Raw genomic sequence first — 54,443 nt, 5'->3', positions numbered from 1 at the left:
CGGACTACCGGGGTCCTCACGTGGCATCGGCGCGACACCAGCGCCCCGCTAGGCGTCAGCGCTCACTCGACCGGCGAAGCGCCGAGGTGGGACGCGAGCAGCTGGGCGAGGTGGATCGACGGTTGGTCGGCGAGCTGGTCGAGCTGGGTGCGGCAGCTGAACCCGTCGGCGAGCACGACCGTGCCGGGTGCCATCGCGCGGACGGCGGGCAGGAGCGCGGTCTCGGCCACGGCGACCGACACCTCGTGGTGGCCGCGCTCGACGCCGAAGTTGCCGGCCAGCCCGCAGCACCCGCCGACCGCGTCCACGTGCGCCCCGGCCGACTCGAGCAGGGCCCGGTCGGTCTCCCACCCCATGACCGCGTGGTGGTGGCAGTGCGGCTGCGCCAGCACCCGCACCCCGTCGAGGCGAGGTGGCTGCCACCCCTCGGTCTCGCTCAGGAGCTCGGCCAGCGTGCGGGTCGCCGCGGCCACGTCGCGGGCCGCGGCGTCGTCCGCACCGAGCAGCCGCGGTGCGTCGTCACGCAGCACGGCCACGCACGGAGGCTCGAGGCCGACGATCGGGACGCCGGCCCGGGCGTGCACGGCGAGGTCGTCGACGGTGCCCCGCAGGATGCGTGCGGCGGCGTCGAGCTGGCCGGTCGAGATCCAGGTCAGGCCGCAGCAGCGCGGCGCGTCGGGCACCTCGACGCGGTACCCGGCGGCCTCGAGGACCCGGACGGTCGCGATGGCGACCTCGGGGTCGAAGCGGTCGCTGAAGGTGTCGGCCCACAGCAGCACCGGCGGCCGGGACGCGAGGTCGGTCGGCGCATCGCCGGCGGGCCGGCGACGGAACGCACGGGAGAACGGCCGCGGCGCGAAGCGGGGCAGGTCGCGGCGCTGGTCGACGCCCGCAGCCCACCGCGCCAACTTCGCGATCGCCGGGACGTCCAACGCACGTGAGGCCAGCCTGGGTGCCAGGCCAGCCAACCGTGCCCAGCGGGGGAGCTGGCCGAGGGCGTAGTGGCTGCGCGGGCGGAGGCGCCCGCCGTAGGTGCGGTGCAGAGCCTCGGCCTTGTAGGTGGCCACGTCCACGCCGGCGGGACAGTCGACGGCGCAGCCCTTGCAGGCCAGGCACAGGTCGAGCGCATCGTGCAGCTCGCGTGACGCGAACCCGTCGGTGACCAGCCGCCCGTCGACCACCTCCTGCAGCACGCGCGCCCGCCCGCGGGTCGAGTCCTTCTCGTCGCCGGTGGCGAGGTAGGACGGGCACATCACCGCCCCGCGCTCGGTCCGGTCGGCGCGGCACGCACCGACGCCGATGCAGCGGTGCACAGCTGCGCCGAGGTCGTCTCCGTCCTCGGGGAAGGTGAAGCCGCCGGACACGGGCGCCACGGCTGACGGGAGCCGGAGGTCGGCGTCGGCGGGACGCGGCCGGACGAGCACGCCGGGGTTCAGGGTGCCGTCGGGGTCGAGCGCGGCCTCGAAGGCCGCGAAGGCGTCGAGCACCTCCGGCGGGTACATCCGCGGCAGCAGCTCGGAGCGCGCCCGCCCGTCACCGTGCTCGCCGGACATCGATCCGCCGAAGCCGGCGACGAGGTCGGCTGCGTCCTCGAGGAACCGACGGAACACACCGACGCCGCGGTCCGGCCCGCCGCGCGGCCCGAACGGCAGGTCGATCCGTGCGTGGACGCAGCCGTCGCCGAAGTGGCCGTAGGGGAGCGTGGTCAGCCCGTGGTCGTCGAGCAGCGCGTCGAAGGCGCGCAGGTACTCGCCGAGCCGAACGGGCGGGACGGCGGCGTCCTCCCACCCGGCGTGGGCGGGTTCGCCGTCGGCCGAGCGTGACGACAGCGCCGCGCCGTCCTCGCGGATCCGCCAGAGCGCTCGGGCGGCCGTGACGTCGTCGATCTCGAGGTGGGCGGTGGCGTCGGCGTCGGTCAGCAATCGCCGCGCCGCCGACCGCAGTTCGCCGAGGTCGTCACCGGCGAGCTCCACGAACAGCCACGCCGCACCGTCGGGCAGCGGCGGGACGGCGGATGCCCCGCGTCGGCGGATCACCGCGTCGACGATGCGCCGGTCGATGCCCTCGACCGCGACGGGTCGGTGGGGGAGGAGGGCGGGGACGGCGTCACCGGCTGCGGCGACGTCCGGGTAGCCGAGGACCACCAGCAGCGTGGTGGTCGGCACGGGCACGAGCCAGAGGATCGCACCCAGGGTGATCGCGCAGGTGCCCTCGCTGCCGACCAGGGCGCGGGCGAGGTCCGCCCCGCGGTCCGGCAGCAGGTGGTGGAGCCCGTAGCCGGACACCTGGCGGGGGAAGCGGTCGAGGTGGGTGTCGATGGCGTCGGCGTACCGCTCGGTGAGCGCGGCCAGCGCGGGGTCCAGCGGCGCTGAGCGAGGGTCGTCGGCGGGACCGACGGTCAGCTCGTTGCCACGCCCCGTCACGACGTCCAGGCGCACGACGTTGTCGACGGTGCGCCCGTAGCCGAGCGCCCGGGTGCCGCAGGCGTTGTTGCCGAGCATCCCGCCGAGCGTGCAGCGGTCGTGGGTGGAGGGGTCGGGTCCGAAGCGCAGCCCGTGCGGCGCGGCCGCCCGCTGGAGGTCGCTCAGCACGACCCCCGGCTCGACCCGGACCGTCCGGGCGTCCGGATCGAGGTCGCCGATGGCCGTCAGGTGCCGCGAGGTGTCCAGCACGATGCCGGGCCCGACGGCGTTGCCCGCGATGGACGTGCCGCCGCCGCGGAGGGTCAGGCCGACGCCGAGCGACCGGGCCACCTCGAGCGCCGCGATCACCTCGTCGCGGTGGCGGGGGAAGGCGACGGCGAGCGGCGGGACGCGGTAGAGCGACGCGTCGGTCGAGTACTCCGCCCGTCGCCGGGTCGACGCGTCGACCTCGACCAGCCCGGCGATCGACAGCGAGGCGGCGACCTGCGCCGGGGATGGCCCGCTCGACGACGATGGCGACGGTGCGGTCGGCGTGGCCGGCGTGGCGGCGGGCGGCGTCACCAGAGCTCGAGCGACCGGGTCAGGATCCCCGCCAGGTCGTCCTCGGTGACCGGCTTCGGTGCCGTCGCCAGCAGCCGCTGCTGCTTCATCGTCCCCTCGACCAGGTCCGGCACGTCGGCCTCGCCGAACCCGACGCCACCGACCCCGTTCGGCAGACCGATGTCACGGATCAGCGCGGTGATGGCCGCGGGTAGCTGCTCGGTGGGGTCGTCGCTGCGGTCGAGGTCGGGAGCGAGCAGTTCAGCCACCCGAAGGTGGCGCTCGGGTGCAGCGTCGAACGTGAACCGGAAGGCCTCCGGGGCGGTCAGCGCCACGGCCATCCCGTGGGGGACCATCGCGTGATCGTCGGGGTAGTCGGCGGGGTGGAAGTCCCGCACCCTCCCCGCGATCGGGTACGCGTTGGCGTGCGGGATGTGGACCCCGGCGTTGCCGAACCCGAGCCCGGCGAACGTCGCGGCCATCGCCATCTCGCCGCGGGCGGTGGCGTCGTCCGGGTCACGGACCGCGGTGCGGAACGAGCGTGCGAGGAGCTGTAGCGACCGCTCGGACCACAGGTCGGCGATGGGGTTGGAGCCGCAGTAGGGGACCCGCTCCTCGGGACGCTTGCGGTCGTAGGCGGTGTACGGCTTGGCGGTGTAGCTCTCGAGCGCGTGGCAGAGGATGTCCATCCCGGCCGCCGCGGTGACGCCGGCCGGCTGCGTCACGGTCAGGTCCGGGTCGACCACCGCGAGCACCGGCCGGAGCGCCGCGTGGCTGATGCCGGTCTTGATCTGCAGATCGAGCACGTCGAGCACGCAGATGGTGGTGGACTCCGACCCCGTCCCGGTCGTCGTCGGGACCGCGACGAGCAGCGGCAACGGCTGCGTCGGGGCGCGACCCTCGCCGACCGGCGGGTTGATGTAGTCGAACAGTTCACCCGGGTTGGAGGTCAGGAGCGCGACGGCCTTGGCCGTGTCGATGCTCGAACCACCCCCGACGGCGACGATCGCGTCCCACGGACCGGTATCGCGGGCGTGCTCGATGGCGTCGCGCAGCGAGGCGTCGGTCGGCTCGACGTGGACGCGGTCGAAGACGACCCCCTCGACGCCGTACCCGGCCATCGCGTCGACGATGCGCTGCGGGTGCCCGGTCGCGGCGACGCCGGCGTCGGTGACGACCAGCACCCGCCGGGCCCCCCGGCTCGCGAGGTCGTGGCCGAGCTCGAGCGAGGCGCCCGGTCCGAACTTCAGCGCCGGCGCTGCGTAGGTGAAGATCGTCTCTCGTCCGGTGGCGTCCACGCCGCTCCCCTCGGTGGCTCGGCGGAGCCTACGACGGTGCGGGTGACCCCCGCCGAGGGTCCGCGACCCGGGGTCGCGATCGGGGCCGCGACCGGGCGAGGCGAACGGAACGTTCCGAGCCTGTTCGTTCCGGTCCCGGGGCTAGGCTCCCGGTCGGCCCCACCGGCTGAACCTCCCTCATCGAGCAACGGAGCGTGGCGTGGACTTCCTGCTGTCCGAGGAGCAAGAGGCGTTCATCGCCAGCGTGCGAGCGTTCGCCGCCGAGCACGTCGCGCCGGGCATCCTCGAGCGCGACCGGGCCGGCCGCTGGGACCCCGACGTGTGGGCGAAGGTCGCCGAGTTCGGCCTGGCCGGGTTGCCCGTGCCGACCGAGTACGGCGGGTCGGGTGCGGACGTCCTCACGACCGGCCTGGCGCTCGAGGCGCTCGCCTACAGCGGGATGGACGCCGGGCTGAACCTGTCGCTCGGCGCGCACCTGACCATCGGCTGCATGCCGATCGCGCTGCACGGCACCGAGGAGCAGAAGCAGCGGTGGCTGCCACGGATGGCGTCCGGCGAGTCGATCGGTGCGTTCGCGATCACCGAGCCGGAGGCCGGATCGGACACCGCCGGGATGAGATCCAGCGCCCGACGCGAGGGCGACACGTTCGTCCTCAACGGGACCAAGACCTTCATCACCAACGGCTCGCTCGCCGACGTCGTGACCGTCGTCGCGCGGACCGACCCGGACGCGCCGGCTGGGAACGCCTTCACCGCGTTCCTGGTCGAGACCGACTCGCCCGGGTTCGAGGTGTCCAAAGAGCTCCGCAAGCTCGGCAACCGGACCTCGCCGACCGTCGAGCTGTCGTTCACCGACGTGGCGGTCCCCGAGTCGAACATCCTCGGCGACGAGGGCACGGCCCTGTGGGCCGTCGGCTTCGAGTGCTTCGACTGGGAGCGCACCTGCATGATCGCCAGCGCGGTCGGCGGCATGCAGCGCGGGCTCGACGTGTCGATCCGCTACGCCAAGGAACGCGAAGCCTTCGGCAAGCCGATCGCGAAGTTCGGCGCGATCCAGCACAAGCTCGCGCAGATGGCCATCCGGCTCGAGAACGCCCGGCTGCTGCAACGGCAGGCGGCCTGGCTCAAGGACAACGGCCACGAGCACCAGCTGCAGGCGTCCATGGCCAAGGCCTACGTGGGGGAAGCCGCGGTCCAGAACGCGCTCGAGGCCATCCAGATCCACGGCGGCTGGGGCTACATCGACGAGTTCCACGTCGAGCGGAGCCTGCGCGACGCCAAGCTCGCCACCATCGGCGGCGGCACGACCGAGATCCAGGAGATGATCATCGCCCGGACCCTCCTCGCCTGACCGGGAGGCAGAGTCGGGGCGGGGGCCTACCCTCGATGGGCCCCGACCCGAGAGCTGTCCGTGTCCGTGCCGTCCGCTGTCGTCGACCGACGCGACCCGATCGTCGCACCGACCGACCGCGCCCTGGTCGAGGTCACCGGCGGCGACCGGATCAGCTACCTCGAGGCCGTCACCTCGCAGGCGTTGGCTGACGCGAAGCCCTTCGAGGCCCGCGGCGCGCTGCACCTCGACATCCACGGCGCACCGCTGCACGCCTTCGACGTGCTGGTGCACCCCGAGCGGCTGTGGCTGCTGGTGGCGACCCGCGCCCTGGCCGAGGATGTCGTGACCGTGCTCGGTGGCCGCACCTTCTTGGCCGACGCGAGCTTCGCCATCATCGACGATCTGGTGGTCTCGAGCCTGCGCGGGCCGGGAGCGATCGAGGTCGCGACCGACGCCGGGCTCGGGATCGGCGCCGGGCGGTGGGACAGCGACGACGCGCTGGTCCGCGTCGGCCGGCCCGCGGGGATCGACCTGATCGGGCCAGCCGACGAGGTCGAGGAGGCGGTCGCCGCCTGCGAGGCTGCGGGTGCCGTGCGCGGGGGTGCGGCTGACCTCGAGGACGCGCGGATCGTCGTCGGTGAACCCGCATGGGGCGCTGAGGTGGCGGCACCGCACCTGCCCGAGGAGCTCGGCCTGTTGCCGACGCACGTGCACCTCGCCAAGGGCTGCTACCCGGGCCAGGAAGCGGTGGCGCGCATGTGGCAGCTCGGCCGACCCCGCCGCCGGCTCGCGGTCGTGGACGCCGCCGTCCCGGTCGGCGCCGGCGATGAGCTCGGCGAGGGACGTCGCCGGGTCACCGTGACCTCCGCCACCCGCGCTGGCGATGTCGCGCTGGCGTTCGTGCCCGCCGACGCCGAGGTCGGTGCCGCCTACGAGGGTGACGAGGGTCAGGTGCTGACCGTCCGCCGACTGGTCGGCGAAGGGCAGCCGCAGCCGGGCGCCGACCCCAACGTGGCGCGACGCCGCGACGCCCGCGCGAGCTGAGCCCCGTGGACCCGCTCCGCCAGCTGACGCTCGACCAGCTCCGGACCCGCGGCAGCCTCAAGTGGAGGGCCTACCCGTCGGACGTCCTGCCGCTGTTCGTCGCCGAGATGGATGCACCGGTCGCCGAACCGGTCGTGCGCGCCATCAGCGACGCGGTCGCGTCGGGTGACACCGGGTACCCGTACGGGGCTGTGCCGTACGCCGAAGCGCTCGAACGCTTCGCCGCCGAGCGGTGGGGCTGGCACCTCGATCCGGACGCCGCCGCCCTGGTCCCGGACGTCATGGGTGGCATCGTCGAGGTGCTGGGCCTGACCACCGACCCGGGTGATGCCGTCATCGTCAACCCGCCGGTCTACCCGCCGTTCTTCGCCTACATCGAGCACGCGGGGCGACGCGTCGAGGAGGCGCCGCTCGGCGCGGACCTGCGCCTCGACCTCGATGCCATCGAGGCGGCGATGGCTCGCGCCGTCACGGGTGGCCGCCGTGCTGCCTACCTGCTGTGCAGCCCGCACAACCCGACCGGTGTCCTCCACACCGAGGCGGAGCTGACCGCGGTCGCCGAGCTGGCGAGCCAGTACGGCGTGCGCGTGATCGTCGACGAGATCCACGCCCCGCTCGTCCTCGCACCGCACCGGTTCGTGCCCTACCTCAGCGTGCCCGGCGGTGAGCGCGGGTTCGCGTTGCACTCGGCCTCGAAGGGCTGGCACCTGGCTGGCATCAAGGCCGCGCTGGCCGTCGCGGGCGCCGACGCGGCCGATGACCTCGCCCGGATGCCCGAGGTCGTGTGGCACGGCGCCAGCTACCTCGGCGTCACCGCGCACGTCGCCGCCCTCGACCACGCCCGCGGGTGGCTCGACGACCTGCTCGCCTCGATCGGGCGGAACGTCGACCTGTTCGAGGGGCTGCTCGCCGAGCACCTCTCCGCCGTGCGGTACCGACGGAACGAGGCGACCTACCTCGCCTGGCTCGATCTCCGCGCCCTCGGGCTCGGCGACGACCCGGCGGCCACGTTCCTCGATCGGGGTCGGGTCGCGCTCGTGCCCGGCCAGGAGTTCGGCACGGGCGGCGCTGGGCACGCCCGCCTCAACCTCGCCACCTCACCCGAGATCCTCGAGGAAGCGGTCCGCCGCATGGCGTCGGCCCTGGCCTGAGCCTCGACATCGACGCGATCGGCGTCGAACCGAGCGTCAGTCGAGCTCGGCGAGCGCCTTCAGGACCTGGTCGGCGTGGGTCTCGGTCTGGACGCGCTTCCACACCTTGGCGACCGTGCCGCCGGCGTCGACGAGGAACGTCGAGCGGATGACTCCGACGGTGGTCTTGCCGTAGAGGACCTTCTCGCCGTAGGCGCCGTACGCCTCGAGGGCCGCACGCTCGGGGTCGGCCAGGAGCGTGTGGGGCAGGTCGTACTTGCCGGCGAACGTCGCGTGGGACTCGACGGTGTCGGGCGAGATCCCGAGCACGGTCGCCCCCGCCGCCTCGAACTCGGCCCACTGGTCACGGATCCCGCAGGCCTGGGTCGTGCACCCCGGTGTGTCGTCCTTGGGGTAGAAGTAGATGACGACGGGCCGGCCGCGGAGGTCCTCGAGCGACACCTCGCGACCGTCCTGGTCCGGCAGGGTGAAGGTGGGGGCGGGCTGTCCGGCCTCGATCACGGTGCGGCTCCTGACGGGATGCGGTCGGGCGGACGGACGGTAGCCGCCCCCCGGACGCGTACGGTGCTCGTCGGGTCCCGATCGGACCCGACGACACGACGACGAGGTGCCCGGTGAGCGAGCAGGACGACACGACCAAGAGGGACGACGAACCGGCAGGCGTCGCCGAGCCGAGCGCTGATGCGGCCACCATCGAGGTGTTCGTCGAGGTCCCGATGGGCTCACGCAACAAGTACGAGTGGAACTTCGAGCGCCAGGCCCTCGAACTCGACCGCATGCTGTTCACGGCCGTGCGGTACCCGGGCGACTACGGGTTCATCCCCGAGACGCTCGCGCTCGACGGTGACCACCTCGACGTCGTCGTGATCCTCGGCGAGCCCACGTTCCCCGGCTGCACCATCGAAGCGCGCGTGCTCGGGATGCTCGACATGTCCGACGACAAGGGCGTGGACGAGAAGATCCTCGCCGTGGCAGACATGGATCCGCGCTGGCGCAACCTGCACACCCTCGAGGACGTACCGGACCACCTGCTCGACGAGATCGCCCACTTCTTCGCGATCTACAAGGACCTCGAGCAGAAGCTGGTCGACGTGCGTGGCTGGCGGAGCCGGGAGCAGGCCTTCCAGGTGATCGCCGAGGCCCGCGAGCGCTACGAGGGGCCGATCGAGGCCATCACCTACCCGAACTGACCCGGAGCGAGCCGGCTCAGCGTCCGAACAGGCGCCTGCGCTTGGGTGGCTCGTCCCGAGGCGGCTCGGGGCGCTGAGGTCCGCCGGGGGGGTCACGGCGTGGCTCGGGCGGCGGGACGTCACCGGGGTCGTCGATCGCGAGCCGGGACAGCTCGCGGAGCAGCTCGGAGACCTCACGCCCGTCCATCTGCGCGGCCGGCTCGGGTTCGACATCGGGCTCGACCGCGGGGGGCTCCGGGTCGTCGCCGGGTCCGTCACCTGGCCCGATCCCCTCGTCGGTCGGCGACGCTGCCGGCTCCGTGGCCGCGGGGTCGCGGTCGGCCGTTGGGGTCGCCGGCCCGGCCGGATCCGCTTCGAGCTCGGCGAGCAGTCGGGCCACGTCGTTGAGCTCGGTGAACGATCCGCTGGGCGTCGTCCGGGGCGCGGGCGGCGCGGGCTCCGGGGCGGGCGGTTCGGGCGCTGGCGGCGCCGGTTCGGGCGGGGGCTCCGGTTCGGGCTCCGGCTCCGGCTCCGGCTCCGGCTCCGGCGGGGCCGGCTCAGGTTCGGGTTCGTGCGCCGGTTCGGGTTCGGGCGCCGGTTCGGGTGCAGCGGGCTCGGGCTCTGGCTCCGGTGCCGGCGCGGCTGGCTCGGGAGCGGCGGTCGAGCGCGACAGCGCCTCCAGCGCGTCCTCGAGGGCGCGACCCACCTCGTCCTCGGGCAGCGTGATCTCGACGATCCCGAGCAGCGTCAGCCCGTAGACGATGCGGGCCGCCTCGAACTGGCCGTACCCGAGGTCGTCGGCCAGTTCGCGCACGCTGCGGACCCCGTCGATCGACGCGAGCACGGTGAACTCGTCCGGTTCGAGCGACGCGGTCGTCGACCCGCTCCCTGACGCGAAGATCGGGACCGCCTCGAGGTCGGGGATGACGCGTTCGAGCTCGGCCCACTCATCCTGGCGGCGGGCCACCTCGACCAGGAGCTGGGGGACCGGGATGCGGAGTGGGACCTCGGACACGTCGTCGAGGTCCCCGGCGTCGAACCGGTACCCGCCGTACCGCCACCGGAGCACGTCGAACACGGCGTCGATGACCTGCTCCTGGGCGACGAGCCGGACCGCGTCCTGGGTCACGAGCCCCTGCTCGACCAGGATCGCGCCGAGCCGACGGTGGGTCCGGGCGCGTGCCTGCGACCGGAGGACGTCGTCGAGCGCCTCCTCCTCGAGCAACCCGGCGTTGACGAGCCGGTCACCGAGCCGGGCCCGTGGGGTCGGCGAGGTGGCCGCGATGATGTGGCCCTCGCGGCACACCAGCGAACCGCGACCGTCCGGACCTTCGATCTCGAGCACACCCGTCGCGCCGACGACGGCGAGCGCCCGACAGACGTCGGCCGCCGGCATCTCGGACAGGTCACCTCGCATGTCCCGAGACTACTGCCCGGGCTCCGCCGTCCCCCGACGTCGGGAGCCACGATCAGGGTCCACCGCTGCGTGCCTGACCAGCACCGACCTTCGCCGTACCACCGCTGACGGCGGGCGCTACCGTGCGGACGCAGGACCGACGCGGAGCGGAGCTGGACGTGGGGGATGGAGGTGCCGTGGTGACCCTCGACGACCGTGAGCGTGGCGAGCTCGCGTCGTGGTCCAACGAGCAGCTGCGTGAACGGCGCGCCAGCTGCGAGAACCACGAGGCGGCCGTCTCGTACGCACGCCGGGTCCTCCAGGGTCGGCTCGACATCGTGCGTGCCGAGCTCGAGCGACGGCTCGAAGCGGGCGAGGACGAGGACGAGGTCGAGGAGCTGCTGTCGCGCCTGCCCGCCCTGCTCGCTGGCGGTCAGGGGGCCAGCGATCCGCTCCGGGCGCGTGTCACGTCGCTGACGGTGCCGCCCGAGGCGGACGAGCTGGTGGCACGGATCGACGCCGATCTCGGGGAGTCGACGTTGTCGACCTTGAGCTCGCGCAGCGATGCTGAGCTCACCGAACTCATCGCCGCGCTGGAACGCCACGAGGCCGAGCTCTCCGGGACCCGCCGCGAGCTGTTCGACGCGATCGACGCGCTCCGTGACGAGCTCGCCGCCCGCTACAAGGACGGGCGCGCCAACGTCGCAGATCTGCTGGCGTGACGCGCCGCTCCGCACGCCGACGACGGGTGCTGGTCGTCGATGACGACCCGCTCATCCTCGAGGTGCTCCGGACCATCCTGGACCTCGAGGACCTCGAGGTGACGACCGTCGAGGACGGCGGGGCCGCGTTGGCGCAGCTCGAGGTCGATCCCCGCCCCGACGTGATCGTCTGCGACGTGATGATGCCGGAGATCGACGGGCTCGAGGTCTGCCGTCGCGTCAAGGGTGACCCGCGCACGGCGTCGATCCCGGTCCTCCTGCTGACCGCCCGCGACCGCAGCGAGGACCGCGCGGCCGGGCTGGCGGCCGGCTGCGACGACTACGTGACCAAGCCGTTCAGCCCGCTCGCGCTCATCGAACGCATCGCCGCGCTCGGGGACGGCGCCGACGCGACCGACGGAGGCCGCTGATGCACGCCGCAGGCGCCGACGATCTCGAGGTGACCCGCCGGCAGCTGCTGATGTTCGCCGAGGACCTGCAGGTGGTCGTGGGCCGGGAGCGGGAGCGACGCGAGGAGGCTGAAGCGGCCTACCGCGAGCTCTCCTCGGGCTACCTCGGCATGGTGCGCACGCTCGCGGAGGTCTGCGAGGCCAAGGACACCTACACCCGCAGCCACCTCGATCGCACCTACCAGTACGCGCTGATGCTGACGCGCCGGGTCGCCCCCGAGCTCGCCGAACGGGCCGAGATCGGGTTCGGCTACCTGCTGCACGACATCGGCAAGGTCGGCATCCCCGAGGCGGTGCTGAACAAGCCTGGCCCGCTCACCGACGAGGAGTGGGCGATCATGCGCACCCACCCCGTCATCGGGGTGTCGCTGGTCGAACCGCTCCGGCTGCTCGGCGACGCCGTGGGCATCATCCGCAGCCACCACGAACGGTGGGACGGCAAGGGCTACCCCGAGGGTCTGGCCGGCGAGGACATCTACCTGCCCGCCCGGATCTTCATGATGGCCGACTGCTTCGATGCGATGACCACCGACCGGCCGTACCGCAAGGCACTGCCGATCCACGTCGCCCTCGAGGAGATCGACCGCCACGCGGGCACGCAGTTCGACCCGGACATCGCTCGGGCGTGGGTCGCGATGTGCGAGGAGCTCGGCGCGCAGGAGGACGGCACCTACCGGCTGCCGGTGTGACCGAGGCGACCCGTCCTGCCGCCGAGGCGGCCCCGCTCGCGGAGGTGACCCGCACCGACGTCTGGTCCGGCCGTCCGCTGGTCGAGTCGCGGCACCGCGGGCACCTGGCGCTGGTCGGTCGGGACGACGAGCTGGTGGCGGCGCTCGGCGACCCGGATCGCGTGACCTTCGTGCGGTCGACGGCCAAGCCGTTCCAGGCGACGGCGTGCCTCGAGCTGCTCGACCTGGCGGGACCGGAGCTCGGTGCGGATGAGGTCGCGGTGGGGTGGGCGTCGCACCGCGCCGAGCCCACGCACCTGGCGGCCGTCCGGTCGCTGCTGGCTCGGTCGGGGACCACGCCGGAGGATCTGACCTGTCCACCGACCTCCGGGGAGCACGACCCGGGAGCACCACCGAGCCGGCTCACCTCCGACTGCTCGGGCAAGCACGCGCTGTTCGCGCTGGCCGGGCAGCAGCAGGGCACGACGCGCGATCGTCTGCTCGACCCGGATGGACCGCTCCAGCGGGTCGTGCTCGGCGTCGTCGAGGAGTTCCTCGGCCCGCCCGTGGCGGTCGGTGTGGACGGCTGCGGTGCTCCGGCCGTCGCGGTGCCCCTCCGCGCGTTGGCGGCGGGTTTCGCCGCCGTCGCGTCGCAGGCGCGGCTCCGGCGGGTGCGCGAGGCCGGCTTCGCCCACCCGAAGCTGGTGGGCGGCGAGGGCCGGCTCGAGTCGACGCTGCTCGCCCACGGGGTGGTGGCCAAGAGCGGTGCCGAGGGGGTCTTCGCCGCCGGCTGGCTGGCCCCCGACGGCAGCCCGCGTGGCCTGGCTCTCAAAGCCGAGGACGGTGCGTCGCGCGCCGTGACCGCGGCCGCACTCGCCGTGTTGGTCGCGGCCGGGCGGGTCGACGCCGATCTGTGGTCGCCCGCGCCGATCCTCGGCGGCGGCCGTCCGACCGGTGCCGTCCGCGTGAGCGACGAGGTCGCGCAGTTGCTCGGCTGAGCGCACCGGTCTCGGAGGTCCGCTGATGGGCCCGACAGCCTCGACTGGTACCGTCGCTCGGCGTCCGCGGTCATCCCCTGCGGCGCCTGACCAGCAGTTCGCGGACGGAGAGGGAACCGGTGGCTGAGCCACCCGAAGACCCGGCGACCGCCGGCGATGAGGCCCTCGAACCTGGATCTCCGCTGCACGACCTCGGCGGCTACATCCGCCACCAGCGCGAATCGGCGCGGTTGTCGCTGCGGAACCTGGCCAAGATCGCCGGGGTCTCGAACCCCTACCTCAGCCAGATCGAACGGGGTCTGCGCAAGCCGTCGGCCGAGATCCTCCAGGCCATCGCCAAGGCGCTCGAGATCTCCTCGGAGACCCTCTACGTCAAGGCGGGCATCCTCGAGGAGCGGGAACCGAGCGAGGACCTCGAGGCGGTGATCGCCCGCGACCCGCACCTGACCGGCGAGCAGCGCCAGGCTCTGATCGAGATGTACCGCTCGTTCCGGCAGTTGACCGAGCTGCGCGCCGCACCGGGTGGGCGCGGTCCGTCACGGCTCCGTGGGCTGCTCGACGCGGTCGCACCCGGCGGCGTCGATGACGCCTCGATCGCGGCCGCGGCACCCACCGAGGAGTCGGGCGAGGGCTGACGCGCTCAGCGAACGGCCACCCGTCGGGCGCCGGGAGCGCGGTGGTTGCGCCCGCTACCTTCTGTCCCCGTGCGTGGCGCCACGTCGGCACGTCGAGCGCCCGCCGTGTGTCTCGCTGAGCTCCCCCGATCCTCGTGCACCAGGAAGGCCTCCCGTGACCGAGCTGCGCACGCACGAGGACCTCCCCGTCGGTGCGGCCCGCGGGGAGTGGGAGCTCCTGCTCGACGAGGATCCTGCGGCCAGCCTGTTCCAGGGGCCGCGCTACCTGTCGGTCTGGCACCGGGTCCTCGGACAGCGCAGCACCGCTCGGGTCCACACCGTCCACGACGATGACGGACGGCTGATCGGGGTCGTCCCCGAGGGCCACGAACGTGAAGGCTCGGCGACCGGGCCGGTCGAGGTCCGACGCTTCCTCGGCGGGACCCACGTGACCGACTACCTCGGACCGGTCGCGCGGCCCGAGGATCGCGCCGACGTCGCCGAGGCGTACATGGCGGCGCTGGCAGCCGACCGTGACTGGGACGACGCCGTGCTCGCGGGGCTCCCGGTCGACAGCGGGTGGGGCGATCTGCTGGCCCGAGCGGCCGCGGATCACGGCCTGAGCATCTTCGAGCGCGGCACCGAGGCGGTCTGTCCGCGCGTGGACCTGTCGGGCGGCTACGACCGCTACCTCAGCGGCCTGAAGGGCAAGCTCCGCCACGAGCTGACGCGCAAGGCCCGCAAGCTGGCTCGGGACGCCGGTGAGCTCGCCTTGATCGAGGTCTCCGCGGACGAGGTCCCCGAGCAGATGGAGCTCTTCCTCGAGATGGCCCGCGGCGCCGAACGCGAGAAGGCCGGGTTCTTCGCCCGGCCCGAGCTGCGCGGCTGGTTCCGCGAGCTGGCCTCCGAGTTCGGCCCCGACGGGACCCTCCGGCTGCACCGGTTGGACGTCGGTGGGATGCCCGGTGCGATGACGGTGTCGCTGGTCCACCGCGGCGAGTGGGGGGTCTACAACTCGGCCTTCGACGCGGCGCTCGGCGCGCTCGCGCCCGGGATGGTGCTCATCGGCGAGCTCATCGAGCGGGCCGCACGCGAAGGGTGCGTGGTCCTCGATCTGCTGCGAGGCGACGAGTCGTACAAGTACCAGTTCGGGGCCGAGGACCGGGCCGTCGAGCGCATCGTGCTGGTGCGGTCCCGGTGACCGGCTCATCCGCGTCGACGCGCGCTCTCGCACCTCGCCCCGTGGTCCGGCACGGAGGTGACGGCGCTGGTCGCGTCCGTCCGCGGGTCCGCCGTGTCGCGATCCTGTCGATCCACACCTCGCCCCTCGACCAGCCCGGCCAGGGCGACGGCGGCGGCCTCAACGTCTCGGTCGCGGAGGCAGCGCGTCGGGCCGCGGACCGTGGCGTCGCGGTCGACGTGTTCACGCGCGCGACCGACCCGTCGTTGCCACCGACCGTCGTGCTGCACCGGGCTGCCGACGGGACCTGCGCTCGCGTCCACCACCTCGTCGCTGGCCCGGTCGCACCGGTCGCCAAGCACGAGGTCGCGAACCTGCTCTGCGGCGTCCTGCTCGCGCTCGAACGCCACCCTGAGGTGGTGGCGCGGATCACCCGGGGCGAGCGGCCGTTCGACCTCGTCCACGCCCACTACTGGCTGTCGGGGTGGGTCGGCAAGCGGATCGCGGCCCGGTGGCAGGTCCCGCTGGTGCAGACCTTCCACACCCTCGGGGTGCTGAAGAACGCCCACCTCGCGCCGGGGGACACGCCCGAGCCGCCCCTTCGTCTGATCGCCGAGGCCGCCGTCGCCCGGTCCGCGGACCAGGTCACGGTGCTGACGTGTGGCGAGGCTGCGCTCCTGCACCGCACCTACGGCCTGTCCGGGGCACGACTGCAGGTCGTGCCCGCCGGCGTCGATCTGTCCCGCTTCCACCCCTCGACGTCGCCGCGGCCGGCCGACCGCCCGCCGACGCTGCTCTTCGTCGGTCGGCTCCAGCCGCTGAAGGGCCCCGACGTGGCCATCCGCACGCTCGCGGAGGTCCGACGGGTGGTGCCGGATGCGCGGCTCCGCATCATCGGCGGCACCTCCGGCAACGGTGCGGGGGTCACGGGCCCCGACCAGCTCCACCATCTCGCCGCCGCGCTCGACGTCGACGACGCGGTGTCCATCGAGCCAGCGGTGTCGCAGGACGAACTGGCCGAGGCGTACCGCGCCTGCGATGTCCTGGTCGCCCCCTCCCGCAGCGAGACCTTCGGGCTCGTCGCGCTCGAGGCGCAGGCGTCCGGGTTGCCGGTCGTCGCCGCCGACGTCCCCGGCCTGCAGGCGGTCGTCGGTGACGGCGGGGTGCTCGTGTCCGGACACGATCCGGCGGATCACGCGGCGGCTGTCGTGCCACTGCTGACGGATCACGAACACGCCCGGAAGGTCGGCGCAGCCGGGGTCCGTGCTGCGGCATCGGCGACCTGGGACCGATCGGTCGACCGGCTGCTCACCGTCTACGACGAGGTGCTCGACCGCGCGGCCACGGTGGCACGGACCGGGTCGGTCGAGGACGAGGACGGGGTCGCGGTCTAGCGTCGCGCACCACCCGATCCGGACGAGAGGCTCCCGTGCACGATCCCGCGACCTTGCTGGCCGACCTCCGACGTCTCGCTGGCGACCTGCGCTGGTCCTGGGACCACGCGACCGAGGAGCTGTTCACCGAGCTGGATGCCACCGGCTACCTGGCGGCGGGCCGTGACCCGGTCCGGATGCTGGCCGGGCTCGACGAGCGCCGGCTGGCCGCGGGGGCTGCGCACCCGACCTACCCGGGGCGGGTCGCTGCCGCGGTCGCCGACCTCGAGGCCTACCTCGCCGACACCGACACCTGGTACGCCCACAGCGGCGACGACCCGGATCGGGTGGTGGCCTACCTGTCGGCGGAGTTCGCGCTCGCGGACTGCCTGCGGATCTTCTCCGGCGGCCTCGGTGCCCTCGCCGGTGACCACCTGCGATCGGCGTCCGACCTCGGTGTCCCGCTCGTCGCCGTGGGGCTCGCCTACCACGACGGCTACTTCCGCCAGCACCTCGATGCGTCCGGCTGGCAACAGGACTCGCCGGCGACCAACGACCTGCCATCGATGCCGGTCCGACCGGTGGTGCAGGGCGACGATCGGCTCCAGGTCGCGGTCGAGCTCGGCGATGGCACGCTGCAGGTCCAGGCGTGGGAGGTGCGCGTCGGTCGCGTGCGCTTGTTCCTGCTCGACACCGACGTCGACGGGAACACCCACGCCCACCGCGCCATCACGGGTCAGCTCTACGGAGGTGACGCGGACACCCGGCTGCGACAGGAGCTGGTGCTCGGGGTGGGCAGCGTCCGGCTGCTCGCCGCGCTCGGGATCGAACCCCGCGTCTACCACCTCAACGAGGGGCACGCGGCGTTCGCTGCGCTCGAACGTCTCCGCGGGCACCTCGCTGACGGTGCGGACCTCGACGCCGCGGTGCAGCAGGTCCGGTCCGAGCTGGTGTTCACCACCCACACGCCCGTCGCGGCGGGGCACGACGTGTTCGACCGCGGCGCCGCCGCCTGGCACCTGACCCCGCTCGCCGAACGTGCGGGTGTGTCGTTCGAGGACCTGTTCCCGCTCGCGGCCGACGCGGACGGGGGGTGGTCGCAGACCGTCCTCGCGGTGCGGACCTCCCGCAACACCAACGGCGTCGCCCGGCTCCACGGTGAGGTCTCGCGACGGATGCTCGCACCGGTCTGGGGCGACCGAGCTCCGGAGGAGGTCCCCGTCGGTCACGTCACCAACGGTGTGCACCCCGGCCGCTGGGTCGGACCGGACCTCGCGCGGCTGTACGACTGGCACCTCGGGGATCGTTGGCGGACGACGACCGACCCCGCCGCCTGGCGGGCCATCTACGAGGTGGCGCCCGACGAGCTGTGGCGCGCCCACACCGCGGCGCGTCACCGCCTGATCGCCGCGGCGCGTGAGCGGTTGGCGGGGCAGGCACGCCGCACCGGGGTCGGCCCCGACGGCCGGGGGCTCGATCCTGATGCGCTCACGATCGGGTTCGCTCGTCGCTTCGCGACCTACAAGCGCGCGACGCTCCTGGCCACCGACGTCGATCGGCTCGCCGCCATCGTCGCCGACGAGGACCGTCCCGTGCAGCTGCTGCTGGCCGGGAAGGCGCACCCCCGAGACGAGGCGGGCAAGCACCTCATCCAGCAGCTGGTCGGGTTGTCCCGCGACCCCCGGTTCCGCGGTCGGATCGCCTTCCTCGCGGGCTACGACCTCGATCTGGCCTCCTTGTTGGTCGCCGGGGCCGACGTGTGGCTCAACACCCCCCGCCGGCCGCTCGAGGCGTCCGGGACGTCGGGGATGAAGGCCGCCGCGAACGGGGTGCTGAACGCCTCGATCCTCGACGGGTGGTGGGACGAGGCGGTCACGGACCTCGCCCCCTCGGCCCGCGAGGGCTTCGGGTGGGTCATCGGCGACCGCGACGAGTCCGAGGACCTCGACGCCCGCTCGGCCGCCGACGCGGCATCGCTGTACGCGGTGCTCGAGGACGCCGTGGTCCCGACCTTCCACGATCGCGGCGAGGGTGGCGTGCCGGCACGCTGGACCACGATGATGCAGGACGCCATCGCGCTGCTGGCGCCGGCGTACTCCACCCACCGGATGGTCGTGGACTACGTGACGCGGGTCTACCGCGGCGATCCCGTGCCAGCCGGGGCCGGCTCGACCGTGCCGCGTCCGACGCCTCGCGTCGGACCGACGAGATGAGGAGCGAGCGGTGACCGACGGCGATCTGCGCGACCGGGCCAGGACAGCCCTCCTGGCAGTGCTCGAGGACAACGACCTCGAGGCGGTGCCGGTGGGCGACGACCGCTGGCTGACACAGCTGGCCGGGGAGTGGAAGCGCACGATCCCGCTGCTGCTGCACATCGACGAGCGGTCGCTCAAGCTCACCTCGCTGCTCGCGGGCGTGCCCGACGAGGGCCACGTCGACGTCTACCGCATCCTGCTGTCGCGCAACCAACGTCCCCTCCCGGTCCACTTCGGGCTCGATGACGAGGGCGACCTCATCCTGACCGGTGCCGTGCCGCTCGAGGTGGTCGACGCGACCCGCCTCGACGAGCTGCTCGGCCTGGTGCTCACGCTGTCGGACGAGACCTTCAACGCGGTCCTCCGGGCGGGGTTCTCCGACTACATCGCCACCGAGCAGGCGTGGCGATCCAAGGTGGGTCTGCCTCCGAACCCCGTCTCCGGATCCGGTTGACCGCGCCACCCCCCGTGCGCCCACCTCGGGTGAGCAGCACCCGGTCGCCGCGGCGTGAGCCGCGGTGGGGCTACCGTCGCGAGCGTTGCGACAGGGAGGGACGGGCGTGGACGGGACGCTGGCGATCATCGGCACGGGACAGCTCGGTGGCGCGCTCCTGCGCGGACTGACGCGGTCGGGCACGGTCCCGGCCGATCGCATCGTGGCGACCGACCCCCGGGTCGACGCGCTCGAGCGCTTGGCCGCCGAGCACGGGGTCCGGACCGACACCGACAACCGGGCCGCCGTGGCCGAGGCCGACGTCGTCGTGCTGGCGGTCAAGCCGCAGGTCATGGCCGCGGTGCTGCCCGACCTGGCCGACCTGCGTCCGGGGGCGGTGGTCATCAGCCTCGCGGCCGGGGTGAAGCTCGCGACCCTCGAGTCCGGTCTGCCCGATGGCGCGGCCGTCGTGCGGGTCATGAGCAACACACCGGTGCAGGTCGATCGCGCCATGTCCGTCATCGCCGCGGGTCGCCACGCCTCCGAGGAGCACCTGCGCACCACCGAGGACCTGCTCCGGCCCGTCGGTGCCGTGCTCCGGCTCGACGAGCACCACCTCGACGCGGTCACGGCCCTGTCCGGATCCGGGCCCGCCTACGTGTTCCTGCTCGCCGAGGCCATGATCGACGCGGGGGTGCTGCTCGGTCTCCCGCGGGAGGTCGCCGTGCAGCTGACGACCCAGACGTTGCTCGGGGCGTCGACCCTCCTCGACGCCTCCGACGAACCGGCCGCTGGCCTCCGTGCCGCGGTCACCTCCCCCGGTGGCACCACCGCCGCCGCGCTCCAGGTGTTCGAGCAGCGGGGGCTGCGCGCCGCGGTGCTCGACGCGCTCGGCGCCGCGGCCGCCCGTAGCCGCGAACTCGGCTGACCGCCGTGTCCGCCCGCTGGCTGGTCCCGCTCCTGGTGGCATCGTTGCTGGCGGGATCGTGCACGGGCGAGGATGGCCTCACCGTCGAGACCGCGGAGGTCAGTTCCGGTGAGGTCGTCCAGACCGTCGCCTCCGTCGCCACGCTGGAGCCCGCGGCACGCGTCGCCGTCACCGCCCCGATCGGTGGCGAGATCGCGCGTCTGCTGGTCGAGGACGGGCAGCAGGTCGCGGCCGGCGATCCGATCGCCGAGCTCACCTCCGAGAGCGTCGAGCTCCAGATCGCCCAGGCCGAGAGCGCGGTCCGCTCCGCCGACGCGCTGGCCGGGGCCGCCGGGTCGGCCGGGTTCGATCTGTCACCGCTGCTCGGCGCGGTCCGGAGCCAGCTCGAGGCGACCCTCCCGCCCGTGCTCGATGCCCTGACCGAGCAGGCCCGAGCGATCGAGGACGACGACCTGCGTGCGGCCGCCATCGACCGGGTCGTCGAGGCCCGTGCGTCGTACGCCGAAGCCCGGGACGGTTTGGTCGCCTCCGAACGCGAGGCGGCGGGGCAGGCGCAGCAGGCGTCGGCCGCCCAGCGTGCGGCTGCCGCGGCGCAGCGCGATCAGGCGGAGCTCGCCCTCGAGGCCGCTCGCGGTCGGGGCGACGAGCTCATCATCAGCGCACCTGCCTCGGGCGTGATCGAGCTCGGCCGTGCCGATGGCGGCGGGTCGACAGCCGGTCTCGGGGGGTTGACCGACCAGCTCGGTGGGTCGGGGGCGGGTGGGATCGGCGACATCGAGGGCCTCCTCGGCGGCGGCACGGCTGCCGCCTCGACCTCGGCCGGCCCCGTGGCCGCCGGCGTCACGGTCGGTCCGGGACGGACGGTGGCGACCATCTACGACCTGTCGGCGTTCACGGCGCGCGTCGAGGTCGACGAGATCGACGTCGTCGAGGTCGAACCCGGGCAGGACGTCACCGTCCTCGTGGACGCGTTCCCGGAGGCCGAGCTGCGCGGGGTCGTGGCCCACGTCGCCATCGCCCCCGTGGTCGCGCCCACGGGAGGTGCCAGCTTCCCCGTCACGGTGCGGCTCACCCGCGTGCCTCCCGACGTGCGCCTGCGGGTCGGGCTGACCGCCAGCGCCGAGATCGAACTCCGACGGGTCGAGTCCGACGCGACCGTGCCGACCGCGGCGCTCCTGCGCCGTGGTGGTCAGGAGGTCGTGTTCGTCGTCGAGGGCGGTGTGGCCCGTGAGGTCGCGGTGACCGTGGTCGCGATCGGTGACCAGGATGCGGCCGTCGAGGGGCAGCTCGCTCCCGGGGATCGGGTCGTCACCACCGGTGTCGACGCGGTCGAGGACGGGCAGAGGCTCGAGGGGTGAGCGATCCACCCGATGCCGGTGGTGACGTCCCGGTCCTCCTCGAGGCTCGCGACGTCGTCCGCACCTACCGGCTCGGCAGCCGACGTGGCGAGGATCCCGTCGAGGTGCACGCGCTCCGAGGGGTCAGCTTCGAGGTCGATCGGGGGGACTACGTCGCCATCGTCGGCTCGTCGGGTTCGGGCAAGTCGACGCTCCTCAACCTCCTCGGCGCCCTCGACCGTCCGACCACCGGGGTGGTCCGCTACGACGGGCAGGACGTGCGCAGCATGGACGATCGCGAGCTGGCGGCCCTGCGCAACGGGTCGATCGGTTTCGTGTTCCAGTCGTTCCACCTGCTGCCGCGGTTGACGGCGCTCGACAACGTCCAGCTGCCGCTGGTCTACCGCGCCAGCACCGTCAAGGAGCGGCGAGTCCGCGCCCTGGACGCCCTCGGGTCCGTCGGGCTGGCCGATCGGGTCGACCACCGGCCGACCGAGCTGTCCGGCGGTCAGCAGCAGCGGGTCGCCATCGCCCGCGCCCTCGTCACCGAACCCCCGCTGCTGCTCGCCGACGAGCCCACCGGCAACCTCGACACCACGACCGGTGGCGAGGTGATGGCGCTGCTCGAACGCTTCCACCGCGAACGCGGGATGGCCGTCGTGGTCATCACCCACGAGCCCGATATCGCCGCACGCGCGGACCGCCGGATCGAGCTACGGGACGGGCTGGTGCTCTCGGACACCCGACGCGACGTTGGTGGTGGTCGGTGAGCCTGCGCGAGGCGTTCCGTGTGGCGATGCAGGCGCTCGTCGCCAACCGGCTGCGGTCGGCCCTGACCACGCTCGGGGTGGTCATCGGGGTGCTGTCGGTCGTCCTGCTGGTCGCCATCGGTCAGGGCGCTCGTGAGGAGATCACCGGCGCGATCGAGGGCCTCGGGTCGAACCTGCTGTTCGTGCTGCCGGGGGACGGGGACTTCGGCTCCGCGCCGGCCCGGGCCCGGTTCGTGGCCGAGGACGTCGACGACCTCGAGGCCGCGCTGCCCGCGGGGGAGGGGCGCCGCGCCGCCGGGTACGTGGTCGGCGGCGAGCAGATCTCCGCCGACGGCGCCCGGATCACCACCAGCGTCTACGGCATCACGGCCGGCTACGGCGAGGTGGTCGACCGCGAGGTCGCGCGCGGGCAGGCGTTCACCGCGTCGGACGTCCTCACGGCCCGCCGCGTCGCCCTGATCGGGGCGACCACGGCGCAGGTGCTGTTCGCCGGCAGCGACCCGATCGGCCGCAACCTCACCGTCGGCGGCATCCGGTTCCGCGTCCAGGGGGTGCTCGCCGAGGTCGGCGGCACCCCGTTCGGCCCGGATCGTGACGACGAGGTGCTGGTGCCGCTCGGCGCCGGTCAGCGGTTGTTCGGGGTCTCGACGCTGGATGCGATCTTCGTCCGCGCCACGGACACCACCACCGTCGAAGCGGACCGGACGATCATCGAGCGGGTCCTCGGGCAACGCCTGGCCGAGGACGAGTTCACCGTCCTGAGCCAGGACGAGATCATCGGGGTCGTCGGTGACATCCTGCAGATCCTCACCCTCGTGCTGGCCGCCATCGCCGGCATCTCGCTGCTGGTCGGCGGGGTCGGGGTGTCCAACATCATGCTGGTCTCGGTGACCGAGAGGACGCGAGAGATCGGGCTGCGCAAGGCCCTCGGCGCGCGGACGCGGGACATCACGCGCCAGTTCCTGCTCGAGGCGATCGTGTTGACCGGGCTCGGCGGTGTCGTCGGTCTGCTGCTCGGCATCGCGCTGGCACGCCTGGCCGAGGCGGTCAGCCCGCTCACCGCCGTCGTCACCTGGTGGTCGGTCGCGCTCGCGCTCAGCGTCTCGGTCGGTGTCGGTCTGCTCTTCGGCGTCCTGCCGGCCCGTCGCGCGGGCCAGCTCGACCCCGTCGAGGCGCTCCGGCGCGACTGATCCCGAGGCCGAGGCCGATCCGACGCCGCGACCGATCCGACGCCGGGTCGCCACGCACCACCGCCCCGCGAACCGGGGAGGGTGGCGGGGGAGTGGTGTGCGGCGGGTGGTACCGCCCGGACCTCGCGGGAGCTCGCGGCTGGTGGTGGGAGGGTCAGAACGGCAGGGAGGCGGGCTGCCGGACACCGGTCGAGCGAGGATCGGGTAAGGAGGCGGGATCGCCGCGTGACGCGGGTCCGTCGCGCGGGATGGGACCGTCCCGGGAGGCGGGACCGTCGCGTGGGGTGGTGCCGGGGCGGGTCGCGGGCCGGTCGGGGCATCGAGGAGGCAGCTGTCGATCGTGGCGCGGCAGGGTGGCCCAGGTCCGGCCACGACGTCGGATCGTGTACGTCCCGTCGCCGTGGAGGGTCTGGGACCAGCCGCGCCGGTGGACGGTCGTGTGGTGGCGTCGACACAGGGCGGCGAGGTTGCCAACCGCGTGGTCGTCGCCGGCGGCGCGTGGTTGCACGTGGTGGACGTCGCACCAGCTGATCGGTGCGGTGCAGCCGGGGAACCGGCAACCGCCGTCGCGGGCCATCACGGCTCGGCGGGTCGCGGCGGTCACCTCGGGGGCGTAACGCTGGGCGGCGAGCAGGTCGGTCCCATCGCGGATGACGACGTCGAGGGCAGCGTCGCACGCGAGGCGGTCCAGCGCCCGCCGCATCAGCCGAGGCGGACGGCCTCGCACCCCAGCCGTGATCGTGCCGGCGCAGGTGTCGGTGAGCCGATCGAGATCGACCAGCACCCCGAAGCGCACCGGCGCCGACCCACCGCTGCGGCCATCGCCGGGCCGGCGGACGCAGAGGCGGATCAGCGCAGCGGCCAACTGCTGGGCCCGTGACGGTGCCGGTTCGGTCGGGCCGTCCTGGTCGCCGGGGCAGGGCGCCGCACGGGGAGCGTCCGCTTCGGCGGTGAGCGCGCCGGTGAGGGTCGCGAACGACTCCGGTCCGAACTCGCCGTAGGCGGAGCCGGATCCGTCGAGGCGTCCTTGGAGGGCGAGGAACTCCGACTCGATCCGCTGGTCAGCCCGGTCCTCGATCTCCCGCAACGGTGAGAACTCGGCGACCGCGTCGTCCAGCGCCCACAGCCGCGCTTCGGGGTCCATCGCCGCCAGCCGCCCGGTGTGCTCGCCGAGGTAGACGTCCAGCGCGGTGCGGGCCGCAGCGTCCAACCGGCGGACCCCGGACACCAGCGCCCGGACGTGGCCCCAGGACAGCACCCCGGAGGCGAACAGTCCGGCGGTGGCAGGCATCGTGGCGAGCACGTCGCCAGCGGTCAGGACCATCGACACGTCGCAGCGGGCTGCGCCGGTGTGCAGCTGCAGCGCGCCGTCGACCGTCATCCCTTCCTCTGCAGCTGCGCGGCGGCCGTCGATCCGTCCGGCCAGCGCGACCGCTCGCGCGATCGCCCGATCCGCCTCGAGCAGTGCGGTGGTCACCGCCGCCAGCTCGGCGTCCGGGGGCAACGACGGGCCGTTCGTCGCCGGGGCCCCGGGCTCGGTCGGCAGATCGCCCACGAACGGGGGATCGGGCACGGGATCGGGAGGGCTGCTCATGCCGGACAGTGTGCCGGAGAGCTGTGACGTGGCCGCGACCGGCGGGGACCAGGCTGTGGACGACGTCGCGACGTCGCGGAAGCTGCGGTGAGGCACGCGATGTGGCACCATCTGATGCTCGTCGATGTGGTACTCGAAGCCAGGAGGGTCGGATGCGGACGACGATCGCGCTCGACGATGAGTTGCTCGCGGAAGCTCAGCGCCTGACCGGAACCCGGGAGCGGACCGTGCTCATCCGCGAGGCTTTGGGGGCCCTCATCGAGCGCGAGAGCGCGCGACGTCTCGCGCGGCTCGGCGGGAGCGAGCCTGACCTCGAAGCGATCCCGCGGCGCCGTCCCGGCCCACCGTGATCCTCGTCGACACCTCGGTGTGGATCGGTCACCTCCGTGCCGGACGCGAGACGCTGGCGTGGATGCTCGATCAGGGCACCGTCCTCGGGCACCCGTGGGTGGCCGGTGAGCTCGCTCTCGGTCACCTCGACCCGGCTCACCGCGGGTGCGCGTCTGTGGACCGATGACCGCCGCCTCGCCGCCGTCGCCGACCAGCTCGGCTGCCGTGCGGTCGTGGCCGATGCCGCCGGCGATCGCTGATCCTGGTACCGGGGAACGACGCGGGTAGGTCCGTCGGCCGCTGGTTACCCTCCCGCTCCGCGTGACGGGAGCAGCAGGTGGCAGGACAGGGACCGGGATCGGTGGGCCGCGTCGCGCTCGTCTGGGACGACCAGCTCGCCGCCTACGACCTCGGCCCCGGCCACCCCCTCGCCCCGGTCCGCGTCGAGCTCACCGTCGATCTGATCCGCCGGACCGGGCTGGTCGGTGGTGCCAGCGCTGACGGCTCGATCGTCACCGAGGTGCTCCCCGGCGCCTACGACGAGGCGGAGCTGCTGCGCCTGCACCGGCCCGACTTCATCGAGGCCGTCCGGCGCTGCTCGGCGGACCCGGACGCCGTCGTCGACCCCGGGTTCGGGATGGGCGCCGGCGACACGCCCGCGTTCCGGGGCATGCACGCGGCGTCCATGCAGGTCTGTGCGGCCACCAAGGAGGCCGCCCGCCTGGTCTGGGAGGGCGAGGCGGACCACGCGTTCAACCCGGCCGGCGGGCTGCACCACGCCATGCCGGACCGTGCCGGGGGGTTCTGCGTCTACAACGACCCCGCGGTCGCCATCGACTGGCTGCTCGAGCACGGCGCCGAGCGGGTCTGTTACGTCGATGTCGACGTCCACCACGGTGACGGCGTCGAGGTGATGTTCCGCGACGACCCGCGCGTGCTCACCATCTCGCTGCACGAGTCGGGCCGGTACCTGTTCCCCGGCACGGGCGCGCTCGACGATCTCGGCGGCCCCGGCGCCATCGGCAGCGTCGCCAACCTCCCGCTGCACCCGGGGACCACGGGGAACATCTGGCTCGCGGCGTTCGACGAGGTCGTGGAGCCGCTGATCCGGGCCTTCGATGCCGACGTGCTCGTGACCCAGCTCGGGTGTGACACCCACGCCACCGACCCGCTGGCGCACCTGTCACTGACGGTGGACGACATGGCCGCCACCTACGCCCGCCTCCACCGCCTCGCCCACGAGGTCCACGGCGGACGTTGGATCGCGACCGGCGGTGGGGGGTACCAGCTGGCGACCGTGGTCCCGCGGGCGTGGACGCTCGCCTTCGCCGAGATGACCGGCCGCTCCCTGCCGGTCGAGACGCCGATGGGGTGGCGCGAACGGGTCGTCGAGCTCACCTCGACGCGTGCGCCGACCTCCTTCACCGACGACCCGGTGCGGCTCTCCGAGCCGCTGCTCGACGGGGCGCGCCGGGCCGCCCAGGAGTCCGTCGCGGGCTGGCGCGAGCTCATCCTGCCCCGGCACGGCGTGCGGTGAGCAGCGTCGCCGGTGCGCGAGCCGCCGCTCGGTGGGGCGTGCGTGGCAGGCGTGGCTGCTGAGGCGGGTCGTAGGTCCCGTTCGGTGTTGGTGCCCGTTGCGCCCGGTGTCCGCGGTCGGGGCGGCGTACCGTTGACGTACCGCGCGGTACCGGCGGCCCGTCGACGGGTCGTCGATCGCTCGGATCGGACCGAGGACCGCCCGTGAGCGTGACCCTGCTGACCGCCGCTGAGGTGGCCGACGAGCTGCGCGTCTCGACGATGACCATCTACCGGCTCATCCGCCGCGGGGAGCTGCCGGCGGTCCGTGTCGGACGCAACTACCGGGTGGCTCGGGACCAGCTCGAGGCCTACCTCGCCGAGCAGCAGGTCGACCCGGCCGACCTCGACCTGGCCGATCTCGAGGACGGACAGCTCGGGTAGGTGGCCCGTCGCACCGCCCCGGTGTCCACGGGGGCGGGGCGGTCTGGTTCACTCGGGCCGGTGCACCGCCAGCCGTTCGTCGTCCGAGGGGAGCCGTCGACGTGCCCGATGGCCGCCGCGTCCTGATCACCGGCATCGCCGGACAGCTCGCTGGACTCGTCGCGCGCGCGCTCGAGGAACGCGACGACGTCCTCGAGATCATCGGCGTCGACATCCGCGAGCCGTCGCACGAGCTCGAACGCACCGAGTTCGTCCGGGCCGACATCCGCAACCCCCTCGTCGCGCGGATCATCACCGCCTCCGACGTCGACACCGTCCTGCACATGGCGACGACCGCCAAGCCGTCGGCCGCCGGTGGGCGGGCGCGGATGAAAGAGCTCAACGTCATCGGGGCCATGCAGCTGCTCGCGGCGTGCCAGAAGGCGCCATCGCTGCGTCGTTTCGTGCTCAAGTCGACCACCGCCGTGTACGGCGCCGCCTACGACGACCCGGCCCTCTTCCGCGAGGACGCCCACCTGCGTCACGCGCCGTCGCACGGGTTCGCCAAGGACGCCGTCGAGATCGAGGGCTACGTCCGAGCCTTCAGCCGCCGGCGTCCCGACGTCGACCTGACCGTGCTGCGGTTCGCCAACTTCCTGGGCGGCCGGGTCCAGGGCGCCTTCGACGCGATGTTCTCCCTCCCGGTGGTGCCGACGGTGATGGGCTTCGACCCCCGTCTGCAGTTCGTCCACGAGGAGGACGGCGTCGAGGTGTTCGTGCGGGCCGTCACCGGTTCGCACCCCGGCACCTTCAACGTCGCCGGGCCGGGGATGCTCTACCTGTCGCAGTGCGCCCGGCTCGCGGGGCGGCCGACGGCGCCGGTCCCGGGCCCGCTCGTCTCCGCCGTCGCGGGCGCCTTCCGACGCGGCCGCCGGGCCGACGTCGCCAGCGACCAGCTGCAGTTCCTGCGCTACGGCCGGGGCGTGGACATCACCCGTCTGGTCGAGGAGTTCGGCTACACCCCGAAGTGGTCGACCAGCGAAGCGTTCGAGGACTACCTCGGCCGCCGCCGCATCACGGGGCTGATCGACCGTGACGAGGTGATCCGGTGGGAACGGGAGCTGTACGACTTCATCCAGCGCAAGGGCCAGGAGCGCTTCCTGGCCACGCGCGAGAGGCGATGACCGGTGGCTGAGAACGCGACGGCCCGCGAAGCCGAGGTCATCTCGATGGACCAGGAACGTGCTGCCCGGCGCAGCACGGCCGACGGTCGCCCCCGCTGTGCTGCGTTGACCGCGGAGGGCCGGCCGTGCCGGAACTACGCCGTCACCGAGGGCCGGTGCCGGGTCCACGCGGTCGGCAGCCGGCCGCACCCCTCCGAACGCGAACCCGCCACCGATCGCGAGGGCGATGCCGCTCGCGCCCGCGTGGACGCCGAGGTCGCACGGCGCGGGTGGGCGCCCGCGGTGGACGCGCTCGAAGCGCTCCGTGACGTGTCGGGCGACCGCTTCCTCGACCACGTCCGTGACGCGGCGGGCTTCCTGCGTCGCCGCCTGACCGGCGACTACAGCATCGACGACTACGGCTTCGACCGGGACCTCACCGAATCGATCCTGATGCCGCTGCTCCGCCCGCTGCACCGCCACTACTGGCGCGTCAGCAGCCACGGCGTCGAGCACCTCCCGACCGAGGGTGGCGGTCTGGTGGTCGCCAACCACGCGGGCACGCTCCCGGTCGACGCGATGATCGCGCGGCTCGACATCCTCGAGCACACCGGCCGTCACGCTCGCGAGCTCGCCGCCGACCTGGTCTTCAAGACCCCCTACGTCGCCGCGCTCGGACGCAAGACCGGCGCGACGCTGGCCTCCGGTGACGACGCCGACCGATTGCTGTCCTCCGGTGAGCTCGTCGCGGTGTGGCCCGAGGGGTTCAAGGGCATCGGCAAGCCGTGGAAGGACCGCTACAAGCTGCAGCGGTTCGGGCGCGGTGGGTTCGTGGCGACCGCGCTCCGGGCCCAGGTCCCGATCATCCCGACCGCCATCGTGGGGTCCGAGGAGATCTACCCGATGATCTACGACCTGCGGGTCGTGGCACGCCTGCTCGGCCTGCCCTACTTCCCCGTGGTCCCGCAGATGTTCGCCCTCCCGATCCTCGGACCGCTGGCGCTGCTGCCGCTGCCGAGCAAGTGGATCATCGAGTACGGCGCCCCGATCGACACCAGCGAGTACGGCCCGGACGCCGCGGACGACCCGATGGCGGTCTTCGACCTGACCGACCGGGTCCGCGACACCATCCAGCAGATGCTGCTGCGCAACCTCATGGGACGGCGCTCGGTCTTCCTCTGATCCGACACCGACGCCCTCCGCCTCACCGGGCGGCCGGTCGCGCCGCGCGTCGAAGTGACTGCGGATACGCGGGAGGGGGGGGGCCCGAAGGCCCGCCCCTCACCGTTGGTGCGGTGGGTCAGCCGTTGCGACGACGCAGCCCGGCGGCGGCACCGAGGGCGGCGAGCCCGAACAGGGCCGCAGCACCAGCACCCGTGCGGGGCAGGTTGGCCGGCACGGGCGTCGTGGGACCGGACGGCGTCACGGGCTCCTGCGGCGGGGCCGGAGGCGTGATGCCTGCGGGCACGGCGTTGACGCCGACCTCGGTGGCGCCGCCGACCACGACGACCTCGATGTCGCCCAGCGGGGTCTCGTCGAGCTCGCTGAAGGCCAGCGTGCGCACGATCACGAACGGCGACGTGGAGGCCGAGGTGCCGGCCCCTTCGATATCACCGAGGTTGGCCTGGCCGCCACTGACAGCGATCGTGCTCAGTGCATCGGCGAGATCATCGATGCCGTCGAACACCGGGGTGAGCGCCCCGTCGAGGGTGTCGTCCTGCAGGATGCTGTCGACGATGCCGATGTCACCGATCGGTGTCCCGTCCAGGAGCAGCTGGAGGAGCTGCTGCTCGGTGTTGCAGGTCGCACCCGTGAGCGGCGTCGCGCTGGCGCTGCGCGTCGCAGTCGAGCCGTCGGAGGTCGCGGTGGAGGTGTGGACCTGGTCGGCGCACCCGACACCGAGCACGTTGAGCCCGGTCACCGTCGCCGTCGCCGTCGCCGTGATGGACTCGCCGTCCTGGGTGACCTCGGCGGTCGCGGTGGCGAGGTCGAGGTCGAGCAGCGGCACGTCGAGGTCCAGGGGGTTCTCGACCTGGAGGATCGGCGCATCCGTCGCGCAGTTGTCGGCGGTGAGGCCGAGCCCGTCGAGGACCGGGCACAGCAGCTGGTTGGTCTGGCTGAGCCCCTCGTTCAGCGGGTCGATGACCTGGTCGAGCCCTTCGCGGAACGCCCCCTCCGTGTCGCCCTGCGCGACCAGGTTGGCGAGCGAGATGTTGAGGCCGGTGAACTGCACGTTCGCGAACGCCCGCTCGTCGGTCTCTTCACAGTCCACGCCGACGAGCGTCAGGGTGAGGAACGGCGCGGCGCTGTCCGGTGGGATGGCGATGTTCGACTCGCCGCCCTGGCAGGCGCCCGGCTGTTCCGCCGCGTCGGAGGCGAGCAGCACGTTGGTGATGAACGCGCTGGCTTCGGAGGAGATCTCCTCCCCTGCAGCAGCACGTTCCAGGTTGGCCTGCACCGAACCGAGGTCGATGCGGATGCCCTGGGCGCTGCTGCCATCGACCGGCGAGGAGCCAGCGATGCCGAGGCCCTCGAGCACCGGCGCGAGACCGTCTGCAAGCTCGGTAGGCAGGCCGACGAACACGATCAGGCTGTCCGCGTCGGCGTAGCCCGAGAAGCCACCGATGCCCGTCTCCGGGATCTCGCTGCCGGGACCGCCGACGCTCGGCGCCTCGCCGGTGCCGTCGCCCTCTCCGCCGGCTCCGTCACCATCACCGTCGCCGTCGTCCCCACCGAGGGCGTCCTGGATGGCCTGCACGACGTCGTCGAGGGGCGTGCCGTCGGGGATCTGGTCGAGCAGCTCTTGGAGCTGTCCAGCGTCGAGCCCGTCGAGCAGTTCCTCCAACGCGCTCGGGTCGAGCCCCTCGAGGTCCTCGAGGCTCTGTGCGGCAGCCGGGGCAGCGCTCATCATGATGAGCGCGCTCGCTGCCAGCGTCGCGGTCGCGGTACGCCATGCGCGGGTTCTGTTCATCCCCCGGTGCCTCCTGGTTGGGATCTGCTTCGTCCATCGAGGACGCGCGTCCGGACGGACGGGTCCCAAGTCGAGTTCCGATTCCTACAACGACGAACGGCCACGACCGGCACGGTGTCGCGCGGAGTTGCTCGGCCACGAGCGTCGACCGCACGTGGTGTTCCGATGCACGACCAGCCCGCTCGACCGCGCGGATGGGACCGCACACCCCTCTCCGACGGCCCGCGATGTTGGCCGGCCGCCGGTGAAGCTTCAGTTCCCGCCGGCGCCGCCGAGGAGGCCGCCGCCACCGTCGTCGTCGTCGCCGAGCAGACCTGTGGCGCCATCGAGCAGTCCGTCGACCACCTCGCCGGTGCCGTCGAGGACCTCGTCGACGGCACCGGTGGTGTCCTCGACGAGATCGCCGGTGCCCTCGAGCACGCCGCCGACGGTCTCGTCGATGACGCGGCCGAGGTCGTCGAGCGGACCGGGCAGACGGGGCACGACGGTGCGCAGGTCCGCACCGTCATCGCGACGACCGACGTTTGGCCCCGGCAGCGACGGAGCCGTGGTGGCGCCGTCGGTCACCGTCGAGCCGTCGGGGGCCGGAGCGGGATCGGTGTCGCCCGCTTCGTTGTCGCCGACCGGGACGGCGGGGGCGGCGGGGAGGGGAGCGGAACGCAGGAGATCGGCCAGTGCGCCGTTCCCACCGACGAACGCCGCTGCGGCGTCGGTACTGAAGGCCCCCAGCAGGTCGGCGCGGATCGCCCGCAGCACGGCCAGGGAGTCCTCGGCGTGCGGGCGCACCGTCACCGGGAGCCGGTCGAAGACGTCGGCCAGTCCGCGGGCCTGCTGCTCGGTGAACGCGGCCACCTCGTCGAGCCCCCCCGGGTCACCGGAGCGCTCGGCGACGCGCATCAGCGCCTCGGCACCCGCCCGTGAGCGAGCGTCCATCCGTGCCAGGGTCTCGATGATCGCTTCGTCGCGGACGTCCCCGCGGTCGACGGACCCGGTGACCTCCTCGAGGCGTTCGGTCGCCAGCGAGAGCTCGAGTCGGCCCTGCTCGGCGAGGTCCCCCGCAACGGCGACGCGGACCGACTCGGTGGCCTGCTTGATGCCGTAGAGCGCGTCCCCGGGCAGCGCCTGCTGGGCGGCGACGGCCATGCCGCTGGCGCCGACGAGCACCGAGGCGACACCGGTGGCCACCACGACCCGGCGGCGTGTGCGACGGGCGTCGACGGCTCCCGCGGCGGCGGCGTGCGCTTCGGTGTGGATCTCGGCGAGGATCCGGGTGCGGATGCGGTCACGCGCCTCGGCCTCGAGGACCGGGATCGTGAGCTCGGTCGTCACGGTGCTGGCGAGGGTCGCCAGCTGCCGGACGTCTCGTGGGGCCTCGGTCGCATCGAGGCGCCCCTCGAGGACCTGGGCGAGCTGATCGGCTCGCTCGCGGCGGTTGCTCAGGGTCACCACCTCGGGTTCTCCCTCGGGCCTTGCCCACTCGTCCGGGCATCCATCGGTGCCCGGGCCGACCCCAGCCGAGTCGACGTCGACGTCAACGACCAGGTGGACGCGGAGGTACGGCGCGTGGCCCGGAGCGTCCGTTGGTCGCACAGTGGCATGCGCTTCACGACAGCACCACCAGGATCGACAGCAGACCGGTGAGACCGGTCGCCGCGAACTTCGACAGCTCAGGGTGGTCCTTGACGGCCCCGGCGAGCGCCTTCAGCGCCCGGTACTGGAGCGCCTTGGTCGCGCCCGTCGACCGCTCCATGACCGCGGCGGTCTCGGTCACCGACAGGTCGTGCACGAAGCGCAGCTCGATGACCTCGCGGTGCTCGTCCTTCAGACCCTCGAGCGCGGTCCCGAGCGCGCGGGCGAGGTCGCGGGCGATCGCGATCCGTTCGGGATCATCGGTGCTGGAGTGGAGCGGGGCGGGCTCGCGCACCTCGTCGGTGGTCCGCTCGAGCCGGAAGCGGGCTGACTTGAAGTGGTCGTGGACCCGGTTGCGAGCGATCGTGGTGATCCACGCGCCGAGGTCGACCCCCTGCCACTCGAAGGTGGACAGGCGACGGAAGGCGCGCAGGAACACGTCGCCCACCAGGTCCTCGGCGAGCTGACGGTGACCGACGCGGCGGTAGACGTAGGCGAAGATCTGGTCGACGTACCGGTCGTAGAGGTCCGCGAACGCCTGTGCGTCGCCGGTCCGTGCCCGCTCGACGAGCTCGACGACCTCGGGATCGATCGCCGAGGTCGCGTCGACCGTGGGGACCGCCGTCGCGGTGGCGTCGACGTTCACAGCGCCACCGATCGGCTCAGCTGCACCGCCGCTGCGGCGACGATGGTCGCCAGCAGCAGCACGAGCGCGATGGAGGTTCCCGAGCGCACGAGACCTCCCACGTCCGGACGTCGGTCGGCGGCACGCCGTCGAGGACCCGACATACCGGTGAGGATGGTACGGCACGGCCACCCGGCCGTCGCCCGCCCGATACGGCCATCTGCGCCCCGGCCGAACGGACTAGTCCACCCCGTTCCACCCCGTTCCACCAGCGACCGCCGGCGTCTAACCGAGGAGCGGGGGCACCGTGGGTTGGTCCGCGTCGTCCTCGAGGGCGCTCGGTGCGACCTCGACCACGTCGGGCCGGCCGAGGACCTCCTCGGCCGAGGCGCCCCCGAGCAGCGCGAGGCACTTCTCGCGCTCCTGACGCAGGTAGCCCACCAGCGCCGCGCGATCGTCGAGGTACCGCCGGCAGTCGAGCTCGAGGGTGATCGAGATCTCGTCGACCGCGCCGGCGGCAGCGTCGGCCGCGACCAGGTGCAGGAACCTGGCGAGCGGCAACATGCCGTGACCGAGGGGTGCGTGGCTGTCGCGTCCACCGCCGCGGTTGTCCGACACGTGCAGGTGGACGGCGCGCTGGCGCAGCAGCTCGTAGGCGTGGCAGATGTCGGCCTCGGCCACCCCGAAGTGGGAGGTGTCGAGGACCACGTGATCGAACGGTTCGAGGTGCTCGGCCAACGTGTAGCGGTGGAAGCGGACGGGCCGGCCCACCACCGATACGGGGTACAGGTTCTCGACCCCGATGCGCGTCCCGACCGCCGCGGCGTCGGTGTTGCCCTCCTCGAGCAGGTAGCGGTGGAAGTCGCGCTGCCACCGGAACGGTGGGTGGACGATCATCACGTCGGCATCGAGCGCACCGGCGAGCTCGATCGAGCGCTGGGCCTTCTGGACCAGGTCGGTGCCGAAGACCCGCCGGGTCAGCAGCAGGAACGGTCCGTGCACCACCGGGACCGGGATGCCCTCCTGGGTGCTGGCGTGACGCACCCGTTCGGCGTCCTGGGTCGCCGGGTCCTGGGTGACCATCAGCTCGGCGCCGTCGTACCCGGCCTCGGCGATGACACCGAGCGCCCAGTCGAGGGGTCGGGCGAACAGCGGTCCGGTGGAGGCGAGCAGGCGCATGCGGCGAGCCTAACCCGCACCCCCCACCCGCTCGGGTGGCGACCGGCCGAGGTGGCCGTCGGTCGGACGGGCGTCGAGCGGCGCCGCGGCCGGCCGGTGACCTACGCTCGCACGCCGCCGGCAGGGCGGTACCGACGCTCGTTCGTCGTCGAGAGGATGTACCGGCGTGAGTCCGAAGACCGACGCGCCGGACCTCCGCGATCCGGACCGCATCCCCGACCTGGCTGCCCGGCTGCGTCGGACCGCGCTGCAGCACCCCGACCACCCGGCCCTCATCGCCGGGGATCGCACCGTGACCTACGGCGAGCTCCACGCCCGCGTCGACGCGGTGACCGGCGCCCTGCAGCAGCTCGGCGTCGGCCCGGGCGACCGTGTCGCCATCGTGCTCGGCACCACCGTCGAGTTCGTCGAGACCTACGCCGCGGTCCTGCGCGCCGGGGCGGCCTTCGTCCCGCTGCTGCCCGGCCTCGCCCCGGACGAGCTCCGACACGCCCTCGCCGACGCCGAGGTCGAGTTCGTCTTCGTCGGTCCCGAACGCGCCGCCGACATCGCCGCCCTGCGCGGCGAGCTGCCCCGGCTGCGTCACCTCGTGGCCGTCGACGTGGATGTCGATGACGCCCACCCCTACGAGCAGCTGCTGGCCGAGGCCGGCGAACCCGAGCTCGTCACCCGCGATGCCGAGGATCTGGCCGCGCTGGTCTACACGTCGGGCACCACCGGCCGACCCCGCGGAGCGATGCTGACCCGGGGCAACCTCGCCGCGAACCAGGACCAGTCGCTCGCCGGTCGGTTCGAGGTCGGTGGCGACGACACCGTGCTGCTCGTCCTCCCGCTGGCGCACATCTACGCGCTCAACGTCGGGCTCGGGACCTCGGTGTCGGTCGGCGCCACGATGGTGCTCTGTCCCCGTTTCGACCCCGCCGAGACGCTCGACGCGATCGAGCGCCACCGGGTCACGGTCGTGCTCGGGGCACCGCCGATGTACATCGCCTGGCTCGAGTCGGGGCTGCTCGACCGGACCGACGTGTCGTCGGTCCGGCTGGCGGTCTCCGGTGCCGCGCCGCTCGGCACCTCGACACTCGAACGGTTCGCCGAGGCGACGGGCATCACCATCGAGGAGGGCTACGGGCTGACCGAAGCGTCCCCGTCGGTCAGTTCGACCTCGATGGCCGACGCTGCGATCCCCGGCAGCGTCGGTCTGCCCCTGCCAGGCATCGACCTGCGGCTCGTGGACGCGCAGGGCCACGACGTCGAACCCGGGGACCCCGGCGAGGTCTGGGTCCGTGGCCCGAACGTGTTCCAGGGCTACTGGAACGACCCCGACGCGACCGCCGCGGCGCTCACCCCCGACGGGTGGCTGCGTACGGGGGACGTCGGCATCCAGGACGCGACCGGGGCGCTCCGGCTCGTCGACCGCCTCCGCGACCTGATCATCGTCAGCGGCTTCAACGTCTACCCGCGCGAGGTCGAGCGGGTGCTCGCCGAGGACGAGGCGGTCGCCGAGGCGGCGTCCGTCGGTGCCCCCCACCCGCTGACGGGTGAGACCGTCGTGGCCTACGTGGTCCCGCGCACCGGTCACGAGGTCGACGTCGACGCGCTCGAGGCCCGTTGCCGTGAACGGCTCGCTCGGTACAAGTGCCCGTCACGCATCGAGGTGGTGCCGGTGCTGCCGCACACCGCCACCGGCAAGGTGCGCCGCGGGGAGCTGCGCGGACGCGCCGGAGCGCCCTGATGCGCTGGGGCCGACGCCCCGCTCCCGAGGTCGTCGTCTACACCCGCCAGGGCTGCGGGCTCTGTCGCCGCGCCGAGGACCTCGTCCGACGCGAAGCCCGCGGGTGCCCGGTTCGCGTCATCGACATCGACACCGACCCGCAGCTGCGTGAGCGCTACACCGTGCGCGTCCCGGTCGTCACCGTCGACGGTGACGAGGTCGCCGAGCTCGAGGTGGCCCCCGGCCAGGTCCGGGGTGCGGTGGCCCGGGCGAGGTCGCGGCGGAGCTAACCTCGGACGGTGGCGGCGCGTCGAAGAACCGAGCGCGTTCCCGGGGGAGTGGCGGCACGTGACCGAGCGACGCAGTGACGGCGACCCGAGCACGCGTCGGTCCGACGGCGACCCGAGCACGCGTCGGTCCGACAGCGACCCGAGCGCGCGTCGACCGGCCAGCCGGCTGCCGGTGGCGACCGTGTCGCGGCTGCCCCGCTACCTGCAGGCGCTCGTCGACGCGGCCGAGGCCGATCAGGCGACGATCTCCTCGGACGAGCTGGCGACCGCGGCGGGGCTCAACTCCTCGATCGTGCGCAAGGACGTGTCCTACCTCGGCACGGCCGGCACGCGTGGTGTCGGCTACGCCGTGGGGGATCTGACCACCGAGATCTCCGCCATCCTCGGCATCAGCGTGGACCGCCCCGTGGTCATCGTCGGGATCGGCAACCTCGGGCGGGCACTCGCGAGCTACGACGGGTTCAGCCGCAGGGGCTTCCGGACCGTCGCCCTCGTCGACGCCGACCCGGACCTGATCGGGACGGAGGTGGGCGGACACCACGTCGAGCCGACCGACCTGCTGCCGGACATCGTCCGCGATCGGGGGGTGCACCTCGCGGTCCTCGCGACACCGGCGGCGCACACCCAGGCGGTGGCCGACCAGCTCGTCGCCGCCGGGGTGACCGCGCTGCTGAACTTCGCCCCGGTCCGCCTCGATGTCCCCGACCACGTCACCGTCCGCACGGTCGACCTGTCGACCGAGCTGCAGATCCTCTCCTTCTACGAGCAGCTCGGCGGCAGCGAGCTCCCGGTAGCCACCGGCTGACCGGCCTCCTCGGGAGGTGGATCGCGCCGATCCACGTTCCGGACCGTGCGTCCCGGGCGATACGCTCCGGCGAGCACGCCGCCCGCCCGCTGCCCGAAGGCCATCCGCGTGTCCGTCCTCGTCGTTGGCTGCAACCACCGCAGCGCGGATCTCGCGCTGTTGGAGCGGTTGGCTGTGCCGAACGAGGAGCTGCCGAAGGCGCTCGCCGCCCTCACCCGGCTGCCGCACGTGTCCGAGGCGGCGATCCTGTCGACCTGCAACCGGGTCGAGGTCTACGCCTCGGTCACCCGCTTCCACGCCGGCCTGGCCGAGATCCGCGGGTGGCTGGCCGAGCGCGGTGACGTCCACCCCCAGGACCTCGAGGAGCTGCACTACAGCTACCACGACGACCGGGCCGCGGCGCACCTGTTCGCCGTCGCCGGTGGGGTCGACTCGATGGTCGTCGGTGAGCAGCAGATCGCCGTCCAGGTGAAGGCTGCGATGGAGGCCGCCCGCGCCGAGGGCTCGGCGCGGCGCGTGCTGCAGCGGTTGTTCCGCCAGGCGGTCAGCGTCGGACGTCGGATCCGTCGCGAGACCGACATCTCCTCGGGCGCCTCGTCGATGGTCGACGTCGGCCTCGAGGTGGCACGCCACCGCCTCGGCAGCGCCGACCTGGCGGGCCGCACCGTCCTGATCGTCGGCGCCGGCAAGGTCGGTGTGCTCACCGCTACCCAGCTCCGCGACGAGGGCGTCGGCCGGCTCCTGGTCTGGAACCGCAGCGCCGACAAGGCCGACCGGCTCGCGGCCAAGGTCGCTGGCGAGGTCGTCCCCGCCGGCGGGCTGCGGTCCGCGCTCGTCGCGGCGGACCTCGTGGTCTGCACGACCGGTGCGCCCGAGCCGGTGCTGGACGCCGACCTCGTCGGGTCGGCCCTGACCGAACGCGCCCTCGCGGGGAAGGTCGGCGACGCCCCCCTCGTGCTGCTCGACCTCGCGATGCCCCGCAACGTCGACCCCACCTGCGAGGACCTCGCCGGCGTGAACGTCGTCGACATCGCCGACGTCCGCGACCGAGCCGAGCGCACGGTCGCTGGTGAGGTGCTGGCCAGCGCGCGCGCCGTCGTCGACGAGGAGGCCGAGCTCTTCGCCGCCTGGGTCGCCGCAGCCGAGATCGAGCCGACCATCCGGGCGCTCCGGACCCGTGCCGAACAGGTCCGCACCGACGAGCTCGACCGTCTGGCAGGCAAGCTCGGCGGGCTCGACGACCGGCAGCGGTCCGCCGTCGAAGCCCTCACGCGGGGGATCGTGAACACCCTCCTGCACGAGCCGACGGTGCGGCTCAAGTCGCTCGCCGACGGCGCGGCGGCCGAGTCGCACGCCGACGCCATCCGCGAGCTCTTCGCGCTGGACGACGAGTGAGCTGGTGATGGCCCGGTCCCCGGTTGCGCCCGCGACCGGCCCGTGGCGGCTCGCCACGCGTCGGTCCAACCTGGCCCAGGTCCAGGCCCGTCAGGTCGGTGCCGCCCTCGAAGCCGCAACGGGCCGCCCCTACGAGCTGGTGCCGATGGCCACCACGGGCGACGAACATCCCGACCGCGCGCTCGGCAGCTTCGACACCAAGGGGCTGTTCGTCGACCGGACCCGTCAGGCGGTGCTCGACGGGGACTGCCACCTCGTCGTCCACTCCTACAAGGACCTGCCGACCGAAGCACATCCGGAGTTGGTGATCGGCGGCGTCCCCGCACGCGTCGATCCGCGCGACGCGCTCGTCACCCGCGCGGGGTGGCGGATCGCCGACCTGCCGCGCGATCGTCCCGTCGCGATCGGGACCTCCGCGCCGCGACGGAAGGCCCAGCTGTCCAAGCACCGGCGCGACATCCTGGTGCAGCCCATCCGCGGCAACATCGAGACGCGGCTCGGCAAGGTCGTCAGCGGGGAGGTCGACGGCATCGTCCTCGCGATCGCCGGGCTGCTGCGGGCCAAGCCGGACGTGCCGGGGCTGACCGCCGTGCCGCTCGAGCACGGGGAGATGCTCCACGCTCCCGCGCAGGGGGCGTTGGCGCTCGAGTGCCGGGTCGACGATGCCGCGACGCGCAAGGCGCTCCGCAAGCTCGACGACGAGGACACCCGGCTCGCGGTCACCGCGGAGCGGGAGATGCTGGCCCACCTCCAGGGGGGCTGCACGGCACCGATCGGTGCCCACGCCGAGGTCCGCTCCGGCCCGACGGGCGAGAAGCGCATCGAGCTGCTCGGACTGCTGTCGGACCCGAACGGCACCAACCTCTACCGCGCGTCGCACGAGACCGGCGCGTCCGAGCCCGAGCTGCTCGGCCGGGTCATGGCCGCGACGCTGCTCGAGGCCGGCGGCGGCGAGGTGCTCGCGCGCATGCGCGCCGACCAGGCCTGAGCTCGGTGGCGGCTGCTGGCGCGCCGGGACCGCTGCGGGGGCGACGCGTCCTCGTCACCCGGCCGCCGCACCAGGCGGCGGAGCTCTCCGACCGCATCCGCGCCGCCGGCGGGATCCCGATCGAGGCGCCGACGATCACCACCGTGCCCGGCGACCCGGCTGACCTGCGCGCCGCGGTCGACCGCCTGGCGGCGGGCGCGTACGCCGGTGTGTGCCTGACCTCCGCGAACGGCGTCCACGCGCTCGCACGGGCGTTCCGAGACGCCGGGATCGACCCCGCTCCGGCGCTCCGGGCGTCGACCCTCGTCGGAGCGGTCGGGCCACGGACGGCGGCGCTGGTCGGCGAACTCCTCGGTGTCCGGCCCACCGTGGTGCCCGACACCGCGACGGGCGCAGCGCTCGGCCGGGCCGTCCCGGCGGGTGCGGGCGAGGTGCTCCTGCCACGCGGTGACCTCGCGGGGCGGGACCTCGATGCCGCCCTGAGCGCCGCTGGGTGGACCCCGGTCCCCGTCGTCGCCTACCGCACCGTCACCGCCGAGCGGCTGGCACCCGAGGTGCTCGACGCCCTCGCGGACGGGCACGTCGACCTCCTCTCGTTCACCTCCGCCTCCACCGTCCGCGGCTTCGTGACGCTGATCGGATCGCGGTCGTGGTCGGGCCGGGTCGTGACCATCGGACCGGTCACCTCGGCGGCGTGTCGTGAGCTCGGGATCGAGGCCGCCGTCGAGGCCGACCCGCACGACCTCGGTGGGCTCCTCGACGCCCTCGCTGGGGCGTCCGGCACGAGCGTCGGCCCCGAACACCGGGCCGGAGGCTGAGGGGGCGACGGTGAAGCAGCGGCTGGCGAGGATCCCGTTCGCGCTCCTGGCCGCCGGTGCCGCGGGGCTCGCCGTGGTCTCCCGGGTGATGCGCGGCTCGGACGGACACCACCTGTCGCGTCAGGCCGTCACGGTCGCACCACACGTGCAGCGCTGCGAGGTTGACGCGACCGTGACGGGCACGCGCGACCGCGAGGTCCGCTCGGCTGGGGCAGCCGTCCCGGGTTCGTAGACTCGCCCCTCCCGATGGAGGTGCGACGTGAGCTTCCCCACCACCCGCCTGCGACGGCTGCGTCGGACCCCCGCGCTCCGCTCGGCCTTCGCCGAGACGCGCCTCCACCCGGCGCAGTTCGTGCTGCCGCTGTTCGTGCGCGAGGGCGGACCGGAGCACCCGACGCCCATCGCGTCGATGCCGGGGGTCTCGCAGCACACCACGACGACGGTGGTCGACGTCGCGGCCGAGGCGGTCACCGCCGGCATCGGCGGCGTGATCCTGTTCGGGATCCCGGCGACCAAGGACGCGGTCGGGTCGTCGGGGTGGGACCCCTCCGGCCCGGTCCCGACGGCGACCCGGGCCATCCGCGACCGCGTCGGTGACGACCTGGTCGTGTGGGCCGACGTGTGCCAGTGCGAGTACACCGATCACGGCCACTGCGGCCCGCTCGGTGGGGTCGGCCCCGGGGGAAGTTCTGCTGACGACCAGTTGGTCCGCAACGACGAGGCGGTCGAGGGCTACGTCCGCGACGCGCTGGCCTACGCCGCCGCCGGGGTCGACCTCGTCGCCCCCTCCGGGATGATGGACGGCCAGGTCGCGGCGATCCGCGCCGGGTTGGACGAGGCCGGGCACGAGCGGGTCGGCGTCGTCGCCTACGCCGCCAAGTACGCCTCCGCGTTCTACGGCCCGTTCCGTGACGCGGCGGGTTCGAGCATGTCCGGTGGCGACCGCGCCAGCCACCAGATGGACCCTGGGAACCGCCGCGAAGCCCGGCTCGAGCTCGACCTCGACGCCGCTGAGGGCGCCGACGTGCTGATGGTCAAGCCCGCGCTCGCCTACCTCGATGTGCTCGCCGAGGCCCGCGCGCGCTTCGACCAGCCCCTGGCCGCTTACCAGGTGTCGGGGGAGTACGCGATGCTCGCCGCCGCCGCCGAGCGAGGCTGGCTCGACGGTGACCGGGCGATGCACGAGGCCGTGACGGCGATCGTGCGGGCCGGCGCCGACCAGGTGCTGACCTACGCCGCGCTCCCCCTCGCCCGCGCGCTGCAGGGCTGAACGCCGTGTGTGCTCGTTCGGTCCCCGTGAGCTCTCCTCCGCGTCGGCGAGGTCGTGCCGTGCGTGCTCGCTCGGTCCCCGTGAGCTCTCCTCCGCGCCGCCTGCGAGGCTGCGTGTGACGTCGACGCCGACCGCTCCGTCCTGGCTCGTCGACACGCCGCTCGCCCACCGTGGCTTGCACGGCGGGTCGGTCGCGGAGAACACCCTGCCCGCGTTCGCGGCCGCCCGCGACGCCGGCTTCGGTGTGGAGCTCGACGTCCAGCTGACCCGCGATGGCGTCCCGGTCGTCGTGCACGACCGTGACCTCGAACGGCTGACGGGCCGGGCGGTCCGCGTCGACAGGCTGACGGCCGCCGAGCTCCGGGGTCTGCCGCTGGTCGGGTCGCCCGAGCCCGTCCCCACGCTCGCCGAGGTCCTGGACGTCCTCGGGGCGACCCCGGTGATGGTCGAGTGCAAGTCGCTCGGTCTGCGCGTGGGCCGCCTCGAACGCGTCGTCGCCGACCTCCTCGAGCCCCACACGGGACCCTGGTGCGTGGCGGGCTTCCACCCGGGCACCGCGCGTTGGTTCCGGCGGCACCGGCCCGAGGTCGTCCGCGTCCTCACCTCGGGCCCGCTCGAGAACCTGCCGATCCCCGGGCCGGTCCGCCGCCGGTTGGCGTCGCTGGCCGACCTCGACGCCGCCGCGCCCCACGCCGTGAGCTACGACCTGCGCGGTCTCCCGACGCCGCGGACCGACGGGTGGCGAGAGGCGGGAGGCACGTTGGTGACCTGGACGGTGGCGACCGAGGAGGAGCTCACCCGCGCGCGGCGGCTCGCCGACAACGTCATCTTCGAGGGCGTCCGCCCCCGGATCGGCGGCCCCGCGACGTAGCGGGGTGCTGGTGTGGCGGTGGCGCTACGTGGGGCCCCCGGTAGGGCCCGGTGGGCTCGGTCGCGGGGTAGCGGGGTGCTGGTGTGGCGGTGGCGCCACGTGAGGCCCCCGGTAGACCCGGTGGGCCCGGTCGCGAGGTAGCGGGGTGCTGGTGTGGTCAGGGGGCGCCGGGGATCGGGCGCAGCGGCGGACGTTGGCGCTCGTCGAGCACCCGGTCCAGGAACGCGGCGAGCGCCGCCTCGCAGCCCTCGCGGTCCACGTTCCAGGTGCGGACGTGGCCGGCGCCCCGGACCCGGTGGTAGGTGACCACGTCCTGCCGGGCGGCAGCGAACGCGTCCGACAGCGCGACCGGGACGGTCGCGTCGGCGTCGCCGTGGAACAGCAGCGTCGGCGAACGGAACAGGTTCGGATCGGCGAGGTCGTCGAGACCGCGCCAGTCGATGCGCCGTCGAGCGCCGGCCAGCGCCATGGTCGGTGGCAGGAGGATCGGGAGCACGGCCGGCGGCAGCCCCCGTTGACGGGCGGCTGCCCGGAGCACGGGCCCCCAGTGGCGGACCGGTGCGTCGAGCACCAGGGCGCGGACGTGGGACGCGGCGACGCTCCGACGCAGCAACTCGGCGGCGCAGGCGCCCCCCATCGACACCCCGAGCACGACCACGTCGTCGGCGGCGTGGTGGTCCACGACGTGCTCGATCGCCGCCTCGAGGTCCTCCCATTCGGTGGCGCCGAGGTGGCTGCGTCCATCGGGGGAGGGGGGTGCGCCCGGTGCGTTGCGGTACGACAGCGCCAGGCAGGACACGCCGGCGGCGAGGAAGGTCGGGGCCCAGCGAACGACCTCGCGACGCGAACCGCTCCGGCCGTGGACGAGCACCGCCACCGTCCGGACGGGACGGGTCGGAGCACCCGTCGGCGCGGGGAACCACCAGGCCGGCAGGTCGCCGAGCGGACCGGTGACCTGCTCGTCGTCGACCTCGAGCCCGACGTCGGCCGGGTCCTCCGGGATGGCGTCGGCATCGAGCAGGCCGGTGTCACCGGCCTCGACCTTCCCGACGCGGTGCTCGACGGGGCGACGCACACCGGTCGTGACGTGGGCGAGGTCGGGGTCGTCGGCGTCGAGCGGGACCAGGTCGCCCGGTGGTCCGACCCGGAGCCACCCCCGTCCGGTGTCGAGGCCCCACCAGCCCGGACGCTCCGCCGCGGGCCCCGCCAGCACCACGCTCGATCCGTCGAGATCGCGGACCTGGACACCGTCGTCGGGCAGCGGCGGGACCGGCCGGCGGCCGGGTGCCTCGGTGATGCGCTCGGCGTAGTACCAGGTGGCACCCCCCGCGGCGGCCAGCAGCGCCGCGGTCCCACCTCCGGCGAGCGCGGCGACGCGACGCCGGCGGTCGGTCATGGCCGAGGTCGACGCCGCGCGGCGCCGACGCGCGCGTGGCTGGCTCGTCAGCCCCCGGCGACGGCCGCGGCCCGACCCCCCGCTGCTCGCGCCGTCCGCGACCACCTACCCTCCGCTCACCGCTGCCGGACGTCCCCCGGCGCCGGCCTCCACGTCCCCTTCGACGTGAACCCTGCCAGACTCCTGCCCCGACACGGAGCTACCGGTGTCCGACGCTTCGCGGTCCGCCGCCCTGTTCGAACGCGCCCAGGCGGTCATCCCCGGCGGGGTGAACTCCCCGGTCCGGGCCTTCTCCTCCGTCGGGGGGACCCCACGGTTCATCCGACGCGGGCACGGCGCGATCGTCGAGGACGAGGACGGCCGCTCGTACGTCGACCTGGTGAACTCCTGGGGACCGCTGCTGTTCGGTCACGCCCGGCGTGAGGTGGTCGAGGCCGCCACGGCCGCGCTCGAACGCGGGTCGTCCTTCGGCGCGCCGACCGAGGGCGAGGTGCAGCTCGCCGAGCGGGTGATCGACGCCGTGCCGTCCATCGACAAGCTCCGGCTGACCAGCTCGGGGACCGAAGCAGCGATGAGCGCCATCCGGCTCGCCCGTGGCGCGACCGGCCGATCCAAGCTGCTCAAGTTCGTCGGCCACTACCACGGGCACGCCGACGCGCTGCTGGTGGCAGCGGGGTCCGGCGTCGCCACCCTCGGGATCCCTGGTTCGCCGGGCGTCACCGACGGCGCCGCTGCCGACACCGTGCTCGTGCCCTGGAACGACCGGGCCGCGGTCACGGCCGCGGTCGACGCGCACGCCGACGACCTCGCCGCGATCCTGTGCGAGCCGGTCCCGGCGAACATGAACCTCGTCGCCCCCGAGGAGGGGTTCCTGGCCTTCCTCCGCGAGCAGGCGGACCGCGTGGGCGCGGTCCTGGTCTTCGACGAGGTCATCTCCGGGTTCCGGCTCGCCCGCGGTGGCGCGCAGGAGGTCCACGGTGTCACCCCTGACCTGACCGTGCTCGGCAAGGTGCTCGGGGGCGGGTTCCCGTTGGCCGCCTTCGGGGGGCGGGCCGACCTGATGGACCACCTCGCACCGGTCGGGTCCGTCTACCAGGCCGGCACGTTGTCGGGGAACCCCGTGGCCGTCGCCGCCGGCCTCGCGCAGCTGGCGCTGCTCGAGGACCCGGAGGTCCACCGCCGTCTGCGGGCGACCACCGATCGCATCGTCACCGACCTGCGCCACGTGTTCGCCGATCACGACCTGCCCGTGCAGGTGCTCCAGCACGGCACGCTCGCCGGGGTCGTCTTCGCCGACGCCGCACCGGGGCGCTACGAGGACGTCGCGGCCGCCGACCACGACCGCTACGGCCGGTTCTTCCACCTGATGCTGGACCGCGGCGTGTACCTCGCCCCGTCCGGCTACGAGGTCATCTTCACCTCGCTCGCCCTCGAGGAGCGCCACCTCGACCAGGTGGCCGAGGCCGCCGCCAGCGCGGCCGCGGCGCTGGGCTGAGCCGCGCGGCGCCCGGAGGTCTGCGACCGATCTTTTGGTGGCCCTCCCCGGCCGTTGGTAGCCTCCGCCCACCACCGCTCGTGCGTACGCGCACGCGTGGCCCGGTAGGTCCGCGATACCCCCGTCTGCATCCGTCCCCCGTCACCGTCGCACCGAGCCCGAACGGTGGCTCGCCGGCGGCCGAGGAGAGGCAAGCCCCGTGCTGGAGTGGTTCCGCGAGTTCGGTGCCGCCATCCCCGACGCGCTGCGTGCGCTGTACTACTTCGGCGACCCGGCGAGCACCGGGCAGGGCTGGGTCGGGGCCGCGATCATGCTGCTGTGGCTCGGCCCGTTGATGGCGCTCCCGCTGTACCTGGCGAAGCTGACCTACGGCCGGCGTGAGTGGGTCTCGGCGACCATGGGTGTCATGGGCGCGTCCAGCTTCATCTGGTGGGTGCACGGTGTCCTGCCGCACGCCTGGATCCAGTTCGTCCAAGCCAACGAGAACGTGCTCGCCGGCGTGATCATCCCGGAGACGGCCGGTTTCGACATCGAGGACTACCGGCTCCAGATCGCCTCGAACCTCTACGGGGTCATCGCCGAGTCGGTGGTCGCGGTCCTGATGATGGGGGGCATCGTGGTGACGCTCCTGATCTTCCTCAAGGTCCAGAAGCAGTACCCGAAGTCGCTCGCCGCCGGCGAGGTCAAGCCGGAGGCCGGTGGCTACAAGTGATCCGAGGCACCGCAGCAGGTACCGAGGCACGTGACGCACCGCGACGACGCACAGGAAGGAGGACGACGTGGGCAAGACCGACAGGGGCGAGCACCCGCTGATGTTCGACGACTACGTCGTCCAGCAGGTCGACGCGCAGTGGCTGCAGGAGCGCGTCAAGCCGAAGCGTCACATCGGGCTCACCGCCGAACTCTGCATCCTGTGCCGCGCCTGCGAGGACGTCTGTCCCTGGGAGTGCATCTTCATGATGTCGCCGGGGATCATCCAGGACGCTGACAACCCGGAGCTCGTGACCCTCGCGGCCCAGTCCCACGCGGTGTTCATCATCGACGACAACGAGTGCACGCGCTGCGCCATCTGCGTGGAGCGCTGCCCCTCCGACGCGCTGTGGCTCGGGCGTACCGACAACTAGGAGCAGGACGAGTGGCGAAGCGACCGAGCTTGCCGAGCTGGGGCGAGACGAAGACGAACGTCCAGGACAACGTGATCTGGAAGTCGATCTTCCGCCCGGGGTCGATCTACCGCAAGGGCTACCGCGACACGTCGCGGGACCGCGCCCTCGCGGCGATGAACAACGTCCTCTACCACCTGCACCCGGTGAAGGTGAAGCGCCACGGTCTCAAGCTGACCTACACCTACTGCTTGGGCGGCCTGAGCTTCTTCCTGTTCATCCTGCTGACCATCACCGGCATCTTCCTGATGTTCTTCTACACCCCGGCCGCCGGTGCCGGCACCGAGCTCGCCTACCTCAACATGCGCGAGCTGTCGGCGTCGGTCACCTTCGGCAACCTGGTGCGCAACATGCACCGGTGGGGTGCCCACGCGATGGTCTTCACCGTGTTCCTGCACATGGCGCGCGTCTTCTACCACGGGGCCTACAAGCCGCCGCGGGAGTTCAACTGGGTCGTCGGCGTCATCCTGCTGCTGCTGACCCTGCTGCTGAGCTTCACCGGCTACCTGCTGCCCTGGGACCAGCTCGCCCTCTGGGCCGTCACCGTCGGCACCAACATGATGGGCTACACCCCGGTCTTCGGTGACCAGGTGCAGTTCGTGCTCCTCGGTGGCGTCTCGATCGGGCCGGCGACCCTGCTGCGCTGGTACGTGCTCCACGTCCTGTTCATCCCGTTCGTGACGGTGGTCTTCCTCGCGGTCCACTTCTGGCGGATCCGCAAGGACGGCGGGATCTCCGGCCCCCTGTGACACACCCGGCGTGAGCCAGCCCCACGGGCACGGTGACGACGGCGAGAGGTGAGACGAGATGGCGGAAGAGGTCCAGATGGATCAGGCGGTCTACGACCGTCTGATCGCGGACGGCATGTCCGAGCGCATGGCTCGGGCCAAGGCCAAGGCCGCGAGCGTCCGCGCTGCCAAGATCGCCGAGGGACAGAGCCTCGGACCCAAGCCCGCCGAGGAGAACACCAAGGCCCTCGAGGCGTTCCGCGAGAAGAAGGGCGGTGGCGGCGGCGTCGCGACCAAGCAGGCGGCGCCGGCCGAAACCGGTGGCGGCGGGCGGCTCACCCCCGAGGAGCGCGCGGCCCGCGTCGCGGCATCGCTCGGTAACGGCAACGGGTCCGGCTCCATCGGTGTGCCCGCCGCCAGCGGCCACACCCACCGCATGCTCGCGCTCGTGCCCCCCGCCGGGATCCAGCAGGTCCAGTCCAAGCAGATGGACAAGGTCTACACCTGGCCGCACCTGCTGCTGGTCGAGTTCGTCGCCCTGCTGGCGATGGGCTCGCTGCTGCTGATCGTGTCCTTCTTCCTCGACGCGCCCCTCGGCTCGCTGGCCAACCCCAACGAGGTCCCAGCCATCAACAAGGCGCCGTGGTACTTCATGGGTCTGCAGGAGCTGCTGCGCTACTTCCACCCGATGATCGCTGGCGTCACCCTGCCGGGCGTGTTCCTCGTCGGGCTGATGGCCACTCCCTACGTCGACAAGAACCCCTCCGCGCGGCCCGAGAACCGCAAGGTCGCCAACCTCGCCTTCACCTTCTTCCTGGCCTTCTGGGGGATCCTGGTCATGATCGGGTCCTTCCTCCGCGGGGCCGGCTACGAGTGGGTCTGGCCCTTCACCCAGGGCCTCGGGTTCACCCTGTGACCGCTTCCACGAGCTTGCGTGCGGCGCCCCTGCGGCGCTGGGAGGAGCACCAGATCATGACCGACGACCAGAAGGGAACGCGATGAGCCGCCTCGACCTGCCCAGGGTCGAGCGCCGGGCCTTCCTGCGCTACGGCATGTTCGGTGCCGTCAGCGCCGGTCTCGGCGGCTTCGGCCTGGCCTCGCTCGGCTTCCTCTACCCGCGCCCCGGTGACGAGCTCACCGGCGAGGTGCCGCTCGAGAACGCCGAAGCGCTCGCCCAGACCATCGAGGAGTCCCGCACCCCGGTGCGCGTCCCCGACGGCGGGATCTCGATCGTCAGCTGGGACCCTTCCAACGAGGCGGCGATGGGGCTCTACGGCGAGGACCACGCGATCGTCGAGTCCAGCGGTGTGGGTCTGATGGCGCTGTACAGCCAGCGGTGCGTGCACCTCGGGTGCGCCGTGCCGTGGTGCCAGAGCTCCCAGTGGTTCGAGTGCCCCTGCCACGGGTCGCGCTACAACCGCTGGGGCGAGTACACCGGCGGACCGGCGCCACGGGGACTCGACCGTTACTCCTCCTACATCGACGACGCCGGCATGTACGTCGTCGACCTCGGCAACCTGATCACCGGGACCGCCCGGACGGCCAACGCGTTGGAGCAGCCCCAGGAGGGGCCGAACTGCGTCGACGCCTGAGCTGCGTCCTGCGAGGGGAAGCACCGACATGACCAACCTGTTCGTCGCCGTCGAGAGCGGTGGCAGCGGCGCAGCCGTCCCGATCATCCTGCTGGTGGTCGCGCTGATCGGCTTCGCGGTCGCCTACTTCGTCGTGGGCCCCGGCAAGAACCGTCAGGGACCCAAGCGTCACGGCGACATCCCGCTGTCGATGCGGCCCTACCACTCCGACGAGGAGCTCGAGACCACCGGGATGGAGCGGGCGATGGCGTGGGGGGTGGCCTTCGCCGTGTTCTCCGCGCTGTTCCTCCCGCTGTACTGGGTCATCGAGCCCAACCGCATCGCGGAACGCAACAACGACTTCTACGAGCAGGACGTCGCCGCCGGCCGCCAGCTGTTCCAGGACGCCTGCGCGTCGTGCCACGGTGTCGACCTCGGGGGCGGATCCGCTCCGAACCCCGACGCCGAGATCGCGGCGCCCTGGCCGGCGCCGGCCCTGAACAACATCGTCGCCCGCTACGAGGACTCCGAGGTCGTCGAGGACCCGTACGAGCTCATCATGATGACCCTCGAGAACGGTCGGCCCGGGACGCCGATGCCGGCCTTCAGCGTCGGTGCCGGCGGTCAGTACTCCGACAACCAGCTCAACCAGGTCGCCGCCTACATCCTGTCGATCCAGACCGGTGAGGTGCCCGAGGTCGACGCCCAGGCGTTCGTCGGTCGCTCCGGCGAGGACCTGTTCGCCGACCACTGCGCCCGCTGCCACGGTGCCGACGGCCAGGGGGTGGTCGGACCGACGCTGCAGAACCTCTACGAGCGTTACGGCGTCGGCGAGGGTGACGACCCCGAGGAGGGCCGCGAGGTCGCACGCCAGGCGATCCTGCAGGGCCGCTACGTGCCTGGCTTCGCCCCCATGCCCTCGTTCCGCCAGGTCCTCTCCGAGGATGCGATCGAGGCGGTCATCGACCACATCGAGTCGTTCCAGACCACCGGCGGTCCCCGCTACGGCCAGATCGGCGGCCCACCCGCCGCGGAAGGTGACGACCAGTGAGCGCGACCCTCTTCCTCGCGGTCGAGAGCGTCATCCCGGCCGACCACCCGGCCGCGATCCTCGCCATCCCGCTCGGGCTGCTGTTCTTCAGCGGCTCGGTCATCATGCTGCTGTGGTCGAACTACGGCCTCAAGAAGGCGACCGCCATGTACGGCGTGGCCTTCTTCGGGTTCGGGTTCCTGCTCGGGATGTTCTTCTGGTTCGGCGGTCCGGGCATCCCGGCTGGGCTCGGCATCACCCACCTGCCCGGGCAGACCTCCACCCACTACGACCCGGTCTGGTACGGGTTCGAGGCCGGGTCGGAACGGGCCGAGTCCTTCCCCGCCAGCAACGACCCGGACTCCTTCGAGGACGCGGTCGCCTTCGTCGACCGCCAGGACCTCAGCGAGGAGCGGCTCAACACCGACCCGCGCTACGCCTCGGTCGTCGGTGAGGTCGGCCAGGCCAGCGACGTCATGGCCAACCAGTACCTGCCGGTCGATGAGAACGGTGTGGCCCAGATCGGGGCCGAACGCCGGTCCGAGCTCGAGGAGCAGATCGCCGAGCTCGTCGACTCGACCCCCGAACTGCAGGGCGACAACGTCCGCCGGGCGCCGACGTTCTACACCCAGGAGGCGGTCGGCGAGCCCCGGGTCACCCAGGACCAGGGCGTGCGGGTCGTGACCCAGCAGTTCCGCACCCTGGCCAACTTCGTCGACCGCGAGTCCGGTGTCCCGATCCTGCCCGCGACCGAGAGCGAGGACGAGGTCGCGATGGGGTGGCCGGTCGGGGAGGAGACCGACTGGTTCGCCTTCCAGGACCCTGGAGCCGAGTGGTTCCCGTCGATGCTGTGGACGGTCATCGCGGCCCTCGGCTTCGCCGGCAGCCTGTTCTGGCTCGACCTGCTCGAGGTCCGCGACAAGCGGCGCGAGCTCGAACAGGTCGAGGAACCCGAGGATCTCGCGGTCCCGATCGCGCAGTGACCGGCTGACGCCCCACGCGCCGCCCCGACGGGCGCCGGCCCCGTCGGCGCCCGTCGCGCGTCCACGAGTTGGCACCCGCGCTGCCTCCCGGCACCCTGACGCTCCCACGGCGGCGGACGCGTGTCCGACACGTCGTCCCGTCCGGTTCCACCGCCCGTCTCCGCCACCCCCGGCTCGACAGGACCGCCGCGTGCCCCGCCTGGTCGCTGCCTTCGGTCTGCTCGCCCTGCTCGCCGCCGGGTGCGCCGGCGGCGCCAGCGCGGCCGACTGTGACCGGCTCCCCGGTGTCCGACCGAACCTGTGCATCACGCCCGTCGAGGACCGCGAGCCCGCCCCCACGCGGGTGGCCCCGATCCTCGGTGATGCGACGGCCGAGACGAGCGTGACGTCGCTCGCCGGTGCCCCCGCGATGCTGAACTTCTGGGGCTCGTGGTGCGGGCCGTGCCGCACCGAGCAGCCCGAGCTCACCGAGATCGCCGAGCGCTTCGCCGGCGAGGTCGGGTTCCTCGGCGTCAACGTCGCCGACCCGACGCCCAACGCCCTGGCGTTCGTCCGCGAGTTCGACGTGCCCTACCCCTCGGTGCACGACCCGGCCGGCAGCTACGCCGCCGCCTTCGGGGGGATCGGCCCGAGCGTGATGCCCTCGACGCTGCTGCTCGACGGCGAGGGGCGCGTCGCGGTCCGCATCTTCGGCTCCACCGACGCGACCGAGCTGACGGTCCTGCTCGGTCAGCTGCTGGAGGAGGCCGGCCGTGGCTGAGCAGGTGCAGCTGCTGATCTCCGACGCGAACCTCCTCGTCGCGGCGGCCGTCGCGTTCGCGGCCGGCTTGCTGTCGTTCGCCTCGCCGTGCGTCCTGCCGCTCGTGCCCGGCTACCTGTCGTACATGACCGGCCTGTCGGGTCAGGACCTGGCCACCGGCGGGGCCCGCGCCCGCGGTCGGGTGCTGCTCGGCTCCACCCTGTTCGTCGTCGGCTTCGCGATCCCCTTCGTGATGCTCGGGTTCGCCGCCGGGACCCTCAGCTTCCTCGAGCGCAACACCGGCGCTCGGGTCGGGCTCGGGCTGCTGGTGGTGGTGCTCGGCGCTGCCATGGCGTCGGGACGCCTGGTCCGCGAGGCGCGCTTCGCCGCCACCGCACCGACGAAGGGGCTCGCCAGCGCCCCGCTGCTCGGCTTCGTGTTCGGTGTCGGCTGGACCCCCTGCCTCGGTCCCGCGGCCGGCGCCATCCTCACCCTGTCGGCGTCGGTCAGCGGCGGCGTGTCCGGCCGCGGGGCGATCCTCGGGTTCGTCTACGCGTTCGGCCTCGGCGTGCCGTTCATCCTGGTCGGCCTGCTGTTCCGCCGCATGAGCGGCACGCTCGGCTTCCTGCGACGCAACGCCCGGGGGCTGCAGATCGGCGGCGGCGTGTTCATCTCGCTCGTCGGTGTCGCCATCGCCACGGGCCTGTGGGAGCGGTTCATCTTCTACCTCCGGCCCCTCATCAGCGGCTTCGAGGTACCCCTGTGACCTCGACCGAGCACCTCGAGTCGCAGGCGCCACCGGAGATGAACCCGTCGGTGGGTCGCCGACCGTCGCCGCGCGGCCCACAGGGCCCGGCCCGGTTCGCGTGGGACAGCGTGCTGATGGGCTGGCGTTGGCTCGTGCGGATGCGCACGGCCCTGTACCTGCTCGGCGTGCTCGCCATCGAGACGCTGATCGCGACGGTGGTCCCGCAGGACCCGAACGTGCCGACCACCGTCGACGGGTGGCTCGCCGGCACGGAGGGGCCGGGCGCCACCGTGTCGGCCGTGCTCGACACCTTCGGGCTGTTCGACGTCTACGGCTCGACGTTGTTCCTCGCGACCCTGTTCCTGCTCTACCTGTCGCTGACCGCCTGCATGATCCCGAGGGTCCGGGCGTGGGTCCGGCTCGTCCGCCGCTCGGTGCCGCCGCGCAGCCGCTACCCGGACCGCGCCGAGGTCGTCGCCACCTTCGACACCGACGCGTCCCCGGACGACGTCCACGCCGCCGCGAAGCAGCTGTTGGCTGCGCGACGCTGGCGGGTTCGGGACGAGGTCGTCGACGGGGCCGGGCCGCCGCAGGTCGCCGCGGAGAAGGGGCTGTGGTCGCGCGAGGGCGGCTCGTTGCTGTTCCACCTCTCCTTCTACGTCCTGCTCGGCGCCGTGGTGTTCGGGCAGCTGGCCGGCTTCACGGGCCAGGTCGGCGTCGTCGAGGGTGAGCCCGGCTTCTCCGACACCATCTCGCAGTACTGGGTGCGGGACCCGGGCCGCCTCTGGGACGACGGCGACCACGCGGCCTGGACCCTCTCGCTCGACGGCTTCGAGGTCGACTGGGTCCGCGACCCCCTCGCCCCCGGTGCCGGCCAGGCCACCACCTTCGCTTCGGACGTGACCGTGATGTCGGCGGACGGCGAGGTGACCGAGACCCGCATCGAGGGCAACGCGCCGGTCACCTTCGACGGGATGAAGGTCACCCAGCTCGACTGGGGCTACGCGCCCCTGTTCCAGGTCGAGGTCGACGGCGAGGTGGTGTGGGAGGACTTCGCGATCGCTCGCGCCAGCGGTGACGGCATCCCGCACTTCCGCACGGCAGCCAAGGCCGCGTCGGCCGACCCCGACGTCGGGCTCGACGTGTTCCTGTTCCCCTTCGCCCCCGACGGCGACGACGGCCCTCAGCTCACGGGCGCCCCGTGGGCCGACGCGCCGCTCGCGGTCATCCGCAGCTACCGCGGTGACCTGCAACTCGGGCGCACCCAGCAGTCCATCTGGCAGCTCGATACCTCCGCGCTCGACCCGGCGGGTGACGCCTCGCTCCGGCCGGGCACCGAGGTCGTCTTCGACGACGGCGTCACGGTCCGCTTCGTGGAGCTCAGGCGCTGGGTCGGCTTCCAGGTCTCGAACCGTCCGCAGCTGCCGTGGCTGTTGCTCGCGTCCGCGATGTTGCTCGGTGGCCTGTGGCTGGCCCTGTACGCCTACCGCCGGCGCCTCTGGGTCGCCGCGTCCCGGGACGCGAGTACGGGCCGTACCCTCGTGACCGCCGGCGGCCGCGCGTTCCAGCGGCCGCAGGAGTTCGAGGAGGAGCACGAGCAGCTCGTCCGTGCCCTCGCCGACGCGACCGGCGGTACGCCGGTCGAACTCGCCCCGCAGGCGCCGCGCGGCGCCGGGGCCCCCCCCCCCCCGGCCGACCCCCCCCTGACCCTGACCGCCCCCCCCCCCCCCCCAACCCCCCCC

52 protein-coding genes and 1 pseudogene are annotated in these 54,443 nt (G+C 73.1%); 43 read left to right on the top strand and 10 right to left on the bottom strand.

Features of this window, described 5'->3' with window-relative positions; all coding sequences use genetic code 11:
• Positions 1-62 precede the first annotated feature (62 nt).
• On the bottom strand, positions 63-2,894 hold the full coding sequence (locus WEB03_RS10145) for an FAD-binding and (Fe-S)-binding domain-containing protein (RefSeq protein ID WP_368070835.1): 2,832 nt from the start codon (positions 2,892-2,894) through the stop codon (positions 63-65).
• Positions 2,895-2,980: 86 nt separating this feature from the next.
• On the bottom strand, positions 2,981-4,261 hold the full coding sequence (locus WEB03_RS10140) for a hydroxyacid-oxoacid transhydrogenase (protein WP_368070825.1): 1,281 nt from the start codon (positions 4,259-4,261) through the stop codon (positions 2,981-2,983).
• A gap of 199 nt (positions 4,262-4,460) precedes the next feature.
• On the opposite strand from WEB03_RS10140, the gene WEB03_RS10135 reads away from it, so the two are divergent.
• From WEB03_RS10135 to WEB03_RS10125, 3 genes are read left to right on the top strand one after another with little or no spacing between them, the layout of a single operon-like run.
• A complete protein-coding gene (locus WEB03_RS10135; protein ID WP_368070824.1) occupies positions 4,461-5,612 on the top strand; it encodes an acyl-CoA dehydrogenase family protein in 1,152 nt (383 codons plus the stop codon).
• A 60-nt stretch (positions 5,613-5,672) separates the two neighbouring features.
• Entirely contained in the window at positions 5,673-6,638 is a 966-nt protein-coding gene (locus WEB03_RS10130) for a folate-binding protein YgfZ (protein ID WP_368070823.1), read from the top strand.
• 5 nt (positions 6,639-6,643) lie between these two features.
• Positions 6,644-7,789 (top strand): MalY/PatB family protein, encoded by a 1,146-nt coding sequence (locus WEB03_RS10125; RefSeq protein WP_368070822.1) that lies wholly within the window; start codon positions 6,644-6,646, stop codon positions 7,787-7,789.
• A gap of 36 nt (positions 7,790-7,825) precedes the next feature.
• Here the strand turns inward: WEB03_RS10125 and bcp are convergent, their stop codons facing one another.
• A complete protein-coding gene (bcp, locus tag WEB03_RS10120; protein ID WP_368070834.1) occupies positions 7,826-8,287 on the bottom strand; it encodes a thioredoxin-dependent thiol peroxidase in 462 nt (153 codons plus the stop codon).
• Between the two features lie 194 nt (positions 8,288-8,481).
• On the opposite strand from bcp, the gene WEB03_RS10115 reads away from it, so the two are divergent.
• Positions 8,482-8,979 carry an inorganic diphosphatase gene (locus WEB03_RS10115; RefSeq protein ID WP_368070833.1) on the top strand — a complete coding sequence of 166 codons (498 nt, stop codon included), beginning with the start codon at positions 8,482-8,484 and terminating at the stop codon, positions 8,977-8,979.
• A 16-nt stretch (positions 8,980-8,995) separates the two neighbouring features.
• Here the strand turns inward: WEB03_RS10115 and WEB03_RS10110 are convergent, their stop codons facing one another.
• Complete coding sequence (locus WEB03_RS10110) at positions 8,996-10,375, bottom strand: DUF4388 domain-containing protein (RefSeq protein ID WP_368070821.1); 1,380 nt, start codon at positions 10,373-10,375, stop codon at positions 8,996-8,998.
• A gap of 179 nt (positions 10,376-10,554) precedes the next feature.
• Here WEB03_RS10110 and WEB03_RS10105 point away from each other — a divergent pair, with 179 nt between their 5' ends.
• From WEB03_RS10105 to WEB03_RS10045, 13 genes are all read left to right on the top strand, one after another.
• On the top strand, positions 10,555-11,076 hold the full coding sequence (locus WEB03_RS10105; RefSeq protein ID WP_368070820.1) for an AmfC protein: 522 nt from the start codon (positions 10,555-10,557) through the stop codon (positions 11,074-11,076).
• 26 nt (positions 11,077-11,102) lie between these two features.
• Complete coding sequence (locus tag WEB03_RS10100; RefSeq protein WP_368070819.1) at positions 11,103-11,486, top strand: response regulator transcription factor; 384 nt, start codon at positions 11,103-11,105, stop codon at positions 11,484-11,486.
• The gene (locus tag WEB03_RS10095; protein WP_368070818.1) at positions 11,486-12,214 is read left to right on the top strand and encodes an HD-GYP domain-containing protein; all 729 of its coding nucleotides are present in this window, start codon (positions 11,486-11,488) and stop codon (positions 12,212-12,214) included. The genes WEB03_RS10100 and WEB03_RS10095 overlap by 1 nt, the downstream gene beginning before the upstream one ends.
• 44 nt (positions 12,215-12,258) lie before the next feature.
• On the top strand, positions 12,259-13,191 hold the full coding sequence (locus WEB03_RS10090; RefSeq protein ID WP_368070817.1) for an asparaginase: 933 nt from the start codon (positions 12,259-12,261) through the stop codon (positions 13,189-13,191).
• A 182-nt stretch (positions 13,192-13,373) separates the two neighbouring features.
• Positions 13,374-13,826 carry a helix-turn-helix domain-containing protein gene (locus tag WEB03_RS10085; RefSeq protein WP_368070832.1) on the top strand — a complete coding sequence of 151 codons (453 nt, stop codon included), beginning with the start codon at positions 13,374-13,376 and terminating at the stop codon, positions 13,824-13,826.
• Positions 13,827-13,980: 154 nt separating this feature from the next.
• Entirely contained in the window at positions 13,981-15,006 is a 1,026-nt protein-coding gene (locus WEB03_RS10080) for a GNAT family N-acetyltransferase (RefSeq protein ID WP_368070816.1), read from the top strand.
• Positions 15,003-16,379, top strand: coding sequence for a glycosyltransferase (locus tag WEB03_RS10075; RefSeq protein WP_368070815.1), 1,377 nt, complete (start codon positions 15,003-15,005; stop codon positions 16,377-16,379). The genes WEB03_RS10080 and WEB03_RS10075 overlap by 4 nt, the downstream gene beginning before the upstream one ends.
• Before the next feature lie 35 nt (positions 16,380-16,414).
• Positions 16,415-18,571, top strand: a complete 2,157-nt coding sequence (gene glgP / locus WEB03_RS10070) for an alpha-glucan family phosphorylase (protein WP_368070814.1) — start codon at positions 16,415-16,417, stop codon at positions 18,569-18,571.
• Positions 18,572-18,581: 10 nt separating this feature from the next.
• Positions 18,582-19,067, top strand: a complete 486-nt coding sequence (locus tag WEB03_RS10065) for a YbjN domain-containing protein (RefSeq protein WP_368070813.1) — start codon at positions 18,582-18,584, stop codon at positions 19,065-19,067.
• Positions 19,068-19,173: 106 nt separating this feature from the next.
• Positions 19,174-19,974, top strand: coding sequence for a pyrroline-5-carboxylate reductase (proC, locus tag WEB03_RS10060; RefSeq protein WP_368070812.1), 801 nt, complete (start codon positions 19,174-19,176; stop codon positions 19,972-19,974).
• Between the two features lie 5 nt (positions 19,975-19,979).
• Complete coding sequence (locus WEB03_RS10055; RefSeq protein ID WP_368070811.1) at positions 19,980-21,332, top strand: efflux RND transporter periplasmic adaptor subunit; 1,353 nt, start codon at positions 19,980-19,982, stop codon at positions 21,330-21,332.
• Positions 21,329-22,081: an ABC transporter ATP-binding protein gene (locus WEB03_RS10050; RefSeq protein WP_368070810.1), complete on the top strand. Its 753-nt coding sequence runs from the start codon at positions 21,329-21,331 to the stop codon at positions 22,079-22,081. Before WEB03_RS10055 ends, WEB03_RS10050 begins: the two co-directional genes overlap by 4 nt.
• Positions 22,078-23,271, top strand: a complete 1,194-nt coding sequence (locus tag WEB03_RS10045; RefSeq protein ID WP_368070809.1) for an ABC transporter permease — start codon at positions 22,078-22,080, stop codon at positions 23,269-23,271. The genes WEB03_RS10050 and WEB03_RS10045 overlap by 4 nt, the downstream gene beginning before the upstream one ends.
• A 154-nt stretch (positions 23,272-23,425) precedes the next feature.
• Here WEB03_RS10045 and WEB03_RS10040 read toward each other — a convergent pair whose 3' ends face one another.
• Complete coding sequence (locus tag WEB03_RS10040; RefSeq protein ID WP_368070808.1) at positions 23,426-24,844, bottom strand: DUF222 domain-containing protein; 1,419 nt, start codon at positions 24,842-24,844, stop codon at positions 23,426-23,428.
• A gap of 173 nt (positions 24,845-25,017) precedes the next feature.
• Between WEB03_RS10040 and WEB03_RS10035 the strand changes: the two genes are divergently transcribed.
• The 6 genes from WEB03_RS10035 (at position 25,018) to WEB03_RS10010 (ending at position 29,478) form a co-directional block, all read left to right on the top strand.
• Entirely contained in the window at positions 25,018-25,215 is a 198-nt protein-coding gene (locus WEB03_RS10035) for a type II toxin-antitoxin system VapB family antitoxin (protein ID WP_368070807.1), read from the top strand.
• Positions 25,216-25,320: 105 nt separating this feature from the next.
• Positions 25,321-25,455 (top strand): hypothetical protein, encoded by a 135-nt coding sequence (locus WEB03_RS10030; protein ID WP_368070806.1) that lies wholly within the window; start codon positions 25,321-25,323, stop codon positions 25,453-25,455.
• A 77-nt stretch (positions 25,456-25,532) separates the two neighbouring features.
• Positions 25,533-26,732 (top strand): acetoin utilization protein AcuC, encoded by a 1,200-nt coding sequence (locus WEB03_RS10025; protein WP_368070805.1) that lies wholly within the window; start codon positions 25,533-25,535, stop codon positions 26,730-26,732.
• Positions 26,733-26,935: 203 nt separating this feature from the next.
• Positions 26,936-27,154, top strand: a complete 219-nt coding sequence (locus WEB03_RS10020; protein ID WP_368070804.1) for a helix-turn-helix domain-containing protein — start codon at positions 26,936-26,938, stop codon at positions 27,152-27,154.
• Between the two features lie 101 nt (positions 27,155-27,255).
• Positions 27,256-28,317, top strand: coding sequence for an NAD-dependent epimerase/dehydratase family protein (locus WEB03_RS10015; protein ID WP_368070803.1), 1,062 nt, complete (start codon positions 27,256-27,258; stop codon positions 28,315-28,317).
• A gap of 3 nt (positions 28,318-28,320) precedes the next feature.
• On the top strand, positions 28,321-29,478 hold the full coding sequence (locus tag WEB03_RS10010) for a lysophospholipid acyltransferase family protein (RefSeq protein WP_368070802.1): 1,158 nt from the start codon (positions 28,321-28,323) through the stop codon (positions 29,476-29,478).
• Positions 29,479-29,596: 118 nt separating this feature from the next.
• On the opposite strand, the gene WEB03_RS10005 is transcribed toward WEB03_RS10010, so the two are convergent.
• The 4 genes from WEB03_RS10005 to WEB03_RS09990 form a co-directional block, all read right to left on the bottom strand.
• Positions 29,597-31,267, bottom strand: coding sequence for a hypothetical protein (locus WEB03_RS10005; protein WP_368070801.1), 1,671 nt, complete (start codon positions 31,265-31,267; stop codon positions 29,597-29,599).
• A 252-nt stretch (positions 31,268-31,519) separates the two neighbouring features.
• A complete protein-coding gene (locus WEB03_RS10000; RefSeq protein ID WP_368070800.1) occupies positions 31,520-32,713 on the bottom strand; it encodes a DUF5667 domain-containing protein in 1,194 nt (397 codons plus the stop codon).
• A gap of 157 nt (positions 32,714-32,870) precedes the next feature.
• The gene (locus WEB03_RS09995; protein WP_368070799.1) at positions 32,871-33,542 is read right to left on the bottom strand and encodes an RNA polymerase sigma factor; all 672 of its coding nucleotides are present in this window, start codon (positions 33,540-33,542) and stop codon (positions 32,871-32,873) included.
• A gap of 264 nt (positions 33,543-33,806) precedes the next feature.
• The gene (locus tag WEB03_RS09990; RefSeq protein ID WP_368070798.1) at positions 33,807-34,700 is read right to left on the bottom strand and encodes a sugar phosphate isomerase/epimerase family protein; all 894 of its coding nucleotides are present in this window, start codon (positions 34,698-34,700) and stop codon (positions 33,807-33,809) included.
• 166 nt (positions 34,701-34,866) lie between these two features.
• Between WEB03_RS09990 and WEB03_RS09985 the strand changes: the two genes are divergently transcribed.
• From WEB03_RS09985 to WEB03_RS09945, 9 genes and pseudogenes are all read left to right on the top strand, one after another.
• Positions 34,867-36,432: an AMP-binding protein gene (locus WEB03_RS09985; protein WP_368070797.1), complete on the top strand. Its 1,566-nt coding sequence runs from the start codon at positions 34,867-34,869 to the stop codon at positions 36,430-36,432.
• A complete protein-coding gene (locus WEB03_RS09980; RefSeq protein WP_368070796.1) occupies positions 36,432-36,701 on the top strand; it encodes a glutaredoxin family protein in 270 nt (89 codons plus the stop codon). Before WEB03_RS09985 ends, WEB03_RS09980 begins: the two co-directional genes overlap by 1 nt.
• Before the next feature lie 145 nt (positions 36,702-36,846).
• Positions 36,847-37,470: pseudogene (locus WEB03_RS09975) on the top strand (redox-sensing transcriptional repressor Rex); the annotation flags it as partial.
• Positions 37,471-37,614: 144 nt separating this feature from the next.
• Positions 37,615-38,901 carry a glutamyl-tRNA reductase gene (locus tag WEB03_RS09970; RefSeq protein WP_368070795.1) on the top strand — a complete coding sequence of 429 codons (1,287 nt, stop codon included), beginning with the start codon at positions 37,615-37,617 and terminating at the stop codon, positions 38,899-38,901.
• Positions 38,902-38,908: 7 nt separating this feature from the next.
• Positions 38,909-39,889: a hydroxymethylbilane synthase gene (hemC, locus tag WEB03_RS09965; RefSeq protein WP_368070831.1), complete on the top strand. Its 981-nt coding sequence runs from the start codon at positions 38,909-38,911 to the stop codon at positions 39,887-39,889.
• A 5-nt stretch (positions 39,890-39,894) separates the two neighbouring features.
• Positions 39,895-40,707: a uroporphyrinogen-III synthase gene (locus WEB03_RS09960; protein ID WP_368070794.1), complete on the top strand. Its 813-nt coding sequence runs from the start codon at positions 39,895-39,897 to the stop codon at positions 40,705-40,707.
• Positions 40,708-40,717: 10 nt separating this feature from the next.
• Positions 40,718-40,939: a hypothetical protein gene (locus tag WEB03_RS09955; protein WP_368070793.1), complete on the top strand. Its 222-nt coding sequence runs from the start codon at positions 40,718-40,720 to the stop codon at positions 40,937-40,939.
• 27 nt (positions 40,940-40,966) lie between these two features.
• Positions 40,967-41,977, top strand: a complete 1,011-nt coding sequence (gene hemB, locus WEB03_RS09950; protein WP_368070792.1) for a porphobilinogen synthase — start codon at positions 40,967-40,969, stop codon at positions 41,975-41,977.
• A 115-nt stretch (positions 41,978-42,092) separates the two neighbouring features.
• Complete coding sequence (locus WEB03_RS09945) at positions 42,093-42,848, top strand: glycerophosphodiester phosphodiesterase family protein (protein WP_368070791.1); 756 nt, start codon at positions 42,093-42,095, stop codon at positions 42,846-42,848.
• A 157-nt stretch (positions 42,849-43,005) separates the two neighbouring features.
• On the opposite strand, the gene WEB03_RS09940 is transcribed toward WEB03_RS09945, so the two are convergent.
• A complete protein-coding gene (locus tag WEB03_RS09940; RefSeq protein ID WP_368070790.1) occupies positions 43,006-44,244 on the bottom strand; it encodes an alpha/beta hydrolase in 1,239 nt (412 codons plus the stop codon).
• A gap of 205 nt (positions 44,245-44,449) precedes the next feature.
• Between WEB03_RS09940 and hemL the strand changes: the two genes are divergently transcribed.
• The 11 genes from hemL to WEB03_RS09885 all read left to right on the top strand — a co-directional run.
• Positions 44,450-45,739 carry a glutamate-1-semialdehyde 2,1-aminomutase gene (gene hemL, locus WEB03_RS09935; protein WP_368070789.1) on the top strand — a complete coding sequence of 430 codons (1,290 nt, stop codon included), beginning with the start codon at positions 44,450-44,452 and terminating at the stop codon, positions 45,737-45,739.
• A gap of 199 nt (positions 45,740-45,938) precedes the next feature.
• Positions 45,939-46,451 (top strand): hypothetical protein, encoded by a 513-nt coding sequence (locus WEB03_RS09930; RefSeq protein ID WP_368070788.1) that lies wholly within the window; start codon positions 45,939-45,941, stop codon positions 46,449-46,451.
• Between the two features lie 67 nt (positions 46,452-46,518).
• Positions 46,519-46,863: an NADH-quinone oxidoreductase subunit I gene (locus WEB03_RS09925; protein WP_368070787.1), complete on the top strand. Its 345-nt coding sequence runs from the start codon at positions 46,519-46,521 to the stop codon at positions 46,861-46,863.
• Positions 46,864-46,934: 71 nt separating this feature from the next.
• Complete coding sequence (gene extP / locus WEB03_RS09920) at positions 46,935-47,651, top strand: selenite/tellurite reduction operon b-type cytochrome ExtP (protein ID WP_368070830.1); 717 nt, start codon at positions 46,935-46,937, stop codon at positions 47,649-47,651.
• A gap of 58 nt (positions 47,652-47,709) precedes the next feature.
• Complete coding sequence (locus WEB03_RS09915; protein WP_368070786.1) at positions 47,710-48,546, top strand: menaquinol-cytochrome c reductase cytochrome b subunit; 837 nt, start codon at positions 47,710-47,712, stop codon at positions 48,544-48,546.
• Positions 48,547-48,628: 82 nt separating this feature from the next.
• Entirely contained in the window at positions 48,629-49,222 is a 594-nt protein-coding gene (locus tag WEB03_RS09910; RefSeq protein ID WP_368070785.1) for a ubiquinol-cytochrome c reductase iron-sulfur subunit, read from the top strand.
• Between the two features lie 28 nt (positions 49,223-49,250).
• Complete coding sequence (locus WEB03_RS09905) at positions 49,251-50,252, top strand: cytochrome c (protein WP_368070784.1); 1,002 nt, start codon at positions 49,251-49,253, stop codon at positions 50,250-50,252.
• Positions 50,249-51,214, top strand: coding sequence for a hypothetical protein (locus WEB03_RS09900; RefSeq protein WP_368070783.1), 966 nt, complete (start codon positions 50,249-50,251; stop codon positions 51,212-51,214). Before WEB03_RS09905 ends, WEB03_RS09900 begins: the two co-directional genes overlap by 4 nt.
• 190 nt (positions 51,215-51,404) lie before the next feature.
• Entirely contained in the window at positions 51,405-51,974 is a 570-nt protein-coding gene (locus WEB03_RS09895; protein ID WP_368070782.1) for a TlpA family protein disulfide reductase, read from the top strand.
• The gene (locus WEB03_RS09890; RefSeq protein WP_368070781.1) at positions 51,967-52,719 is read left to right on the top strand and encodes a cytochrome c biogenesis CcdA family protein; all 753 of its coding nucleotides are present in this window, start codon (positions 51,967-51,969) and stop codon (positions 52,717-52,719) included. The genes WEB03_RS09895 and WEB03_RS09890 overlap by 8 nt, the downstream gene beginning before the upstream one ends.
• On the top strand, positions 52,716-54,443 hold a 1,728-nt coding region (locus tag WEB03_RS09885; RefSeq protein ID WP_368070780.1), incomplete at its 3' end, for a cytochrome c biogenesis protein ResB. The genes WEB03_RS09890 and WEB03_RS09885, both read left to right, overlap by 4 nt.

This window comes from Nitriliruptor sp. (genome assembly GCF_040882075.1).
Taxonomy (GTDB): domain Bacteria; phylum Actinomycetota; class Nitriliruptoria; order Nitriliruptorales; family Nitriliruptoraceae; genus Nitriliruptor.
Note: the sequence above shows the minus strand (reverse complement) of the source record. Positions and strands in the feature narration are given on the sequence as shown.

Bases quoted from the DNA above. Each gene is read 5' to 3' on its own strand.
- WEB03_RS09905 (WP_368070784.1), top strand. From the start codon at position 49,251: ATGACCAACCTGTTCGTCGCCGTCGAGAGCGGTGGCAGCGGCGCAGCC.
- WEB03_RS10095 (WP_368070818.1), top strand. From the start codon at position 11,486: ATGCACGCCGCAGGCGCCGACGATCTCGAGGTGACCCGCCGGCAGCTG.
- WEB03_RS09910 (WP_368070785.1), top strand. From the start codon at position 48,629: ATGAGCCGCCTCGACCTGCCCAGGGTCGAGCGCCGGGCCTTCCTGCGC.
- hemC (WP_368070831.1), top strand. From the start codon at position 38,909: ATGGCCCGGTCCCCGGTTGCGCCCGCGACCGGCCCGTGGCGGCTCGCC.
- WEB03_RS09940 (WP_368070790.1), bottom strand. From the start codon at position 44,244: ATGACCGACCGCCGGCGTCGCGTCGCCGCGCTCGCCGGAGGTGGGACC.
- WEB03_RS10005 (WP_368070801.1), bottom strand. From the start codon at position 31,267: ATGAACAGAACCCGCGCATGGCGTACCGCGACCGCGACGCTGGCAGCG.
- WEB03_RS09915 (WP_368070786.1), top strand. From the start codon at position 47,710: ATGGCGGAAGAGGTCCAGATGGATCAGGCGGTCTACGACCGTCTGATC.
- WEB03_RS10035 (WP_368070807.1), top strand. From the start codon at position 25,018: ATGCGGACGACGATCGCGCTCGACGATGAGTTGCTCGCGGAAGCTCAG.
- WEB03_RS09990 (WP_368070798.1), bottom strand. From the start codon at position 34,700: ATGCGCCTGCTCGCCTCCACCGGACCGCTGTTCGCCCGACCCCTCGAC.
- WEB03_RS09980 (WP_368070796.1), top strand. From the start codon at position 36,432: ATGCGCTGGGGCCGACGCCCCGCTCCCGAGGTCGTCGTCTACACCCGC.
- WEB03_RS10110 (WP_368070821.1), bottom strand. From the start codon at position 10,375: ATGCGAGGTGACCTGTCCGAGATGCCGGCGGCCGACGTCTGTCGGGCG.